Source organism: Phenylobacterium sp. J367, from assembly GCF_024699985.1.
Taxonomy (GTDB): Bacteria; Pseudomonadota; Alphaproteobacteria; order Caulobacterales; family Caulobacteraceae; genus Phenylobacterium.
Window position 1 is genome coordinate 1 of the sequence record NZ_JAJONA010000002.1, and the last position, 56488, is coordinate 56488.

53 protein-coding genes and 8 pseudogenes are annotated in these 56488 nt (G+C 68.2%); 52 read left to right on the forward strand and 9 right to left on the reverse strand.

Annotation, left to right across the window (positions count from 1 at the left end; translation table 11 throughout):
• Positions 1-283: 283 nt before the first annotated feature.
• The 5 genes and pseudogenes from LRS04_RS25615 to LRS04_RS25630 all read left to right on the forward strand — a co-directional run bounded on the left by LRS04_RS25615 (position 284) and on the right by LRS04_RS25630 (position 3142).
• Entirely contained in the window at positions 284-904 is a 621-nt protein-coding gene (locus LRS04_RS25615) for a hypothetical protein (protein WP_257819278.1), read from the forward strand.
• Between the two features lie 31 nt (positions 905-935).
• Entirely contained in the window at positions 936-1037 is a 102-nt protein-coding gene (locus tag LRS04_RS28595) for a hypothetical protein (protein WP_374577605.1), read from the forward strand.
• Positions 1038-1314: 277 nt separating this feature from the next.
• Positions 1315-1473, forward strand: coding sequence for a hypothetical protein (locus tag LRS04_RS25620; RefSeq protein WP_257819279.1), 159 nt, complete (start codon positions 1315-1317; stop codon positions 1471-1473).
• Between the two features lie 561 nt (positions 1474-2034).
• A pseudogene (locus LRS04_RS25625) lies at positions 2035-2274 on the forward strand (chromate transporter); the annotation flags it as partial.
• Positions 2275-2545: 271 nt separating this feature from the next.
• A complete protein-coding gene (locus LRS04_RS25630; protein WP_257819420.1) occupies positions 2546-3142 on the forward strand; it encodes a chromate transporter in 597 nt (198 codons plus the stop codon).
• Positions 3143-4393: 1251 nt separating this feature from the next.
• Here LRS04_RS25630 and LRS04_RS25635 read toward each other — a convergent pair.
• Positions 4394-4675: a hypothetical protein gene (locus LRS04_RS25635; RefSeq protein WP_257819280.1), complete on the reverse strand. Its 282-nt coding sequence runs from the start codon at positions 4673-4675 to the stop codon at positions 4394-4396.
• Positions 4630-5037: pseudogene (locus LRS04_RS28600) on the reverse strand (ATP-binding protein); the annotation flags it as partial. The gene LRS04_RS25635 and the pseudogene LRS04_RS28600, both read right to left, overlap by 46 nt.
• A gap of 976 nt (positions 5038-6013) precedes the next feature.
• Between LRS04_RS28600 and LRS04_RS25640 the strand changes: the two are divergent.
• Positions 6014-6205 carry a hypothetical protein gene (locus LRS04_RS25640; RefSeq protein ID WP_257819427.1) on the forward strand — a complete coding sequence of 64 codons (192 nt, stop codon included), beginning with the start codon at positions 6014-6016 and terminating at the stop codon, positions 6203-6205.
• Here the strand turns inward: LRS04_RS25640 and LRS04_RS25645 are convergent.
• A complete protein-coding gene (locus tag LRS04_RS25645; protein WP_308238486.1) occupies positions 6202-6453 on the reverse strand; it encodes a response regulator in 252 nt (83 codons plus the stop codon). The genes LRS04_RS25640 and LRS04_RS25645 overlap by 4 nt on opposite strands.
• 1436 nt (positions 6454-7889) lie before the next feature.
• On the opposite strand from LRS04_RS25645, the pseudogene LRS04_RS28605 reads away from it, so the two are divergent.
• From LRS04_RS28605 to LRS04_RS25735, 19 genes and pseudogenes are all read left to right on the forward strand, one after another.
• Positions 7890-8114, forward strand: a pseudogene (locus LRS04_RS28605) (hypothetical protein); the annotation flags it as partial.
• Between the two features lie 187 nt (positions 8115-8301).
• Complete coding sequence (locus LRS04_RS27355) at positions 8302-8421, forward strand: MerR family DNA-binding protein (protein WP_308238488.1); 120 nt, start codon at positions 8302-8304, stop codon at positions 8419-8421.
• A gap of 529 nt (positions 8422-8950) precedes the next feature.
• Positions 8951-9130: pseudogene (locus LRS04_RS25655) on the forward strand (hypothetical protein); the annotation flags it as partial.
• A 173-nt stretch (positions 9131-9303) separates the two neighbouring features.
• Positions 9304-9501 (forward strand): hypothetical protein, encoded by a 198-nt coding sequence (locus tag LRS04_RS25660; protein ID WP_257819428.1) that lies wholly within the window; start codon positions 9304-9306, stop codon positions 9499-9501.
• A 125-nt stretch (positions 9502-9626) separates the two neighbouring features.
• Positions 9627-12103 (forward strand): annotated as a pseudogene (gene trbE / locus LRS04_RS28610) (conjugal transfer protein TrbE).
• Between the two features lie 41 nt (positions 12104-12144).
• Entirely contained in the window at positions 12145-12441 is a 297-nt protein-coding gene (locus tag LRS04_RS25670; protein ID WP_257819281.1) for a hypothetical protein, read from the forward strand.
• A gap of 30 nt (positions 12442-12471) precedes the next feature.
• Positions 12472-13155, forward strand: a complete 684-nt coding sequence (locus LRS04_RS25675; RefSeq protein ID WP_257819282.1) for a conjugal transfer protein TrbJ — start codon at positions 12472-12474, stop codon at positions 13153-13155.
• Between the two features lie 268 nt (positions 13156-13423).
• On the forward strand, positions 13424-14740 hold the full coding sequence (locus LRS04_RS25680) for a type IV secretion system protein (RefSeq protein WP_257819283.1): 1317 nt from the start codon (positions 13424-13426) through the stop codon (positions 14738-14740).
• Positions 14715-15398 carry a conjugal transfer protein TrbF gene (gene trbF / locus LRS04_RS25685; protein WP_257819284.1) on the forward strand — a complete coding sequence of 228 codons (684 nt, stop codon included), beginning with the start codon at positions 14715-14717 and terminating at the stop codon, positions 15396-15398. The genes LRS04_RS25680 and trbF overlap by 26 nt, the downstream gene beginning before the upstream one ends.
• Positions 15399-15692: 294 nt before the next feature.
• Complete coding sequence (gene trbG / locus LRS04_RS25690; RefSeq protein ID WP_257819285.1) at positions 15693-16388, forward strand: P-type conjugative transfer protein TrbG; 696 nt, start codon at positions 15693-15695, stop codon at positions 16386-16388.
• An 82-nt stretch (positions 16389-16470) separates the two neighbouring features.
• Positions 16471-17604 (forward strand): TrbI/VirB10 family protein, encoded by a 1134-nt coding sequence (locus LRS04_RS25695; protein ID WP_257819286.1) that lies wholly within the window; start codon positions 16471-16473, stop codon positions 17602-17604.
• 352 nt (positions 17605-17956) lie between these two features.
• Positions 17957-18202: a DUF2274 domain-containing protein gene (locus LRS04_RS25700; protein WP_257819288.1), complete on the forward strand. Its 246-nt coding sequence runs from the start codon at positions 17957-17959 to the stop codon at positions 18200-18202.
• Between the two features lie 463 nt (positions 18203-18665).
• Positions 18666-19196, forward strand: coding sequence for a hypothetical protein (locus LRS04_RS25705; protein ID WP_257819289.1), 531 nt, complete (start codon positions 18666-18668; stop codon positions 19194-19196).
• A gap of 290 nt (positions 19197-19486) precedes the next feature.
• Entirely contained in the window at positions 19487-19813 is a 327-nt protein-coding gene (locus tag LRS04_RS25710) for a hypothetical protein (protein WP_257819429.1), read from the forward strand.
• Positions 19814-19829: 16 nt separating this feature from the next.
• On the forward strand, positions 19830-20057 hold the full coding sequence (locus LRS04_RS25715) for a DnaA N-terminal domain-containing protein (protein ID WP_257819421.1): 228 nt from the start codon (positions 19830-19832) through the stop codon (positions 20055-20057).
• Positions 20054-20449 carry a thermonuclease family protein gene (locus LRS04_RS25720; protein WP_257819290.1) on the forward strand — a complete coding sequence of 132 codons (396 nt, stop codon included), beginning with the start codon at positions 20054-20056 and terminating at the stop codon, positions 20447-20449. Before LRS04_RS25715 ends, LRS04_RS25720 begins: the two co-directional genes overlap by 4 nt.
• A 114-nt stretch (positions 20450-20563) precedes the next feature.
• Entirely contained in the window at positions 20564-20722 is a 159-nt protein-coding gene (locus LRS04_RS25725) for a hypothetical protein (RefSeq protein ID WP_257819291.1), read from the forward strand.
• Positions 20723-20922: 200 nt separating this feature from the next.
• Positions 20923-21879: a hypothetical protein gene (locus tag LRS04_RS25730; RefSeq protein ID WP_257819292.1), complete on the forward strand. Its 957-nt coding sequence runs from the start codon at positions 20923-20925 to the stop codon at positions 21877-21879.
• Between the two features lie 32 nt (positions 21880-21911).
• Entirely contained in the window at positions 21912-22592 is a 681-nt protein-coding gene (locus LRS04_RS25735) for a DUF6602 domain-containing protein (protein WP_308238501.1), read from the forward strand.
• Between the two features lie 15 nt (positions 22593-22607).
• Here LRS04_RS25735 and LRS04_RS25740 read toward each other — a convergent pair whose 3' ends face one another.
• Positions 22608-23096, reverse strand: coding sequence for a hypothetical protein (locus LRS04_RS25740; protein ID WP_257819294.1), 489 nt, complete (start codon positions 23094-23096; stop codon positions 22608-22610).
• A 247-nt stretch (positions 23097-23343) separates the two neighbouring features.
• On the opposite strand from LRS04_RS25740, the gene LRS04_RS25745 reads away from it, so the two are divergent.
• Together LRS04_RS25745 and LRS04_RS25750 are read left to right on the forward strand one after the other, a co-directional pair.
• Complete coding sequence (locus tag LRS04_RS25745; protein ID WP_257819295.1) at positions 23344-24249, forward strand: toprim domain-containing protein; 906 nt, start codon at positions 23344-23346, stop codon at positions 24247-24249.
• 83 nt (positions 24250-24332) lie between these two features.
• Positions 24333-26360: a ParB N-terminal domain-containing protein gene (locus LRS04_RS25750; RefSeq protein WP_257819296.1), complete on the forward strand. Its 2028-nt coding sequence runs from the start codon at positions 24333-24335 to the stop codon at positions 26358-26360.
• 65 nt (positions 26361-26425) lie between these two features.
• Here the strand turns inward: LRS04_RS25750 and LRS04_RS25755 are convergent, their stop codons facing one another.
• Both LRS04_RS25755 and LRS04_RS25760 read right to left on the reverse strand, forming a co-directional pair.
• Positions 26426-27145, reverse strand: a complete 720-nt coding sequence (locus LRS04_RS25755; protein WP_257819297.1) for an RES family NAD+ phosphorylase — start codon at positions 27143-27145, stop codon at positions 26426-26428.
• The gene (locus LRS04_RS25760) at positions 27061-27726 is read right to left on the reverse strand and encodes a hypothetical protein (protein WP_257819298.1); all 666 of its coding nucleotides are present in this window, start codon (positions 27724-27726) and stop codon (positions 27061-27063) included. Before LRS04_RS25760 ends, LRS04_RS25755 begins: the two co-directional genes overlap by 85 nt.
• Before the next feature lie 148 nt (positions 27727-27874).
• Between LRS04_RS25760 and LRS04_RS25765 the strand changes: the two are divergent.
• The 18 genes and pseudogenes from LRS04_RS25765 to LRS04_RS25850 all read left to right on the forward strand — a co-directional run bounded on the left by LRS04_RS25765 (position 27875) and on the right by LRS04_RS25850 (position 46137).
• Positions 27875-32126: pseudogene (locus LRS04_RS25765) on the forward strand (strawberry notch-like NTP hydrolase domain-containing protein).
• Positions 32127-32307: 181 nt separating this feature from the next.
• Complete coding sequence (locus LRS04_RS25770) at positions 32308-32679, forward strand: hypothetical protein (protein ID WP_257819299.1); 372 nt, start codon at positions 32308-32310, stop codon at positions 32677-32679.
• Positions 32672-33259, forward strand: a pseudogene (locus tag LRS04_RS25775) (RadC family protein); the annotation flags it as partial. The gene LRS04_RS25770 and the pseudogene LRS04_RS25775, both read left to right, overlap by 8 nt.
• 211 nt (positions 33260-33470) lie before the next feature.
• Positions 33471-33977, forward strand: a complete 507-nt coding sequence (locus LRS04_RS25780) for a GcrA family cell cycle regulator (protein ID WP_257819300.1) — start codon at positions 33471-33473, stop codon at positions 33975-33977.
• Positions 33978-34003: 26 nt separating this feature from the next.
• Complete coding sequence (locus LRS04_RS25785; RefSeq protein WP_257819301.1) at positions 34004-34546, forward strand: hypothetical protein; 543 nt, start codon at positions 34004-34006, stop codon at positions 34544-34546.
• A gap of 248 nt (positions 34547-34794) precedes the next feature.
• The gene (locus LRS04_RS25790) at positions 34795-35412 is read left to right on the forward strand and encodes a hypothetical protein (protein WP_257819302.1); all 618 of its coding nucleotides are present in this window, start codon (positions 34795-34797) and stop codon (positions 35410-35412) included.
• A 169-nt stretch (positions 35413-35581) separates the two neighbouring features.
• Positions 35582-36478 (forward strand): DUF2493 domain-containing protein, encoded by an 897-nt coding sequence (locus tag LRS04_RS25795; protein ID WP_257819304.1) that lies wholly within the window; start codon positions 35582-35584, stop codon positions 36476-36478.
• Between the two features lie 310 nt (positions 36479-36788).
• Positions 36789-37037 (forward strand): hypothetical protein, encoded by a 249-nt coding sequence (locus LRS04_RS25800; RefSeq protein WP_257819305.1) that lies wholly within the window; start codon positions 36789-36791, stop codon positions 37035-37037.
• A 758-nt stretch (positions 37038-37795) separates the two neighbouring features.
• The gene (locus LRS04_RS25805; RefSeq protein ID WP_257819306.1) at positions 37796-38221 is read left to right on the forward strand and encodes a single-stranded DNA-binding protein; all 426 of its coding nucleotides are present in this window, start codon (positions 37796-37798) and stop codon (positions 38219-38221) included.
• 413 nt (positions 38222-38634) lie between these two features.
• Positions 38635-39645: a replication initiation protein gene (locus LRS04_RS25810; protein ID WP_257819307.1), complete on the forward strand. Its 1011-nt coding sequence runs from the start codon at positions 38635-38637 to the stop codon at positions 39643-39645.
• A gap of 810 nt (positions 39646-40455) precedes the next feature.
• Entirely contained in the window at positions 40456-40605 is a 150-nt protein-coding gene (locus tag LRS04_RS25815; RefSeq protein WP_257819308.1) for a hypothetical protein, read from the forward strand.
• 209 nt (positions 40606-40814) lie between these two features.
• Complete coding sequence (locus tag LRS04_RS25820; protein ID WP_257819309.1) at positions 40815-41660, forward strand: AAA family ATPase; 846 nt, start codon at positions 40815-40817, stop codon at positions 41658-41660.
• Positions 41661-41712: 52 nt separating this feature from the next.
• Positions 41713-42750, forward strand: coding sequence for a ParB/RepB/Spo0J family partition protein (locus tag LRS04_RS25825; RefSeq protein WP_257819310.1), 1038 nt, complete (start codon positions 41713-41715; stop codon positions 42748-42750).
• Between the two features lie 69 nt (positions 42751-42819).
• The gene (locus tag LRS04_RS25830; RefSeq protein WP_257819311.1) at positions 42820-43614 is read left to right on the forward strand and encodes a type IV toxin-antitoxin system AbiEi family antitoxin; all 795 of its coding nucleotides are present in this window, start codon (positions 42820-42822) and stop codon (positions 43612-43614) included.
• Positions 43615-43661: 47 nt separating this feature from the next.
• Positions 43662-43853: pseudogene (locus LRS04_RS28615) on the forward strand (nucleotidyl transferase AbiEii/AbiGii toxin family protein); the annotation flags it as partial.
• An 85-nt stretch (positions 43854-43938) separates the two neighbouring features.
• Positions 43939-44586, forward strand: a complete 648-nt coding sequence (locus LRS04_RS25840) for a nucleotidyl transferase AbiEii/AbiGii toxin family protein (protein WP_257819313.1) — start codon at positions 43939-43941, stop codon at positions 44584-44586.
• A 250-nt stretch (positions 44587-44836) separates the two neighbouring features.
• On the forward strand, positions 44837-45304 hold the full coding sequence (locus LRS04_RS25845; protein ID WP_257819314.1) for a S26 family signal peptidase: 468 nt from the start codon (positions 44837-44839) through the stop codon (positions 45302-45304).
• Positions 45304-46137 (forward strand): cell wall hydrolase, encoded by an 834-nt coding sequence (locus LRS04_RS25850; RefSeq protein ID WP_257819315.1) that lies wholly within the window; start codon positions 45304-45306, stop codon positions 46135-46137. Before LRS04_RS25845 ends, LRS04_RS25850 begins: the two co-directional genes overlap by 1 nt.
• On the opposite strand, the gene LRS04_RS25855 is transcribed toward LRS04_RS25850, so the two are convergent.
• Positions 46138-46821, reverse strand: a complete 684-nt coding sequence (locus LRS04_RS25855; RefSeq protein ID WP_257819316.1) for a hypothetical protein — start codon at positions 46819-46821, stop codon at positions 46138-46140.
• Between the two features lie 255 nt (positions 46822-47076).
• On the opposite strand from LRS04_RS25855, the gene mobQ reads away from it, so the two are divergent.
• The 3 genes from mobQ (at position 47077) to trbB (ending at position 51552) form a co-directional block, all read left to right on the forward strand.
• Positions 47077-48573: a MobQ family relaxase gene (gene mobQ, locus LRS04_RS25860; protein ID WP_308238506.1), complete on the forward strand. Its 1497-nt coding sequence runs from the start codon at positions 47077-47079 to the stop codon at positions 48571-48573.
• Between the two features lie 110 nt (positions 48574-48683).
• Positions 48684-50573 (forward strand): type IV secretory system conjugative DNA transfer family protein, encoded by a 1890-nt coding sequence (locus tag LRS04_RS25865; protein ID WP_257819318.1) that lies wholly within the window; start codon positions 48684-48686, stop codon positions 50571-50573.
• 25 nt (positions 50574-50598) lie between these two features.
• Positions 50599-51552: a P-type conjugative transfer ATPase TrbB gene (gene trbB / locus LRS04_RS25870; RefSeq protein ID WP_257819319.1), complete on the forward strand. Its 954-nt coding sequence runs from the start codon at positions 50599-50601 to the stop codon at positions 51550-51552.
• Between the two features lie 16 nt (positions 51553-51568).
• Here the strand turns inward: trbB and LRS04_RS25875 are convergent, their stop codons facing one another.
• A complete protein-coding gene (locus LRS04_RS25875) occupies positions 51569-52516 on the reverse strand; it encodes a nucleotidyl transferase AbiEii/AbiGii toxin family protein (RefSeq protein WP_257819320.1) in 948 nt (315 codons plus the stop codon).
• Positions 52506-53102, reverse strand: a complete 597-nt coding sequence (locus LRS04_RS25880; RefSeq protein WP_257819321.1) for a hypothetical protein — start codon at positions 53100-53102, stop codon at positions 52506-52508. The genes LRS04_RS25875 and LRS04_RS25880 overlap by 11 nt, the downstream gene beginning before the upstream one ends.
• 372 nt (positions 53103-53474) lie before the next feature.
• On the opposite strand from LRS04_RS25880, the gene qatA reads away from it, so the two are divergent.
• The 4 genes from qatA (at position 53475) to LRS04_RS25900 (ending at position 56249) form a co-directional block, all read left to right on the forward strand.
• Positions 53475-55094, forward strand: a complete 1620-nt coding sequence (qatA, locus tag LRS04_RS25885; RefSeq protein ID WP_257819322.1) for a Qat anti-phage system ATPase QatA — start codon at positions 53475-53477, stop codon at positions 55092-55094.
• Entirely contained in the window at positions 55082-55423 is a 342-nt protein-coding gene (locus LRS04_RS25890) for a hypothetical protein (RefSeq protein ID WP_257819323.1), read from the forward strand. The genes qatA and LRS04_RS25890 overlap by 13 nt, the downstream gene beginning before the upstream one ends.
• Before the next feature lie 74 nt (positions 55424-55497).
• Entirely contained in the window at positions 55498-55962 is a 465-nt protein-coding gene (gene qatB, locus LRS04_RS25895) for a Qat anti-phage system associated protein QatB (protein WP_257819324.1), read from the forward strand.
• 32 nt (positions 55963-55994) lie between these two features.
• Positions 55995-56249, forward strand: a complete 255-nt coding sequence (locus LRS04_RS25900) for a hypothetical protein (protein WP_257819325.1) — start codon at positions 55995-55997, stop codon at positions 56247-56249.
• Positions 56250-56488 lie beyond the last annotated feature (239 nt).

The following is a 56488-nucleotide window of genomic DNA, read 5'->3' on the forward strand; positions in this document are numbered from 1 at the left end:
GGTCGTCGCGCTGGCGCTCGCAGCCGTGGAGCGACGGAGCATCGGGCGTCGGTCGTTAAGCCGTCCTCGGCCTACGCAGCTTCCGGAGCGCGCCGTTCGCGCTTTGGCCGATGGCGGTAGCCCGCCGCGGTGTTCTGCTGGAGCGTCACCGGCCTGTCGATCACGCTGCCCCTCGCGCTCGGGTGGCGCAAGGGGTTGCGCGGTTTCGGCTGACTCATGTCGGGATTGGCGGTGCCGGTCTGGAATGTTCTCAGTCCCGGCGGCCTGGGCCGCCTCGGCCATCGTGGCCCTGGGCGTCGTGCTCGGCCTGCTGCTGAGCCGCAGAGATCGTGCGGCGACCCGCCTCGACCTCGTCGCACTACTGGCCTTCGTGGCTACCCGCGCGCTGCTGGGCGTCGGCTTGGCGGCGATCTGGAACCAGCCGGAAACGGTCTGGGTGTATCAGACGTCCATCATCGCTAAGCTTGTCGGCTTCGCTACGCCCGTCGTCGGCGTGTGCGGACCCTCGCCGTCGCATGCACGCAGACGCCCGCGCAGATCGAGGACGCCGCCTGGCCTTCGGTGCAGGCTATCTGCGGACGTTGGCGGTTATCGTGGTCCTGCCCACTGGCGGGCCATTCCTGCCTTCCGGGTGTTCGCCATGGTGTTTTGCCTGCGCGACCTGGAGACGGCCGTCCTCTACTATCCGCTCCGGCCGAGCGCCGCTGGCGGTCCGCGTTTCACCCTCGAGGCCAACGGCCCCGAACTCCGTCGTCGCGGCGCTCGCCAGCGTGCAGGTCCTTCCTCACGCTGGCGCTGCTCGGCTTTGCCTCGGGAGCGGCGGCGATGCGGCCAAGGCTTCCATGACGACACCCGGTCTGACAACGTCAGCCTGAGTTTCGGGAGCACGCCGGCGCTTCTCTGACCTCTCGCTGGTCGTGGAGTCCGGAGAGGTCGTGGCCGTCCTGGGACCCTCCGGCCGCGGCAAGACCAGCCTCTTCGCGTGGCGCTCGGACTGGATGCGCCGACGCGAGGGACGGCCGGCGCGACGCGCCTGAGCGCGGACGGACAGGTCCTCGTGCCCCCTGAGCGCCGGCGCTCGGCGATGGTGTTCCAGGACCTCGCGCTATGGCTGCACCTGTCGGTCGAAGCCCACCTGCGCTTCGTGCTGAGCTCGGTAGGCGTGCCCAAGCGGGATCAGAGGGAGCGGATCATCCGGATGCTCGAGCAGGTGGAGCTCCAGGAGCCGCGCCGCGGCGCACCCGGGCGAGCTCTCCGGCGGGGAACGCCAGCGGGGTTGCGATCGCGCGCGCGCTCGTCACGGAACCGGCCGCGGTGCTGCTGGATGAACCGCCACCGAACCTCGACCTCCGCCTCAGGCGAGAGCTGCTGGGCCTGTTGAAGGGTCTGTTCGCCCAACGCCGGATGACGGCGGTCTACGTGACCTATGACATCCGCGAGGGCGGTGGTCCCATGTGGACCGCATCGCGGTGATGAACCGGAGGCGTAGTGGCGGTAGCGGCAATTGATGCATTGCGAGGTTCGCCTGAGCCGCTCGTTCGGGAGTTGCTGGAAGGGCTTACGTGGTCAGGTCTGTGAGATCTGCCGCCCCTGCCGCTGCGGGAGGCCACGCCTCTGGGTCGGGAATGGCCGAGCGGCCCCCTACTCGGTCAAGGCATGGAGCCCAGGCCGGAGGACATGCGTGGCAAGATTCAATCGGACCGCTCCGCGATGATACACCTCCGCGTTGGCCATGCGGGCGCCCGCCCATAGACGGATGTCCGTCCAAGACCCGCTCCCCCAGGCCTCGTGCCCGGGCGTTTGGAGCGTGCGCGGATGGTCGGACAGTCTTTTACCTATTCTTTCGAGCCGGGCGGACCGCCCGTCAGAATCCCAGCCGTTTTCGCAGGGGCGGGCGCATGACTGCGACAGGGGTGAGTCGACGCCCTGTCGGCGGCCGAGCCGGCAGCCGCCGGCGCTGACCTATTCTCAGCTTTTTCTGCGCTTCCTGCGTTTCGGCCTGATGGCCTGGGCGGCCCTGTCGCCCAGATCGCGATGTTGCGGAAGGAACTGGTCGAAGAGGAGCGCTGGATCTCCAGCGATCGGTTCAACCGGCTGCTCGCGGTGATCGGGGCCTTGCCGGGACCAGAGGCGCACGAGCTGTGCGTCCATCTCGGCATGCGCGCCAAGGGCCGGCTCGGCGGCATGCTGGCAGGGCTCGGCTTGACGCTGCCTGTTGGCTTCCTGCTCATGCTGGCGCTGTCGTGGCTTTACTCGGCCATCGACCTCGCCGGGTCCGGGCTCGCGGCTGCCTTCCTCGGCGTGCAGGTAGCCGTGATCGCCCTGATCGTCCGGCGCTGTCCATCGCATCGGCGAGCACATCCTCGCCGACCGTTGGTTATGGGCCCTGGCTATCGGCTGCAATTTCCTCGCTGCCCTTCTTGGCGCGAGCTTCTGGATCACTCCCGCCCGCAGCTGGCGTCATCTATGCCCTGGCCGCTCTGCCGCCGGCGGGCTGGGGGTCATCGTCGCTGGCGTCGCCATCGCGGCCGCAGCCGCCGTCGTGGTGTGGGCTCCCGCGGCCCAGCCCGGCGCGACAGTTGCGGGACTCGCAGACCAGGCGCGCGCCGGGCCGCTGCTTCTGTTCCTGTCGGGGCTGAAGGCCGGCTTGCTGACCTTCGGCGGCTGCCTCTATACGGCGATCCTGTCTCTGCGCAACGATGCGGTCGGGCGCGGCTGGATGAGCGACGGCCTGTTCCTCGGACGGCTGGGCTGGCGCTTCTCGGGCGTGCTTCCGGCGCCGCTGATCACTTTCTCCATCTCGCGGGCTACGTGGCCGGAGGCCCTCGGGGCCGTCGCGATGACCGTCGGCATCTTCCTTCCTGCCTTCGCCTTTCCCTCGTGCTGTACGATCGGCCTGAAGCCGTGCTCGAGGCGAAGGCGCTGCACGCTCTCTTGGAAGGGGTGGCTGCCGGCGTCGTGGGGCTTATCGCGGCCACGACGCTGCAACTGGCGCAAGCGACGGCCGGGCGCGTTCCTTCGCTCTGGCCGGCCGCGGCGATCTTCGCCGGCGCCTTTGGCCGTCCTCTATTTGTGGAAGAGCAAGCTCAACGTTGTGGTGATCGTTCTGGTGGCGGGTCTGGCGGGTTGGATCAGCTACTAGCGCCTTCTGCCGTAATGCTGGCGGCGCCTGCCCGAGCGTGTGGGGGGTGTCAGCGCATGACGAGCCCAACCTCGGTCCTTCTTGTGCGGGCGTGCGTCGCGCTCTTGGCGATTTGCCGTCGCCGGCGCGCCCGCGAACGCGTACGCGTTCCTGCCGTACCGCTTCGACGGACGCCGGAACGGCTGATCCGCACGAGGTTGAGCTGCGCCTGTCCCGGCGAGGTCGAACGCGACCCGGTCGCACTGAGGTGCTCAGTCCGCTGCTCAGAGGAAGACCCGCCTACTGAATGGGTTCGAGCTGACTCCGAGCTTGAGTACCCGCCACGCGGCGAGGGGCTGAAGGACGGAGCGCGTGGGGCGAAATGGGCGGCGCCGGTGTCTGCCAGGCTCAGCATCGGCGTGGAGATCCCGGCGCTGGCGCCGGTCAGCCGCTCGAATTCAGCGGCGTGGGCGTGGAGACCACGCTGCTCGCGACGTTGCGGATGGATGGCTACGAGCTGCACCTCAATGCGGGCAGTTTCCACGACTCCGCGCGCCGGCCCGGCGGAGTCGGGATGGCGGGCGAGCGCGCTGAGCGAGTTTCCTCACGGTGATCAGCGGCTCGGAGTCGAGCTGTTCGGGCAAGTGATTCCAATCGCGGTCGGCCCGACGTGAGGGCCGGCGCAGGCTTGATCTACGACCTGGGAGGTTTCGGACCTTCGGACCGGCGTCCACGTCGGCCTGACTCCCGGCCGCTCCAGACGTCGGCCTGAACCTGTGGCTGACCACCAGTTTCCCCTCCGGCAGTAAACAGGAGGCCCTACGCATGAGAACCCCAACACTCTCCATTAATCCATCGAGGAGGAATTCAGGGGATGTCGGATATCACCTGACCGCCGCGCCCTTACTGGGCGCTGGCGCCTTTCGGGCGGCGGGCATGAGCGCCGCCAGCGCCGCGGCTGCGCCGCCCGCCGCAGCCCAAACCCTCGTATTCGATCCGACCGCGTGCCCGGGCTTCCGGAGAAGTTGCCCGCAGCCATTACGACAACAACTACACAGGCGCCGCGACCCGTCTGTCCGCGATCGCCGCCGAGTTCGCGAGCCTGGATCCGGGCGACGGCGCCGGGTTTCCGGGTTAACGGGCTGAAGCGTGAGGAGCTGATCGCCTGGAACTCCATGATTCTGGCACGAGGTCTATTTCGCGGCTTCGGGCCGGCGGAGCGGCCGCTGAACGCAAAGCTCGCGCAGGCTATTGAAAGCGATCGCGTCGCCATCAAACACATGTTGAGCTCTGGCGTGGTCGTGAGGTATCGTCCGGCGCAGCTGGTTCTTGCTTCGAACAGCCACGTTTTGAGTCGCCGCTCGATTGGTGGTCGAAAGCCTGAAGATCGTCACTGAACATCATCAGCTTGGCGAGCGTCGCGCCGACGGCTTTCCCCGCTGTTGCACGCTTGACAAACGGCATGAAGCACGCCTTATCATAGCCATCAGTGGCGCCAAGGCCGCGGCCTACGTGGAGGCGTTCATGAAGGGTGTTCTCCTGGCGGAACGCCAACGAGGCCTTCCGTCGGGCATCGCTATGCAAGCGGGGCCTGGGCGTGACATTCCGCGCCCTCCCGCTGAGCGGCTGGGCGCGGCAGAGCGAATCCCGTGATGGCCAGGAGCCGACTGCTCCGGTCTCCCTCTTGGCGGCCGTGTGGCGTCGGGTTCGGCTAACCCTGAGCTTTGGCGTTCTCCGGCGGCGCGATGGGCTGGCAGGCAGAGCCGGAAAAGCGCGCCGCCTCCGCAAGCTCCGCTCACGGTGATCGAGCCGTCGTGCGCTCGCGCGATCTCCGCCACGATCGCCAGCCCCAGCCCCGCGCCGGAGCTGCCCGCGCGTTGCGAGGGTGCGCGCCAGAAGCGGTCAAACACCATCTCGCGGTGCTCTGGCTACCACGCCCCGGCCCGGCGTCCGCGACCGGTAAACGGCGCTGTCGGTTTCGACGCGGACGACGACCTCCGTATCGGGCGGAGTGTGACCGATGGCGATCTGGACGAGGTTGCGCAGGGCGTCGGCGAGGGCGTCGTGGTTCCCCTGACCCAGACAGGCTCGTCGGGCGCCTCGAAGGCCAGGCTGCGGCCGGCCGCAGAGGCCCAGGGCGCCAGGTGCTCGACCACATGCGCGGCGGTCCCCCGCAGGTCCAGGGGTCGGCGAACCATTGGCGGGCCGTCCATGAGCGATGCCGAGAAGCTGCGCCACGATCCGGTTCATGCGGGGGCTGGGCGTCAGAGCCGCAGCCGCGCGACCCTGTAAGCGTCCCGCATTCGTCCAGGGCGGCGGTGAGGATGGCAAGCGGCGTGCGAAGCTCATGGGGCGGCGTCGGGCCAGAACTGGGCGCTTGACCTGGGGGCCGTGTCTCAAGCCGCTCCAGGGCGCTGTTGATCGCCGCGACTAGCGGCGCGAGCTCGAGAGGAAGATCGTCCGTCGGAAGGCGCACGCCATTCACCCCCGGAGCGATCGACGCCGTTGTTCGGACGCGGCGTGGACCGGCTTCAACGCAGTCCGAATGGTCCAGGCCGCCACCGCAAGCACCAAGACCGCGAAGACTGGAAGAACTAGGCGCTGTCGCCAAGACCTCGGCGACGAATCCCGTGAGCTAGGGCCTCGTTCCTCGAGAGTTCCTCCGCCGCCTTATAGCTGGCGATAAATCACGGGCTAGAAGGCCGACGGCGAGGGTCGCAAGCAGCACGGCGGCCTGTGCGAAGGACCAGACGCCCTCGAGCGACTTACGCCAGGATGCGCGCATGTCAGGCGCCTTCCTGCAGGAAGTAGCCGATCCCACGGACTGTATGGATCGCAATAGGTCGCGCTGGCGTCCGCCAGCTTGCGGCGGATTGGTGCACGTGCACGGGGATGGCGTTCGAGCCGGAGCTCCTCGCCCATGCCGTACAGCTTCTCTTCGAGAACCACCTTCGGGACTACCCGGCCGAGGCGCCGCATCAGGTGCTCAAGAATGGCGAGCTCCTGCCGCGGCAAGGGAAGCACATGCTCGCCGACGCGAACATCGCGGCCGATGGTGTCGAGCGGGAGGTTGCCAGCCTCTAGCCGGACGCCGAGGGTCTCTGCCGGGGCGGCGCAGCAGCGCCTTGAGCCGCGCCACCAGCTCGGCCATGGCGAACGGTCTTGACCAGATAGTCGTCGGCGCCGGCGTCGAGGCCGTTCACCTGGTCTTCGACGCTGTCCCGCGCCGTCAGCACGAGGACCGGCGGCCGCTCGGGCCGCTGCCTTAACGTCTCCAGCAGGGCGAGGCCGTCCTCGTCCGGCAGTCCGGAGGTCGAGCACGGCGGCGTCATAGGGCGTCGCCCGCAGCAGGGGCCTCGGCGTCGCCGAGCGTTGGCACAGTGTCGACGACGAAGCCGGCGCGCTCAAGGCCGCCGGCGATCAGCCTCGCATGCGGGGCTCGTCCTCGATCACCAGCAGGCGCATGCCGCCTTGTTCCCGGCTCCCCGCGTCCGCCGCCATCCTGCGGCTGCATCTTTAGGGGCGAATTAAGAGCCCCGCCGCCCGGTTCTAAAACTGCCTTAAAGCTTGGCGTTCACCCACGCGCCGACGAGGGTGAAGGCACTTGGCCGCGGGCGTTCGAGCAATCCCCCGAAACGCATTATGGAAGTGGGCCTGACGCGCGGCGCGTGGTCCTCCGGCGTTGCACTGGCCGTCAGGGGTGATCGCCTGCGCGGCCGTGAGCGCGTTCCAGAACGAGTGTCGCGGTCGGTCTAACTGAGCAATACATCAGGTGATCGAACGGGACGCGCTGTGCGCCTGTTCCGGGCCGCCAGACCGGCGCTCCGGGGAGCCAACGCGGCAGTCGTCGGGATCCTGACAGGGGCGCTCTACGATCCCGTGTTCACCAGCGCCGTCACCGGCCCTGCGGATTTCGTGATCGCGGCGGCGGGTTTCGTCGCGCTCATCGCCTGGAAGGTGCCGCCGTGGCTCGTGGTCGTGGGAGTCACTGGCCGCCGCTGTGATCACTTCCCATGCTCAACTAGGCGCTCTGATCGCACGGAGGCGAAGAGAATCTGGGTGTTGGGCCAGCGCTCGAGAACGAGGCGTGCAAGGCCCAGCCCATCAGGTCGCGTGCTCGCGTCGGTGAACAGCACCGCGATCACGGGTCTTGGTCACTATGCAGTCGAGAGCTTGGGCGGTCGCTGTAGTGAGAATTCCCAGCGTCGGAGATATAGAGAGTGAGCAAAACCAACGCTCTGGAATCTCAGCAGTCCAGCGCACCGACAATAAGCGCGGTTGGTCTGCCAGAGCGGTGACGGCGCATGCCGCTAGATCCAACCTGGGCGCAAAGCCCTGAGCTGGACTTTGAGCGTCGGCTGCTGCCCACCAAGATGCCGCGAACGATCTTCACGAGGCTTTCTTCGCGTTCCATCGGATCGTCAGCGAGCTGAGAGGGAAGAATCTGTGGTGCGGCGCTGGTCGAGAGCCGAACATTATGGATCGTCTTCCCGGCTGCCCGGGCTTTGGGCCACTAGGAAATAGTGGCTATCGACGACATCGATCTCGAAGGTCTGGCCGTTCACCTCAGCGACGGCGCGGGCGAGTAGTCTCAGCTTAGGACGTTCTTGGCGCATGGGCCACGATACTACAGGAGCGCGAGCCACAAAGGTGCGGTGGAAGCAGGTCGTTCTCCATCCGACGCGGGCGGTCCCGCTGGCGTTCCTGGCGGCGATCCTCGCCGGGACGGCGCTGTTGATGCTGCCGTTGGCGACCGCCGCGCCTGGCGGCGATCACCCTGAGCCGGGCGGTCCTACGCAACATCCGCGAGAACCTCGTCTGGGCGTTTGACTCTACAACATCGTGCTGATCCCGGTCGCGGCGGGGCTGCTCTATTCGGTGTTCGGCCTTCTGCCGTCGCCGATGATTTGTCGCAGGCGCCATGGCGCTGTCCAGCGTCAGCGTGCTCACTAACGCTTTTCGCCCGTGGCGCTTCTGCGCCGCGGCGGTCTAGGAGGCTTCCATGAACATCGGTCAGGCGTCGAAGGCCTCAGGCGTCACCACCAAGATGATCCGTTACTACGACTTTGAGATCGGTCTGGTCTCAGCCGGCGAGCCGGACGGATGCCAACTACCGGGAGTACGGCGAGCGGCAGATCAACGAGCTGTGGTTCAAAGCGCGCCCGCAGCCTGGGCTTTCGATGGAAGAGATCACCCAGCCCCTGTCCTTGTGGCGCGACCGAGGCCGCCCGAGCCGCGAGGTCGAGGTCATCGCCGATCAGCACGTGGCCGATCTCGACGCGCGCATCGCCGAGATGTAGGCGATGGCCGACACCCTGCGGCACCTCTCCCATCGCTGCGCGGGCGACGATCGGCCCGACTGCCCGAGTCCTGACGGATCTGACCGGAGGCAAGGAGCCCAGGGCCTGCGCTTGCCAAGCGTGCGCTTCGCCGTCACTAGCGAAGGGGATTTTAAACGCACGCATGCTTGAGGGTCGCGTGCTTCACCTTGAAGTCCCGCAAGAGCGTCGCGCCCCTAGTGGCCAAGGCGGCTTCTGCGCCATAGGCGCGAATCAACAGCCCACAGAACCTCGGGCGTTTGCCCCAAAGTCGCCCTTCTCGGGCCGAAACCTTACCGGCTTTCGGGGGGAATGCGCGCGCATGCCCGCTTGAATCAGGGCCGCTCCTAAGTGCGACTAGAAGCTCGCCCAATAGGCGCGTAGCTTTATTTATAGGAAAAAGAACGAATCGCACTTTTTATCCAATAATGCCCTTGACCTCGCCCTTATCGGCGACTCAGGGTTGTGATGCCCGGTGAAGGCGGGCGGACGCAATCAAGGGTCAGCTGTGATGAAAAAATGCCGGTTCAAGCCATGTTCGGGGCGCGCATCGACCGCCCTGGCCCTCGTCGCCGGCGCAGCCTTCTTCCTCGCGGTTAGCCCGGCGTGGGCGGCCGGCGCCGGCATCGCCATGCCGTGGGAAGGTCCGCCCGACACGATCATGCAGTCCCCTGCCGGGGGCCCGGCCGCCATGGCGGTCGGCATCATCGCCATCGTCCTGACAGGGCTCGGCTTCGCCTTTGCGGGAAGGCGGCTCGGCTATGCGCAAGGGGATCGGCATCGTCTTCGGTCTGGCGATCGCTTTCACCGCCACGACCTTCATCTCGACCTTCTTCAACATGACCGCCGGGGCGGCGTTCTGAGATGGCCCGGTCCGACGTCGAAGGCTTCGAGATCGCCTTTCACAGCTCGCTGTCGGAGCCGGACACCATCGCGGGCGTGCCCCGGATGATCGCGGTGCTCAACGGGACGCTGACAGCCGTCCTGGCGCTGGGCCTGCAGGTCCCCTTGATCGGCATCCTGGTCGGCTTCGGGCCATCCATGGGGCCTGCTACTGGCTGAACAAGCGCGATCCCTACTTCTTCGACGCGCTCGGTCGACACATCTGCCAGAAGCCCTACCTGGACGCCTGACGTGCGCGCGCCGGCTTCACCCTTCCCCTTTTCCGGTCCTTACAGAGGTCCGCCGTGCTGTATTTGCGTGAGTACCGGCCGAGGGCTGATCGCCTGTTCGATCATCTCCCCTGGGTCGCCCTGATCGGGCCCGGCCTGGTGCTCAATAAGGACGGCAGCTTTCAAAAGACCCTGGCGTTTCGGGGCCCGGACCTGGCCAGCGCCACAGACGCCAGGCTTGGTCGCCACCCGCGCCCAGTTGAACAACGCGCTTCGGCGGCTCGGTTCACGCTGGTGCTTTCACATCGAGGCCGTCCGATCCCCGTCGCAGACCTACCCCACGAGCCAATTTCCCGACCCGGTCTCGGACCTTGTCGATGAGGAACGCCGCGAGGGCTTCGAGGCGCAGGAGCGTCACTTCGAGAGCCGCTACTTCCTCACTTTCACCTATCTGCCGCCCGAGGAGGCGATCTCGATTGGCTGAAAGCCTTCTGCTCGAAAACGCCCCGTCGGGTCAGCGCTGAGGCATGTACCGGGCCGCCCTGAGCGACTTTCTGAGCACCGTCCACCAGATCGCCGACATCCTGACCGCGATCATGCCCGAGGTCAGCGAACTGACCGACGACGAGACCCCTCACCTATCTGCATAGCTGCATCTCGACGAAGCGGCACCCGGTCGCCACGCCCGAGACGCCGGCTTATCTCGACGCCTTCCTGACCGACGACGATTTCCAGGGCGGCCTGCTGCCCCGGCTCGGTGGGCAATACCTGCGCACCATTTCGGTGAGGGCCTACCCGACCACCTCGTGTCCCGGCCTGCTCGACCGGCTCAATGAGCTGGGCATTAGCTATCGCTGGGTCTGCCGGTATCTGCCGCTGGACAAGGAAGATGCTCGCAAGGCGGTGACCACGGTCCGAAAGCGCTGGTTCGCCAAGCGCAAGGGCGTGATGGCGCTCCTGAAGGAGGCCATCACCCGCGAGCCCTCGCTCCTGGAGGATCCGGACGCGGCGGCCAAGGCAGTCGACGCCGATGCAGCCCTGGCGATCCTGGGCGGCGACTACGCCTCCATCGGCTACTTCACGCCGACCGTCACCCTGATGGACGCCGACCCCGACCGACTCGCCAACCGGGTCCGCGAGGTCGAGGGCGCCATCAATCGGGCGGGCTTCGTCTGCAAGGTCGAAGACGTCAATGCCGTTGAGGCGTGGATCGGCAGCCTCCCCGGCCAGGCCTACGCCGACCTGCGGCGGCCATTGGTGTCGTCGCTGAACCCTTGCGACATGATGCCGATGTCGGCCATCTGGCCCGGTCCGACCATCAACGCCCACCTGTCGGCGGAGTGTCAGAAGCGCGGTTACCCTGGGCTTCAGCCGGCGCTGCTGGTCACCCGCACGGCCGGCACCACGCCCTTTCGGTTTGACCTGCACCAGGGCGATGTCGGCCACACGATGATCGTCGGGCCGACCGGGGCCGGGAAATCGGTCCTGCTCAACACCCTGGCCATGCAGTGGCTGCGCCTACCCCTGAGGCTCAGGTCTTCTATTTCGACAAGGGCGCGAGCTCGCGGGCCTCGACGCTGTTGGTCGACGGGCAATTTATGTGCTCGGCGGCGACCAGAGCGAGCTGGCCTTCCAGCCGCTCGCGGCGATCGACGCCCCAGATGACCGGGCCTGGGCGCAGGAATGGGTGCAGGACATCGTCGCCGCCGAAGGCGTGCCGATCACCCCGCCGGTCAAGGACGATCTGGAGTGGCCTGCGCAATCTCGCCGAAGGGCCGCGGGACCAGCGCACCCTCACCCTCCTGGCCGCAACCATCCAGGATCAGGCCGTCAAGGCGGCGCTCGCCCCCTACACGCTGAGCGGCCCTTACGGCCATCTGCTCGACGCCAGTCAGAACGCCCTGAAGCCGGCCGCCTGGCAGACCTTCGAGATGGCCGGAACTGATGGCCAGCAAGTCGGCGCTGGCCCCGGTGCTCACCTACATCTTCCGCAGTCTCGAGCGGCGCTTCGATGGCCGGCTGACGTTGTTGGTGCTCGATGAGGCTTGGCTGTTTCTCGACCAGGGCCGCCTTCGCGGCCAAGATCCGCGAATGGCCCAAGACCCTGCGGAAGTTCAATGTCGCCGTGGTGTTCGCCACCCAGAGCCTGGCGGACGTCGCGCGCTCGTCGATCGCGCCAGCGCTGATCGAGAGCTGCCCGACCCGCATCTTCCTGCCCAATCCCGACGCCCAGACGCCGCAGATCGCCGCGCTCTATCAGGACTTCGGCTTGAACCCGCAGCAGGTGCGGATCATCGCCACCGCCACCCCCAAGCGCGAATACTACTACCAGTCCACGTCCGGGGAACCGGCTCTTCGAGCTGGGCTTGGGTGGTTTGTCCCTCGCGGCCGTGGGTTCGTCCTCGCCCGGCGATCAACAACTCATCAGCCAGCTTCTCGCCGACCATGATCGTGGGGAATTTGCCGAGCGGTTCTTCGCCGCCAAAGGCCAGGCCGACGTCGCCCGCTATCTCGGCGACCAGCGGCGCGCCGCCTTCCCGAGGGTGGCGTGATGGGGGCGCTCGATGTGTCCTTTGCAGCTTCTCGTCCGGCTATGAGCCCGCGCGACTTCGCGCGTCTGGCTTGGCTGAACCGTCACCTTCCGGGCGTTTGGACCTCCACCCGCCGTCGCCGTCGAATCCTGTTCCTGGCCTTGGCCGCGCCCGGCTTCCTCGCGGTCTTCGGCACCACCTACCACCACAACTTCTTCGTCATGCTGGCGGGCTTTGCGTTGTTCGGCGCCGCCGTCGCCTTTCGCGCGGTCTCTGAACCCCTGTTCGTCCAGGCGGCCAGCGACGACCTGCTCCCATCTCCCCACTCCGCCAGTCACAAGGACTCTCCAGATGCGTAAGCAGCTTTGGCCGGGGCGGCGATCGTCGCGATGTCCCTGGGGCTGGGGCCCATGCCGCCACAATCGGCAGCCGCTCAGCAGATCGTTTTCGATCCGCGCGCTGTGGCGCAGGCGATCCAGCAAGTGCGACAGGGCGTGGCCCAGATCCAGCAGTTGCAGGCGCAAGTCACCAACCAGATGGCGATGCTGCAAAGGCTGGGGACGGACGTCACCCAGCCGTTGGCCCAGATCAACGCACAGGCGACCCAGCTCATGCAGCAGGCCCAGGCGATCGGCTACAACAGCCAGAATATCGCCGGGCAGTTTCAGCAGTTCTATCCGGCCAGCATGTCCGGTCAGAGTTTCGCTCAGATCCAGCAGCGGCTGGCGAGCTGGGAGGCCAACAGCCGGTTGACCCTTCAGGACTCGATGGCCGTGCAGAACCAGCTGGTGAGATCCCAGGGGACGACAGCCGGCGCGGTGAACAGCGCAGTGTCCGCATCTCAAGGGGCTGCTGGGCAGACAGCGGCGATCCAGGCGACCAATCAGCTGCTCGCTGCGCTGAGCAGTCAGCTCCAAGGCCTGCAGACAATTCTGATCGCGCAAGCGCGAACGCAGGAAACGATCCTGGCGCAGCAGCAGGCGGGGGCCATCGCAGCTAGGGCCGAGACGGAGCGGGCGACCGCCTACACAAAGACCGGCAGCCGGCTGCCTAATATCTCGGACTTCCAATGATGCGGTCGTTATTCGCCATCAGCTGCCTCGTCGCAATTGGCCTCGCCGGCTGCGGAAAACCCGCCTCAGAGCAGAGCCAGACAGACCCTCCGGCCAAGGTGAAACCGTGTCCGGACGTAAACAACCGTGACCGCAACGATCCCTGCTCACCGCTGTACTTCAAAAAGAAGGGCAGCAGCCTTCCCGACAAAGACAGCCTCTAGGCTGGCAGTGCGCCGAGGATTCCCGTGGCGACCGCAGATCCCGCTGCTCTTGGATCAATTCATCAGTGCGTTCACTGGCCAAGTTGGCAGTGGGTTCGGTGCTATCGCCGGCCCCGTGCAGGGGCGTACTCGCGACGCTGGTCGTCATCAGCATCACGATATCGGCCATTCTCTGGGCGATCGATGAGACCCAGAACATCATGGCTGCCCTCGTCAGGAAGATCCTCCTGATCGGGTTTTTCGCTTGGCTCGTCACAAACTGGCACTCCCTCACACTTACCGTCATCAACGGCTTTGCGAAGCTGGGCCTTCAGGCGAGCGGCGGCGGATCGATTGGTGATTTCACGCGGGCCCCGACCAAGGCGGTCGAAGCAGGGCTCTCAGTCGTAATCGACCTCATCAAGTACATTGGCGACCTCGCCCAGCAGAACGCCGGCTTCGGTGCGCTCATGCACATCGACATGATCATCGTCGCGGCGGTTGCCGCGATCGGCATCCTCTTAGCCTTCATCATCCTGGCGATCGAGATCGCTGTCACGATCATCGAGTTCTACATAGTCACCCTGATCGCCTTCGTCGTGGTCCCGTTTGGAGTGCTTTCGCAGACCTCCTTCTTGGCTGAGAAGGCCATCGGGTACGTCGTTTCTGTGGGGTTCAAGTTCATGGCCCTCGCGGTGATCGCGGGGGTCGGGATCAACATCTTTGAGACCTATACCCTGTCGCCCCAGCCGACGGTGGCGGAGGGAAGCCGGCCTCCTTTTGTCGGCGATTTTTCTCATGATGCTTTCGCTGAAGGTGCCGGCAATTGCAGGCGCGATGATCTCCGGCGGACCGCAACTGAACACGGGTGGCGCCCTTATGGGTGCGGCAGGCGTCGCGCTGGCGCGGCCGGTGTGGGTCTCGCTGCCCGCGCTGCCGGTGGCGCTGTGGCGGGTGGCTGGGCCGCTGGAGGCGAGAAGATCGCCGCCGCCCGCGCAGCCTCGGGAAGCCTCAATTCCGGCGGGTCTCGTCCGACCGGCGGCTCAGGCAGCGCCATGGCGGCCGACTTCGCCAGAGCTCCAGTCTCGACCATGGCGGCCGAGGGACGCGCCGCCGGGAGCCGTCTGTTCTCATCTCGCAACGCGTCTGACGGCGAGGCACCTCCCCCACCCCCTCCGCCGCCGCAGGCGTCTCCATCCTCCGGATCGTCCGTCGTGTCGCGGGCTGAGGCGCGCCGGGGGGCGGGCTTTCGGGTGTGGCTCGGGACAGCGCCGCCGCGGCGACCGCCGGCGGTGACGGTAGTGGCCCTGGCCTCAGCGCCACCCCGACCCGCCGCGATGACGATCCCGAAGAGTGAGCCCAGTCGAGAGTGCGCCGATGAACCCCTTCAAACGACCCAATGATCGCTATGGCAGCTCCGCGCCGGTCGAGAGCCCGTACTTGCGCGCCTCGCGGGAGTGGGACACGCGGATCGGCTCGGCCGTGGTGCAGGCCAAGAATTGGCGGATGGCGGCCTTTGGTGGGCTTGGCCTCGCGGCGCTGGCGCTCGGCGGTTTCATCTATGAGGCCAACAACACCAACATCGCCACCTATGTCGTGCCAATCGACCGCTACGCTCGGCCCGGTCGCATCGAGATGGCCGGCCGGACCTATGAGCCCACGACGGCCGAGACCGGCTACTTCCTCGCGGACTGGGTCCGGCGGACCCGCTCGAAGAGCATCGACCCCATCGTCATCCGGGACAACTGGACGGCGGCCTATCACTTCGTCTCCGGCCCTGCGATCGGACAGCTGAACGCCTTCGCCAAGGCCAACGACCCCTTCGCCAACGCCGGAACCCAGGCGGTGAACGTCGAGATCGTGTCGGTCCTGCCGCGCAGCGCGCACACCTACCAGGTCCAATGGCGCGAGACGCAGTTCAACGCCGGGACCTCCGGCGTGACGGAGGCCTGGACCGGCCTGTTCACGACCAAGGTCGTGGCGCCGAAGAACGAGGCCGAGCTGAGGGCCAACCCGCTGGGGATCTACATCACCGAGTTTCAATGGAGTCGTGAGCTATGAGCGCCTTGTCCCCTAGACGGCTTTCCATGGGCGCTGCGGCCGGCTTGTTGGTGTTGCTGGCGGCGTCCGCGAGCCCGTCGGCGGCGCAGACCATCGCCCCCGCTCGGGGACGACAGCGCCTGCCCGGCCCGTGGCTCAAGCGCCGGTCACCCTCGCCGAGTGGGCGCCTCATCGACCGCCCGGCCGGCCCCGCAACGTCGGTCGCCGCCCCGCACCTATGCGCGGCCAACAGCCCTGACGACGGTCCAGTCGGCCAACAGCAGCGCGCGCGATTACCCGAGGGCAGGCTCCTATGTGAACGCCGCGCTCTACTACGACTTCGAACCGGGCCGGCTCTACACGGTCAACACCAGCCCGCGATTCCTGACCGCGATCTCGCTGCGCCCGGGGGAAAAGCTCGTTTCCAAAGCGGCGGGCGACACCGTCCGTTGGGTGCTCGGGGAGACCGTTCAGGGATCCGGCGCGACCCAACAGGTCATCGTGATGGTCAAGCCGATCCGCGGGTCCTTGCGCACCAACATCATCCTGACGACCGATCAGCGGACCTATCTGCTCGAGGCCGTCAGTCACGAGGGCGATACCTACACCAGCGTCGTCGCCTGGAACTATCCGCAAGACGAAGCCCGCGAGGCGCAGGCCGCCCAGGCGGCAGAGAGCCGAGGGATCGCCGCGTCGGGCTTGGCCGTGGATTCCCTGCACTTCGGCTACCGCATCAAGGCCAGTGGTCTTCGGGCCCCGCGCTGGCAGCCGGTTCGCGTCTTCGACGATGGCCTGAAGACCTACATCCAGTTTCCGCGCGACATGGCCACGACCGAGGCGCCGCCGCTCTTCCTGATCGGCCCCGACAAGCAGGCCCAGCTCGTCAACTACCGCTACCTCGGCGGCTACTATGTCGTGGACCGGCTGATCGACGTCGCCGAGCTGAGGCTTGGCGAGCGCAAGCAGACCGTCGTGCGCATCACCCGCACCGGCGAACGGGGTGGATCGTGACCCAGCTTCCGCCTGATCCGGCCTTGGCGCCGCAGCCGCGCAAGGCGGCGCCGGAGAGTGTCCTCGCCGCCCCCGCAACCCGGTGACGCGCTGGAACCGCAAGTACCTGATCGCCAGCGCCACGGGGCTCGCCGGGATCGTCGCCCTGGGGTTCTATCTTGGCTTTGGCGGCGCCCATGCGCCCCAGGCGCGACCGGAAGCGCTGTCCGACGCCGCCGATACCGGCCAGGTTCAGACGCCCGCTATCTCCACCAAATATGCGGCGGGCTACGCCGATCCGGCGCTGCAGGCTCAGGCCCTGCCCGGGACCGCCGCCCTGCCGCCGCCGGAAGGCGCGCCGGGCTCTTTGCCGGCGGGGACGACGCCGCCACCTACGCCGCCTGGCCAGGTCGATCCTGCTGTCCAGGCCGCGCGAGAACAGGCGCTTGCCGCGCGGTCCTCCAGCCCCTTCTTCGGTGCACCGCCGCCGGCGCCGGCTGGCGATCTTGCCGCGCTCGCTGGCCCGATCGCGACGTCCGCTGCGGCCGCGGGAGAGCCGGCGGTCGCCGAGGTGCAGCCCGCCAACGGCCAGGCGGCGAAACGCCAATTCGCCGCCAACGCCCGGACGGACGACTACCTGACCAATCCACTGCAGCCGGCGCTCAGCCCCTGGGAAGTGAAGGCCGGCAGCATCATCTCGGCCGCCCTCGTGACGGCGATCAACTCCGATCTACCTGGCCAGGTGATCGCCCAGGTCACCGAGCCGGTCTACGACCACAAGACCGGGCGGACCGTGCTGATCCCGCAGGGGTCGAGGCTCATCGGGCAATACGACAGCCAGATCGCCTACGGTCAGAACCGGGCCCTGATCGCCTGGAACCGGATCATCATGCCCGACGGCCGCTCGATCAACATCGGGTCGATGGCGGGCGCGGACCTGTCCGGTGCGGCGGGGGTTCAGGACAAGACCGACGGCCACTTTGGCCAGCTGGCCCGTGGGGTGATCCTCTCGACCCTGTTCAGCGTCGGGGCGGCCGCCGCCCAGGACGCCAGCAGCCGCAGCTCCGGGGCCATCGTCGTCAACTCGGCCGGCAGCGGCGTTTCCAACGCCGCCCAGCAGGTTGGCCAGCAGATCACCGGCCGCGATCTCAATCGTCAGCCCACCTTGCGCGTGCGCGCCGGCTGGCCGGTCCGCGTGCTCGTCAGCAAGGACATGATCCTCGCCCCGTACCCGTAAGCATGAGTGTTTCGCGTGACCCCATCTGCAGAAAAACTCGGCCTCTTCCTGCCGGAAGGCCTCCACAAGGCGATGCTCAAAACGGCCGAGCGCCTGAACACCCGCAAGAACCCACGGGGCAGTGTTCGGCTGATCTACGAACGCGCCTTCCGCGAGCTGGTCGAGGCGCTCGACGGCGGCGAGGTGGTGACCTTCCCGGCCGTGCGCGGCGCTAAGGACCGCGTCTCGGTGCGGTTGTCCAAGCCCCTGTGCGTGCGGATCCGGCGACAGACCGATGCCCTCAACCTCAAGCTCACGGACTTCGCTTTCACAGCGATCGACCGCTTCCTCCAGGCCACTCAAGGAAACGCCCATGACGCGCCCCGCCAAGACCGCCCTCGCCCTGGGCAAGATCGATCTCGAGGAGAAGACGACCGATCTGCGCTTGAAGCTGAAGGGCAAGCTCGCCGTGGACCTGGCCGACTATCAGCGGGCCTTCGCCCAAGCCAATGACCAGACCCTCGAGCTCGAGCAGCTGGTGCCCCACATCCTCGCGGCCTTCATCGATGCGGACAAAGGCTTCCAGGCTTGGCGCAAGGCGCAGCCTGCCACGTCGTAACCGCGCCTCGTCCGGACCTTCGCTAGGGGTGGCGTGGTTGGGTGCGCGCAACCACAATCCCTAGCAAGCTGAGTCGCAGCTTGGCGGACCTCGTTTCCCGAACGACGTCAACCGCCCGAATCGGCCCTTTTTGCCCAAAAGGGTGCAATTCCAAGCCTTCAGGATCTCGTCAGACTCACTGAACGCTACCGTCGACTGAGTCGCGTCGCGGACCCTCCGCGCGCGCTCGGTCGCCCCAGAGGACTTCATCTTGACCTAGACGAGACCCCTAAACGGCGAGAGCCCCCGTTGGCGCGGGAGGCTCTCGGAAATCGCAGGCGCCGTGTGGTAGCGGCTTGATTTGATCGAGTAAGCCTAAGCGGCGCATTTTGCGTCGTCAAGGCCTCGAACAGAAGACCTATGGTCTTTTGCCTGCCGGTTTCGCGCCCGTGAATCGGCCTCGTCCCAGCCAGGAAGGGACGGTATGCGAACGGCCTTATCCGGCGACGACTGGCGACCAGGTTTCGCCAAGCGCGCCCCTAACTTTGACGCGGTCTGCGCGCAGGCCCGCGCCTGGCGCTGGCAGCCCGGCGTCTCCGTGGCGCGGATCGCCGCGGCGGTGCTGAAGGGCACGCCCACGCTCACCGTGCAGCAGCGGATGACGCTGTTGCTCTATGTCGAGCACCTCAACCAGGACCGGCTTGAACAGGACGTAGCAACCGTGTGGCCTGGGACCAGCCTAATCGCCGACTATCTGGGATGCACCGAGAGCAACGCCCGGGCCCACAGGCGCGCCCTGGAGGCCGCCGGCTTCATGGTGCGCGACTACACCCGCGCCAATCGGCCGGCCGGCGTCGAGGCCTATGACCTCGCCCCCTCGTGGCGCGGCTGGACGAGCTGGAGGCGGCGGATCTCGCCGTCCGCGAGGCCGCTCAGGCCCGCAGGGCCGCCTATTCCGAACCCGTCGTCTTCAATCAAAGAAATACCGCCCGGGCGCCAAGATTCACTCACCTAGAACAGTCCCATCAGAACGCCAGTTCTTCTGTACGAGGAAAGGACGCGCCTTCGGCACGACATCAATCTGGTGAGCGGCGGTCTACGTCCGCCGAGCACGGCCAGGACACGAAATCCTCGGGCAAACCTCGCAACAGCGGGCAGGCCAGCGCCATTTGCTCTCCGGAGGGAGCAAGCGGTTTCTCCAGCGCCTTTTCGGAGGGGTCCGCGCCCGCGGAAATGGTCCGCCAGGAGCTTAGGGCCGCCTTCCAGGTCTCTCCGCGCATCGCCGCGCTAGTGGGGCCTGCCTCCGTGGCCGATCCGGCCAGCGTCACGCCTGCCGACCTCGCCCGCGTGGCGGCGGCCGTCGACGAGCTGTTGCCCGAACGCGAGCGCAACAACGACCAGACCTTCGCCTGGGCCCTCAAGCGACATGGGGTCCGCGCCATCGCCATGCTGGCGATCGCCATCGAGGATCCCGACGTCCGTAGCCCCTGCAAATACTTCGGCCGGATGGCCTCATACGAGCCGAACGGGGCGCCGGACCTGCGGCTCAACTTCGCCCGCGTTCTCAAGGCCAAGGGCGACATCCCGCCGGCCGAACCGCCGCCGACCCTCATGGCGGCCCGGGGTCGATGATCCCATCTGGCGGAAGATTGATGAGCCGCTGCGCCGGCTGGTTCGCGAGGGCGCCTATGGGAGCTGGTTCAGCCGCGTCGGCTTCCATGGGATCGACGACGGGGTGATGACCTTATCGACGCTGAGCCAGATCGCCGCCGACCGGATCAAGCGCGACTACGTCGATGCGATCCTGCATGCGGCCGAGGTCGCCGAGGTCTTCGTCGACCGGGTGATCGTGACCCTGCGCAAGGATCGGCGATGATCCGGCGCTTGGGCGTCATAGTCCTGGCGGCGGGTCTGGCGGCGGCCTCCCCGGCCGAGTTCACCGGGCCGGCCCGGGTCGTCGATGGTGACACCTTCAGCATCGGCGCCGAGCGGGTCCGGCTGTGGGGCGTTGATGCACCCGAGGGCCGGCAGGTCTGCCAAAACGCCAAGGGTCAGGGTTATGCCTGCGGTGACGTCGCCCGCGACCAACTCGTCGGCTTGATCGGCGGCCGGATCGTGCGCTGCGAAATCCGGGACCGTGACCCGTATGGCCGCGCCGTCTCACGCTGCAGCCGGCGCGACCGATCTCGGCGGGGCCATGGTTCGGGCCGGGTGGGCGGTCGACTACGCCCAGTTCAGCCGCGGCGCCTATGCGTCGACCGAGGCTGAGGCGCGCCGGCGCGGCGCGGCCTTTGGGCCGGCCGCTTCGAGACGCCCTCGACCTGGCGGGCCGATGAGCGGCAAGCGCGACCGGCGCTGGCCGCGCCGCCTCAGGCCGGCTGCGTGATCAAGGGCAATATCAACGCCAAGGGTCGGCGGATCTTCCACGTCCCAGGTCAGGAGGACTATGCGGCCACCCGCATCGACACGGCCCGGGGCGAGCGCTGGTTCTGTTCCGCGGCGGAGGCGCAAGCCGCAGGTTGGAGCGCAGCGAAGCGCTGATACTTGAGAGTATCCTCTAGTTCCCGCTCTTGCGCCAGTTGCCGACGTTGAGATCGTGGCGAGAAGCCGACCTTCGGTCCGGCTCCCGGGGATGCCTGGCCCCTATATGTAGCGGGTCGAAGATACTCGACCCCCGCATCTTGAACTCCGACTGCCGCATCCCATGTCGAGCTAGACGCCGTGTTGTGGCGGGGGTGAACATGACGACCAACTACAACCTTCCTTGGTCGGCCCGGGGTGCCAACCTTGGCGGTCTGGCAAACGCGCTGCTGGACAACCCGCGGCCACGCAGCACTTTCCTCGGTGATCTCGCGCGCAACGCAATGCTGGAACCGCCTAAGCCGGTGACGCTGGCTGACGCACTGCTCGTCGCACGTATGCTCAACCCGCCAGCGAACCAGGCGGACCTCTACTTGCGGGGCATCCTTCGGCGCGAAGCGGTCGACACGTCGCCGACGTCGACGCTGCGACTGGTTCAGACCACGCTGTGGCCCGTCATCTCGCCCTGGGCCAACGGCCATCTCCTCAGCGTCGTCCCGAGCGGCTCCTTCTCGAAGGGCACGGCGAACGCCAGCGGGACGGACATCGACCTCTTCATTTCAGTCTCGTCGACTGCGGTCGAAGGCCTGCGCGAAATCTACAACACCCTCGACCGCGCCCTTCAGACCGCCGGTTACAAGACGCGCCGGCAGAATGTGTCGATCAACATCAACGTCGCCGGCCAGTCCGTCGACCTCGTGCCCGCGAAGCGCCAGAACTGGCTTGTCGAGGATCACAGCCTCTACCGGCGCAAGGTTGACAGTTGGACGAAGACGAACGTTGCCGCCCATGCGCTTCACGTCGCACACTCCGGCCGGACCGAAGAAATCCGGATCATGAAGCTCTGGCGCGATCAGCTGGGCCTGGACTGGCCGTCCTTCTATCTGGAGCTGACGGTCATCCGCGCGTTGGGCGTCTTCTCGACGTATGGCGACCTGGCGGCGAATGTCTCGAAGGTATTCGAATTCCTCCGCGATGAATTCCTACGGGCGCGCATCGTGGATCCCGCCAACGGAAACAACATCATCTCCGACGATCTGACCGTCGCGGAGAAGGAGCGGATAAGCGTCGGGGCGCGCGCGCGCGCAACGCACTATTGGAAGCACATCGTCGTATGACGCACTGGTCGCTCCCGACGCTCTTTGAGGGCGTGCATGAGAAGGTGCATGCCGAACTGGAGTTGGCGCGGCGGGCGTATGCCCATCCGACGACAAAGGGCGACGCCAGCGAGGACGTCTGGTTGCACCTCTTCAACACCTACCTGCCGCGGCGCTATCGCGCCGCCAAGGCGTTCATTGCGGATAGCAACAACGAGTTCAGCCTGCAGCTCGACGTCGTGATCTTCGACGAGCTCTACACGCCTCCGGTGTTCGCGATGGGCGCAGTGACGATCATCCCAGCCGAGAGCGTCTACGCTGTCTTCGAAGCCAAGCAGACGGCCAACGCCGACAACCTCAGGCAGGCGCACGAGAAGGCGGCTAGCGTGCGCAGGCTGCACCGGACCAGCGCCCCCTTCATCAATGGGAGCGCGCAAACACCGGGCAAGGTACCCCAGCCGATTCTGGCGGGACTGCTAACGCTCGAGAGCGACTGGAAGCCGGAGTTTGGAGAGCCGTTGAAGAATCTTCTTCTCGCAGCTGGCGCTGACAGCAGCCTGGACATGGGCTGCTTTGCTTCGAACGGCTTTTTCGTGCGCGACGGCGACGCCATCCTGATTAATGACAAGAGCACGGCAGCGACGGCGTTCCTATTCGAGCTCATCGCTCGGCTTCAGGCCCTCGGGACAGTGCCGGCACTTGATGCGCGGGCTTACGCGCGATGGCTCACGTAGGGCCAGGGGCGGCCTTTATGCCGAGGCTGGCCCGCGGGGTTCCGCAGCGCCATCAGGCTGTCGGTCCGTCGAGAGCGTGATGGGTCCGAAGTAGCCGAAGTCGTCACGGCACATGGCGATGGCGCGTGCGACGTCGCGATAGACGCGGGGCTCGTCCGACTTGAACATGGCCAGGCGGTGCTCGCCCGAGCGGCCGGCCAGGCGCAGCCAGACGCTCCACTCGCCGGTCTCTGATTCTGTGAGCCGGACTTCCTTGATCGAGCCGCCGCGCTCCAGGAACCAATTGACGTTGCGGGCGCGGATCGGGAAGTCGGGGTTGGTCGCGATGACCCAGGCCTCTTCGCTGCGCGCGTCGATCTCTGTCTCGCGGTCAGCCATCGTCTGCTGCGGCAAAGCCTGCTCCCCTTGAATCGTGCTTAACTTGTCACAAAAGCACTGTTGTGTCGCGGGCCGCTTGGTCGCCAGCCGCAAAGCCCGCCCGGTTTTGCCGGGCAGACGTCGCAATTTTGAACGTCTTCGTTGAGACCTGTGCAGTGGGCCAACATCGGCGTGTGGGTTTGGCGTGCGCGAGGATGGGGGAGCGCCCTCCCCCTGAGTCGCAAAGGTGAGCCTTGAGCGCCTACCCCCTCCAGCGGGGGCGGTCCCCCGCAACGCCCCCTGTCAGCGTTGTGGGCCGACCCGCGGTGCGGCCGAAGGGTTGGAGAAAGGGCGCATCGAGGCGACCCCTTGAGGGCCAAAGGAGGTTCGACCCATGTCCTTGAAACCCATCGTCCAGGCCCTGGGCGGCGATCTCTATGATCGCGGCCTGCGGGCGAATATCCCGGCCCCTGGCCATAGCGCCGCCGACCGTTCGGTCTCGCTGCTGCTGCGGGAGGGCCGGGTGATCGTCCACACCTTCGGTGATGGCGACTGGAAGGACGTGCTCGACTACCTGCGCGGCGAGGGCCTGGTCGATGCGCAGAATGCGCCGACCAGTCTTGCCCAATCCCGCCGGGTGCAGGCCGCCGCCGCGGCGACCGGACTCGAGCGGCGCCAGGCCGCCTTGCGGATCTGGGAGGCCGGCCGGCCGCTGGCGGGCACTTTGTCGGCGCGCCACTGCGCTCAGCGCGGCGTCAGTCGGCCCCTACCCGGCCCGGATGTGCTGCGCCACGGCGGCCAGACGCCCGTCTCGGCCTATGCGGAGAGCCGGCATCACCGTCCCGCCCTGCTGGCGGCGATCAGCGACAAGGACGGCGCCTTCACCGCCGTCGAGGTCACCTATCTGGCCCCGAACGCCCGCCGCGCGATCGACCTGCGCCTGAGCCGCAAGACCGTGGGGCCGTCGCCGGCCAGCTGCGCGGTCCGGATCGATGCGGCCGCGCCGCAGATGCTCGTCGGCGAGGGCCTGTTCACGACGCTCTCGGCCAGCGCGCGCTTTGGCCTGCCGGCCTGGGCGCTGATGTCGACCCGCAACCTGCGCCGCTGGCGTCCGCCAGCGGGCGTGCGCGAGGTGCTGATCGCCGCCGATCGCGGGACGGACGGCGAGGCCTCGGCCGAGCAGCTGCGGGCGGGCCTGGCGGCGGCCGGCCTGAAGGCCCGGGTGGCGCTGCCGCCCGACGGGTTTGGGGATTGGAACGAGGCGGAGGCCGCCGGCTTGCTCGATCCGGTCAGGGCCTGAGGGGTCAAAGAAGGGAGGAAGGGATGGGGCGGGTGCGCCCAAGGGCAGGATGTCCCTCGCCCAGGTGCTGGAGCCTGACCCCAATGACCGACACCCAGACCGTCCCGGCCGCGCCGCCGACCCCGATGACCTCCATCAAGGTCCGCCTCGGCGACCTCGGCCTCGCGCCCGAGAACGTCCGTTTCAAGGAGCCCGCGGACGACGGCGTGCCCCAGCTGGCCGAAACCATCCTGGCCGCCGGCGTGGTGATCCCGCCGATCGTGCGCCCGGGTCGCAAGGGCGAGCAGCGCTTCATGGCGCTCGACGGCCGCCGCCGGCGCCTGGGCCTCCTGCTGCTGCGCGAGCGCGGCGACCTGACCGACGACTATGAGATCGACTGCCTGGTGGCCGAGACCAAGGCCCAGCAGGTGGCCGGCGTCATGCTGCCGGCGACCGAACACGCCCCGGTCCATATCGCCGACGTGATCACCGCGATTGGCAAGCTGCGCAAGACCAAGCTGGACACCGGGGCCATCGCTGCCGCCCTGGGCTACGCCGAGCTGGAGATCAAGCGGCTGGAGGCCCTGGCGGCCGTCCATCCCAACGTCCTGAAGGCCCTGCGGGCGGGCAAGCTGACCTTGAAGCAGGTCCGCCTGTTCGCGCGCATCGGCGACAAGAAGCAGCAGGCGGAGATCGCCCAGACCGCGCTCGACGGCTACTTCCAGGACTATCAGCTGAAGGGGCTGGTGACCCGCGGCCGGGTCACGGTCGACGACCCGCGCTTCACCCTCGTGGGCATGGACCGCTACGTCGCCGCCGGCGGCCGGGTGAGCTCGGACCTGTTTGCCGAGCTGCCCGACGCCCTCCTTGATCCGGAGATCCTGTCGGCGGCCTGGCGCGACCGCGTGCAGCCCATCGTGGCGCACCTGCAGGCCGAGGGCCTGGCCGTCTATCTCGGCGACGACGGCGACTTCGGGGCGCCGGAAGGCTTCTCCCGCCTGCCCTATGTCTATCGCCCGGACCTGACCGAGGCGCAGACCACGGCGCTGAACGAGGCCAATTACCGGGTCACCCAGCTGTCCTCCGCGCTGCAGGACATCGATCCTGAGGCGGACGAGGCGCCCCAGGCGTTCGGCCCCCTGGTCAGCGCCATGGCCGCCGTCGCCGGCGCCCCACTCAGCCGCTGCAAGATCGGCGCGGTGATCCTGTCGCCGGCGGGGTCCGACTACGGCATCGCGGCGAGCTTCTACTCGGTCCCGCTGCCGGCCAGTGAGCTGCCGGAGGAGATCGAGGATGAGGCGGACGAGGAGGACGAGGTCGAGGTCGGCGGCCGCTACGGCCGCGCTGTGGCCGACATCGAGGTGCCTCAGGCCGATGTCGAGGTCGAAGGCTCCAGCCACGTCCTTCACGAGACCCGCACCGATGTCGCCACGCGCGGCTTGATCCGCGACCTGGCGGATGACCCGTCCGCGGCGCTGACGGTGCTGGTGGCGCAACTGTTCAAGCAGCTGGCCCTGCACTCCTCCGGCGGCCTCGACGCCTCGGCCCTGCAGATCTCGGGCGTGCGCTATAGCCGGGGCTCCACGCCGCCGATCGCGTCCTTGGACGGCGAGGTGAAGGCCCGTCTCGACGCCAGGCGGGCGGCCTACAAGGCCTCGGGCCTGCGGCCGATCACCTGGGTCGAGACCCTGGCGCACGGGGAGAAGATGGCCCTGCTGGCCGAACTGACCGCCATGTCCCTGAACCTGCGCGAGGCCCGCACCTCGATGATCCGCCACGCGGCCCGCGCCGAGGCCGCTGAGATCGCCGCGCTCTGCGGCGCCGACATCTCCGCCCACTGGACCCCGGACGCGGGCTATCTCGCCGTCCACTCCAAGAAGCAGCTGCTGGCGCTGCTGGACGAGATGGAGGCCGAGGATGACCGGGCCAGGACGCTGAAGAAGGACGACCTGGTCGCCTTTGTTGGCGAGGCGGCGGCCGAGCGTCAGTGGGCCCCGGCCGCGCTGGCCTGGGATCGGCCGCTGGAGGTAGAGGCGGCGGAAGACACTGAGACCGAGGCCGATCCCGAGGAGGACGAGGCCCAGCCGGACGCCGGCGCCGTCTGTGCGCCCGAGGTGTCGATCGCCGCCTAGCGCCAGCCTGAAACGGCCCTCGTCAGGCTCTGGCGGGGGCCGCATTCATGCATGCCAGGCCGCAATCAATAATCCTGATCGACGTCGTGGGGGTCGTAGTCGCCGGCGTCGAGATAGGGCTGTGTCGGAAAGCTCGCGCCCGACACCTTGTGTTTTACGAGGCTGTCGGCAACCGGGACGATCCTTACCTTGGGCTTGGTTGGGCTCGAAAAGGTCAGGCTCGGCCAGTCGTCGACTCGTCTACGGGCTCCGGGCCCGCGCCGGGTGCGGAGCCCACGAGCGCAGCCTCGCCCAGCAGGACGATGTTCTTGCCTTCCGGGTGCTGGGCCGACCGGTAGATGATCGCGTCGATCGTGCGCTCCCTGGCCGGCGAAGCTGAACCGGTGATGCTTGTTGAGGTATTCGGCGACCGCCTGGGTCGGCAGGTAGTCGAGATGCTCGTCGCCGGGTGAGATCGGTTGGGCGATCTCCAGCATGAACGACTGCATGAAGTTCCATTGCGCAGCGCGGGCCTGGGCGTTCTTGGCGTAAAGGTCGGCCTCTTTCGCCTTGGCCTCAAACAAGGTGGTGTCCAAAACGCAGATCGGCTCGGTGATCGCGAACTCCGCCGCCACGACGATGGCCCCTACCGCCGGGCGCAATTCGGCGACGCAGGTCTCCAGGTCGAAGGCGCCGTAGAAGCCGATGACGCCTGCCGGGTTCAGCCGTCCGGCCCGGCGCTTGCGCTCGGGCGGCGGGCCCAGGTCAGCGGCGATGTTGGCCGCGATCTTCTGGCGTTGCTCCACGTCATTCGCGACGCGCGCTCGAAAAACCCACTTTGCGCCTCACCGGGCGCGATGAGGTACACGGGCCCCTGTTTGTGGTGATCGCGCTGCTGGTGGACGTCCTGGAAAATCTCCACCAGCTGGTCGCGCGCCCCGATGTTGAAGAAGCGCTGGCCGTGCAGGAGGCTTCGTCGGAAATCGCGCCACAGGCGCGCCGGGGCCTCTAGGGCAGCGGTCCAGATATCCGCGTGGTAGCGATATTCGTCATCGTAAAACGCCTCCTCGCCGTCAGGCGGCCAGTAGTTGTCGCCGTCAATCAGAGCGTCCCTGAGCGCTTCGACGATCATCCAGTCGTCTGGCTGGGCGAGATCCTGGACGACATCGACCAGCTCATTGCCCGCAGGCCCAATTGAATAGGGGTCGTGAGGTCCGCCGCCATAGTTGTCTCGAAATACCAGGTCGACGATCTCGGCTACTGCCTCGATCGAGACGCCCTTCTTCGTCGGGTGGAAGTCGCAGCGACCGACATCTTGCTGCTTGCGAATCTCGATGATCCGCCGCTTCAGGCCTTTGACGGCGAAACAATCAGGGCAAACGTTCATGGCTGCGGCCCAGCTTGGGTGACACGTGCGGCCCTGTCTGCGCCTGCAGGCAGGCGTTCGAGAGCGGAAAAAGGAAGGGGGCGGACGGGCGAGCCCGTCGGGTCTGGAGGGAGGAGCCCTCCGCGTCGGGTGATCCGGATCCCCGCCCATGAACGCCCTGCTTCCCCTGTTCGCCGCCGATGTCGGCGACCACAAGGCCGCCAACCTCCTGGCCGCCGCCCGCGCCCTGACGCCCCAGCTCAATCGGTCCCGTCCGCTGGACCGCAAGCTGGTGGCCAACGTCATGACCATGGCGTTCGGCGCCTCGGATGCGGAGGGCGCCTGGCTCTGGCGCGACGCCTATGACGCCATCGAAGCGGCCCTGGTGCTGCAGATCCGCCGCCTCGCCCCGCAGGTCGGCCGCCTGGAGGACGCGCCGGCCGAGATCGTCGCCCTCTTGGCCAACCTCTCCGAGCTCAGCCTCACCCACACCCGCCGCAGCGAGGAGCAGGTGGCGCTGGACCAGTTCTCCACCCCGCCCCAACTCGGCGCGCTGGCCGTGCTCGCGGCCCAGGTCCGTCCGGGCGACCAGGTGCTGGAGCCTTCGGCCGGCAGCGGCCTCCTGGCCATCCTAGCCGAGGCCTGCGGCGGCGCCTTGACCCTCAACGAACTGGCCGCCGGCCGCGCGGGTCTCCTCGAAGGCCTCTTCCCCCTCGCGGTCCGCAGCCAGCAGGACGCCCGCCACCTGCGCGACACCCTGCCGGGGTCGGGCGGGTTCCACGCCGTCCTCGCCAACCCGCCCTTCCAGCACCTGGAGGCGCATCTGCACGCGGCCGTGGACTGCCTGGCCGATGGCGGCCGGCTGGCGGCGATCGTGCCGGCGTCTTTGTTCGAGGACGCGCCGGCGCTGCGCGCCCTGGCCGCCCGGGGGCCGATCCGCCTGCGGCTGGCCTTCCCGGCCCGCGCCTACGCCAAGCACGGGACTTCGGTCGAGACGGGCTTGCTGGTCATCGACCGCGCCGCGCCCGTCGCCGCCATCCCCGGGATCATGGTGGCGGACACCCTGGCCGACGCCGCCCAGGCGGCTGCGGCCATAGAGGCCCGAGCGACCGCGCAGCCGCGCCAGTTCCGCACGGTCTCCCAGGTCTCGGTTCTGGCGCCCCGCGCCCGGGCCCTGGCCGCGCCGTCGAACCGGCTGGCCTTCCTCGCAACCTCCGCGCCCTTGGCCTACGAGGCCTGCGCCTGGTCGGGCGAAGGCCACGACGTCGGCCTCTACCAGGCCTATGCTCTCGGCCGCATCCGCTTCGCCGCCTCGCGGCCGCACCCTCCCCGCTCGTGGAATCCGGTCCCATGGCCTCGGTGGCGCCGCCGGCGCCCGACCTACCGCCCGGTCCTGCCGGTGCGCATCACCGACGACGCCCTGGTGTCGGACGCCCAGATGGAGACGGTGATCTACGCCGGCGAGGCCCACGCCCAGGTCCTGCCGGGGTCGTGGATTCTCGGCGACGCCCCGCACCAGGTGATCCTGGTCAAGGACGACCTTCCCTGCGCGGTCCAATTCCGCAAGGGCTTCTTCCTCGGCGACGGCACCGGCTGCGGCAAGGGCCGGGAAATCGCCGGCGTCATCGCCGACAACCTGGCCCAGGGCCGATCGCGCGCGGTGTGGCTGTCGAAGAACGATGCTCTGCTGGAAGACGCCCGGCGCGACTGGAGCGCCATCGGCGGGGCCAATGGCGACATCACCCCGCAATCGGCGTGGAAGCAGGCCGACGCCATCCGCATGGACCGGGGCATCCTCTATTCGACTTACGCCACCTTGCGCCAACCGGCGCGGGGCGACCGGCGCTCTCGGCTCGACCAGATCGTCGACTGGCTGGGGGCCGACTTCGATGGGGTAATCGTATTCGACGAGGCCCACGCCATGGCCAACGCCGCCGGAGGCGGCAAGGGCGCGCGCGGCGCCCAAGAAGGCGTCGCAGCAAGGCATGGCCGGGCTGGCGCTGCAGAACCGCCTTCCCAATGCGCGGATCCTCTACGTCTCGGCGACCGGGGCGACCACGCCGGAGAACCTGGCCTACGCCGCCCGGCTGGGCCTCTGGGGCGGGCCGGAAGCGCCCTTCCCTACCCGCGACGCCTTCATGGACGCGGTCGAGACCGGCGGGGTGGCGGTGATGGAGTTGATCGCGCGCGAGCTGAAGGCCATGGGCCTCTACATCGCCCGCTCGCTGTCGTTCGACGGCGTCGAATATGAGGCGCTGCGTCATCCGCTCACGGAGGATGACATCGCCATCTGGGACGCTTGGGCCGACGCCTACCAGCTGATCCACCAGAATCTGCGCGCGGCGCTGGAGGCGGTCGGCGTCACGGAGGACGGCAAGGCCAAGTCCGGCCTGGCCGCTTCGGCCGTCATGTCGGCCTTCGAAGGCTGCAAGCAGCGCTTCTTCGGTCACCTGCTGTCCGGCCTGAAGTCCCCCTCCCTCGTGGCCTCGATCCGGCAGGACCTCGCGGCGGGCCGTTGCTCGGTCGTGCAGATTGTCTCGACCAACGAGGCGGTGATGGAACGCCGCCTGGCGGAGATCCCGGCCGAGGAGTGGAACAACCTCGCCGTCGACCTGACGCCGAAGGACCAGGTGCTCGACTATCTGATGGGCGCTTTCCGGTGATGGCGATGGACGCCATCGAGGATGAAGAGGGCGCGGTCACCATGGTCCCGGTGATGGTCGACGGCGTGCCCGTGGTCAGCCAGGAAGCCCTGCGCCTGCGCGACGAGCTGGTCACGCACCTGGCCTGCCTGCCGGCGGTCCCGGGCGTGCTGGATGCGGTGCTCGACGCGATCGGCACCGAGATCGTGGCCGAGATCACCGGCCGCAGCCGCCGGGTGGTCCGGCGCGACGGCCGCCGCGTGGTGGAACGGCGCAGCGCCTCGGCCGCCAAGGCCGAGACCGACGCCTTCATGGCCGGCAAGAAGCGGGTGCTGGTGTTCTCCGACGCCGGCGGCACGGGCCGCAGCTACCACGCCGACCTCGGCGCGGCGAACCAACAGCGCCGGGTCCACTACCTGGTTGAGCCCGGCTGGCGGGCGGACGCGGCGATCCAGGGCCTGGGCCGCTCGCACCGGACCAACCAGGCCGTGGCGCCGCTGTTCCGGCCGGTGACCACGGACATCCACGGCGAGAAGCGGTTCACGTCGACCATCGCGCGGCGGTTGGACAGCCTGGGCGCCCTGACCCGGGGCGAGCGGCGGACGGCCGGCAACGGCCTGTTCCGCGCCGAGGACAACCTGGAAAGCCCCTGGGCGCACCGGGCGCTGCAGGCCTTCTACATCGGCCTGCACTTCGGCAACGTCGAGGCGATGGACCGCGAGACCTTCGAGGCCAAGACCGGGCTGCGGCTGCTCGACCATGAGGGCAACCTGAAGAAGTCCGATGACATGCCGCCGATGAACACCTTCCTGAACCGGCTGCTCGCCTTGCGGATCGCCGACCAGAACAGCCTGTTCGCCGCCTTCGACGCGATCCTCGGCTCGATCCTGGAGCGGGCCCAGGCGTCCGGTGCGCTGGACCGGGGCATGGAGGACATCGTCGCCGACGACGTGGTGATCTCGGACGAGGAGGTGATCCGCACCGACGCCGTCACCGGCGCGGAGACCCGGCTCACCCGCTTCCAGGTCCGCACGGTGCGCCAGCTGACCTCGGCTGAGGACGCCCTGACGGGCCTCGACCGGGACGGTGTGATCTTCGCCGTCAACAGCAAGTCCGGCCGCGCCGCCATCGTGGTCCAGGGGCTGACCACGACCAACGACGACGACCGGCTGATCCCCCGCCGTGCGCCTGATCCGCCCGGAGAAGCGCTCGATCGCCTCGCTGAAGGGGTTCGAAGAGTCGGCGTGGGAGGACGCCGGCGAAGCGGCCTGGCGCGCGGCGTGGGACGCCGAGATCGCCCAAGCCGACCCATGGGTCTCGCGCGACCTGGTGCTTGTGTCGGGGCTGCTGCTACCGATCTGGTCGAGCCTGCCGGACAAGGCGACCTCGGTCCGCCGGCTGAAGGCGCCGGACGGCCGGCGCTGGCTGGGCCGTGTGCTCGACCCGGGTCAGGTCCCGCAGCTGAAGGTGGCCTTGGGACTGACCGACACCGCCAGCGCCTTCGCCGACGGCGCCGCGACCGCCCCGCTCGTTCTCGAGGAGGGCGCCGCTCTCTCCCTGGCGGGCGGCCTGTGGCTGCGGCGCGCCAAGGTAATGGATCGCTACCGGATCGAGGTGGTCGGGGCCGCCACTCAGCGCTCGGCGTTCACGGCGCTCGGCTGCTTCGTCGAGATCATCGCCTACACACCGAGGGTGTTCGTGCCGGTCGACCAACCCGAGGTCCTGACCGCGGTCCTGGCGAAGTGGCCGGTGCAGACAATGTTGCCGGCTGCGGCGTAGGTCCGGCCTCGAACGGTTCCGAAGCCGAAAAGCCCCGCCCGGTCCGCTGGGCGGGGCTGTCGCGTGAGACGGGCTCCACGAGGGCCCGCCCTAGCTGCCAGGCGCATGGGAAAGGGGGAGGAAGGGGGGAGCCGGGCGAGCCGGCCTGGGAATGGGTCCCGGGCCGGCGCTGGACCTGGCCATGCTGCACCCCTTTCCTCCGACCGTCGGCTCCTCCTCGCCCTGGGGACCGATCCAACACCTGACCCCCCTGGGGCCGGACGCCGTCGCCGTCTCGACCGCGTCGCACGGGGGCATCCGCGTCTCCCTGACCGCGCTGTCCCGGATCCCCGAACCGCTACAGGCGACCGCCTACAGCGGCGCCGGCTGGTTCGAGGAGGATTGCGACTGGGCGATCCCTTACCTCGCCCTGGGCCTCGACGCCTTCGAGCCCGACGCCGCGCGGGCCGCCGAGGTGTGGGCCGCGGCCGTCCACACGGTGAAGCGCTATCACCCGCAGCACGCGGCGACGCTGGGCGCGGACAGTGAACCGGGGGGCCGCCCCCATGGCTGAACAGCGCGATCTGTTCGCGCCCGGCGTGGCGGAGGCCGCGCCGATCGGCGCCTTCACGGGCGCCGAAGGGCGCGAGGACCTGCAGGCGCGGTTCGCGGCCTTCGGCCTCGCCAGCCTGGACGAAGGCGACACTCTTGCGCTTGTGCTCGAGCGTTGCTTAGCGCCGGGCGCCGACACCGTGGCCGCCGCCGACGCGCTGATGGCGCGGTTCGGCGGGATCGGCCGCGTGGTCGGCGCTGCCGAGGCCGACCTGGCCCGGGTGATCGGCGCGCCAGCGGCCCGCCAGCTGGGCCTGCTCCACGCCCTCCTGCTCCGCGCGCTGCAACACCCCCTGCGCCAGCGCCCGGTCCTCACCTCGAGCGAGGCAGTGCGGATCTACCTGCGCGCGCGGCTCGCCGCCCTGCCGCGCGAGGTCTTCCACGTCCTGTTCCTCGACAAGAAGAACCAGCTGATCGCCGACGAACGGATGGCGGAGGGGACCGTCGACCACGCGCCGGTCTACCCGCGCGAGGTCGTGCGCCGTGCGCTCGAGCTGTCGGCCAGCGCAATCGTGCTCGCCCATAATCATCCGTCGGGCGACCCGGCGCCGTCCCGCGCCGACATCGACATGACCCAGCAGGTGGTGGCGGCCGCGCGCGCTGCAGATCGCCGTCCACGACCATGTGGTCGTGGCGGGCGACCAGGTGGCGAGCCTGCGGGGCCTGGGGCTGATGTAGGCGGCCGGGGTCGTGGGAGGGGGAGGAAGGGCGGGTCCGGGTGCGCTCGATGGGAGCGCATCTGGAGGAATTCCGATGTCCGAATCCGGCTGGTCCGAGACCCGCGTCACCACACTGTCCCAGCTCTGGCTCGACGGCCTATCGGCGTCGCAGATCGCCAAGCAGCTGGGCGGGGTCACCCGCAACGCCGTCATCGGCAAGGTCCATCGCCTGGGGCTGAGCGGCCGGGCGGCGGCCTCCGCGCCGTCCCGCGCGCCGCGAACCGCGACCCCTCGGCCCAAGCGGCCGCGCCGGGTCGCCGCGGCGGGCCCTGTCGTCCGCAAGCCGCCCGTCCGACTGGCCGCCCAGGATTGGACGCCGGCGCCAGAGGGCCCGGGGCTGATCGGGGACATGGCCCTGCTGGGCGCCCACGTCTGCAAGTGGCCGATCGGCGATCCCAAGAGCCCCGATTTCAGCTTCTGCGGACGCCAGGCCGACGGCCGCTATTGCGCCGCGCATGAACAGACGGGCGTGCGACCCGGGACGGCTTGGCGCGCCGATCGTGATCCGATCGTCAGGCGCGCCCTGGCCGGCCTGCTCTGACCCTCCGGACACGGAGCAAGGCCATGATGCCCTCCCCTCTTCTGTGCTACGCGCGGATGGACACCGAGGTCCCGACGCCTGCCCAGCGCTTCAACGGCGGCGGGATGAAGGTCCCGCCGTTCGGCGACATCGCCGCCTGGCTGGCCGAAATCGACCGCCAAGCGGGCCTCATGCGGCCCAGCCGACGTCTCTACGAGCGGTTTGACCGCACCGCTCGGGCGCTCACGCCCGACCGCATCCGCAGGTGCGACGACGGCGTTTCGGTCGCCGACCTTGTCGTTCGGCTGCGGGCGGCGCGCCACCCGGGCGGCCAAGACCTCCACGGCCTGGACCGTGTCTGGTCGCGAGCTGAGCTCGGGGTGCTGATCACCGAGGCGGTCAACCGGCAGCGGCAGCTGGCGATGGGCCGGCTTGAGGCCAGGCCCAAAGGGCCGCGCCTGGATCCTCGCCGGCTCCCCGACGCGCGGTTGGAGCACCTGATCCAGCATCACCGTGACCTGGGGCTGGTGGAGGCGCTGCGCGCTGAACGGCGCCGGCGTGACCTGGCGGGAGGCGGCCATGCGGCCTGACGACGCTTCCCGGTGCCTCACGGCCGATGCGGATTTCCGCTTCTACGTCGGCGTCCACCACCCGCGACTGGCCTGGCCGCTGACCCTGCGGGGATTCCGCGTCTGCGTTTCGGCCAATGTGCTGCGGGACCGACTGGGGGATGTGCCGTTTCTGGGGTGTGACGCACCCTGGTTCCTGGACTCAGGGGCGTTCACGCAGGTTGCCCTGAGGGGGCGGGTTCGAACAGTCCACGGACGACTACGCCGCGATGATCCGGCGCTTCGCGGGGACAGGCCTGATCGCGGCCTCGACCCAGGACTACATGTGCGAAGCCGTCGCCCTGCGCGCGACGGGCCTGACGGTGCGAGGCCATCAGGCGCTCACCATCGCCCGGTTCGACGCCATCCAGGCGGCCGGCACGGCCGGCGTGCATCTCCTCCCCGTGCTGCAGGGACGCACGCCCGATGACTATCGGCACCACATCGAGGGGTATGGCGCGCGGATCGGTTACGGCGCCTGGGCGGGCGTGGGCTCACTCTGCAAGCGTCAGGGCGATCCGGATGTGATCGCCGCGATCCTTGACGCCATCTTGTCCGACCGGCCAGACCTGCGGCTACACGGGTTTGGTTGCAAGCGGACCTCGCTTCTGGAGCCGGCGGTGCGGCGCCGGCTGGCCACAGCCGACAGCATGGCCTGGTCCTATGCGGCCCGGTTCGAAGGCCGCGATCAAAATGCCTGGGACGAAGCCGGGCGCTTCGCGCTGGGGGTCGGTGGCTGCCCCGAAGCGGTCGCGTTTCTGGCTGCACGCGCCGGGTGGCGGCGGGCGGTCGAGCGCGAGGGGGTGAGGCCCCAGCGGGGTCTCGGGACGGCCCTTTGGCTCCAGTGACCTCGCCACCATCCGTCGTCCCCCACAAGGGACGCTGCGCTCAAAGCCCTTGTGGGGGGCCGCCGCCTGTCGGCGCGGGGCGGTCACGAGCCGACGGGCTCGACCCTCCAACCCCCACTCAAGGGATACCCCATGCCATTCTCGCCTCTTCCCCCCCACCTCAGAGCGGTTGACGCACTACGAAGCCCAGACTCTCCTTCTCGAAGATGCTCGCACCCATCCGCCCGAAGACGCCCTGCTTCAGCTCGGCCACGGCCTGATGAACGAAGTGCTCGACCTCGTCAGCGACTCCGCCCTGGAGGACTTCCAGACCCTGATCGGGGAGGCCCTGATCGGCGCCTTCCACTCCGCCGCCCAACGCATCGAGCGCGACGCCGACAAGGCCCGCGACACCCTGAACGGGCTGATCCGGGACTTCGATGGCTCGGAGATCCTCGACGTCGAAATCCAAGAAGCGACCCTGAAGGCCCGCACCGCGGACGTGGCCACCCTCGCCCTGGAGATCATCCGCGACGCGGCCGCCGCCAGCTACACGACCTCGACGGGTGACGTCTGGAGCCCCTGGAAGGGCTCGGTGAAGGCGTCCCGCACCACGGCGGCGCAGATCGAAGCGCGCGACGCGATCCGGGCGAGCAAGGCCCGCAAGCATAGCGCGGCGTTCCCGGGCGCGACGATCGTGGCGTTCCGGGCGGCCCCACAGGCCGACACGGCGGATGATGCAGGGCGGATCTTCGACGCGCTGAACTGGGCCCAGACCCAATGGCCGGACATGGCGCTGGCGACCTCCGGCGCCAAGGGCGGCGAGAAGCTGGCCATCAAGTGGGCCAAGCAGAAGGGCGTGACGCTGGTCCTGGCCAAGGCCGATTTCGACCGTAACGGTCGGGCGGCGCCGTTCAGGGCCAATGACGAGATGCTGGAGCTTGATCCGGTCTGCGTCCTGACCCTGGCCAACTCGATCAATCCGAGCCGAGGCGGCAGCTTGCAGCCCTTCGGACCGGCCTTGAACCTGGCCCAGAAGGCGGCGGAGAAGGGTATCCGACACCTTCCCGTGAAGGCCCGGGCCTGAGGGCCCGATGCGGCGGCCGCGAGGCCGCCGCTACTCCCGTTTTTGCAGATCTTGGAGGGGCCGCGAGGGGAAGCCGGCTGGGACCGACAAGGTGGAACCCCCTCCCCTTCCCTTTCAAACCGCGCGGGCTGACCGCGATCTCGAGGCGAACCTGGTCCGGGTCCGGCCGGGTCCAAGGCGACCTCGCACGCGAGGCGGGGTCGGCGGAGCCTCCGGTCTTCCTCCGCTTCGCTCTGTGCAGACCGGTGTCCACCGCCCCCGGCCCTGGGCCCGTCCGTCTCCCCGTCCCCGCCGGTCGCACGATCGCGGGATGAGCCCGCCGGTCGAAGCGAGGACGAAGACGATGGCGAACATGGCGATGGCGCAGGCGGTTCTGGAACACGCGCACCAATTCTACGATGTCGGCAGCTGGTACGTGGTGGCGGAGTGCTGGGACGTCTTCTCGGTGCTCGAAGAGCTGGACCAGCAGGAAGAGCGGACCAACACTCGGTTCGAGCTCGACGACGGGGCGATCTCGCATTTCGCGCAGATCATCGCGATCGATCCCACCCTTCACTGAGGCTGAAGGGCGCGGGGCCCCTACCCCGCGCCCCGCTTTTCAGCGTGAACAGGGGTCGAACGGAATCGCAGGCCTAGCGGTCGGCGACCGGGGCGCCGCTATGACTTGCGGTTGGTGATTCGTTCCGCCGCCCTCGCTCCTCCAGGCCGCCAGGCCTACAAACCACGACCGGGGGCGGCGTTGACCGCGGCCTCGTAGTGCCAAGCCCCGATCGGCGAACCTGGACGCGAGGCCGGCTTCAATCGTCCCGAGGCGGGTTGGCCGGAGAGGCGGCCAGAGGGTCCCGGCGGCCTTCCTGCTCTCCGGCGAAGCGGGCCGCCGACGTCGGAGCGGTCGGGCGTGGCCGGGTCGCTGCTGGAGCGACGGCCAGGCGCTGGGCGGCGGCGGGGCAGGCCTGACGCGGCAACGTCCAAGCGCCCGTATTCGGGGTCGTTGCTGTTCTCGCGCCCGGGCGTCGGACGGCGGCGAACGCGGTGGCGAATTCTGGCCGAGTCTGGGGGGCGATTCGGCTGGCTCCGGTGAGGGTCGGTCCGGAGCAGCATCATCTTCCATCATCCAGCAGGGGGGCGGCACGGCGGCAGTCGGTCCCGCGCGATCAATCACGCAAACCTAGGCCGGGACGCTCGGGGTTGAAGCCGACCTCGCCAGCGAGGCGGCGGGCCCGGACCCTCCGGCCTTCCTTCGCTGCGCTGCGTGCAGGCCGGTTTCCAGGCCCGCCGGGCTTCATCCCCTCCCTTGTCCCCGTCCTTCCAGGTCGCGTGATCGCGGCAGGGACCGCGAGCCGCCCGGGCTCCTCCGGGCGGAAGACGGAGAAAGACGATGCTCAACCAAGTCCAACTGATCGGTTTCACGGGCGCCGAAGCCGAAATCCGCACCACCCAGGGCGGCAAAAGGTCGCCATCCTGCGGATCGCCACCAGCCGCTACACCAAGAAGGGAAACGAAAAGAAGGACTACACGACCTGGCACACGGTCGAGATCTGGAACCAGGCCACGGTGAACTGGCTCGCCTCCAAGCCGCTCCCCAAGGGCGCCAAGGTGTTCGTCCAGGGCGAAATCCGCCACGACCAGTACACCGACAAGGACGGCGTCGACCGCTACTTCTCGAAGGTGGTGATCGCCGCGCCGGGCCACGAGCTGAAGTCCCTCGACCGGCCGGAGACCAACCCAGCCGATGAGGGCTAACCGCCCTGCCCCGCCCGGTCCGCCGGGCGGGGCTTTGGCTTTGCCGAAGACGACGCCAGTGGCTGCGACGGCCGCTGGCGTTTTTCTGCCTTCCTCATGTTGCTTTTGAAAAACGACCGCTGCGCTCAGCAGCGGGATTCTAGATTCCAAGGATTCTAATTCAGGGCGGCATAAGCGCTGAAACAACAACAGGTTAGGCCGATGTTCCTGACCTCCCGGGGGCGTCTCCCTGACCCGATGGGGGATCGATCCTGACCGGACGGGGGCTTTGACCTGACCTGGCGGGGTCATCCTGACCGCTTGGGGGAGGCGCCCTCTGGACCTGTTGTATCCTGACTTGAGAATTGATTCGAGGTCAGGAATGCTGGCCTAGATTTGGAGCACGGAGTCGCGGGCTGGTCGATGCGGCGCACATGGCGGATCTTGAGGACGGTGTCGAGGAGACGCCGGGCCGCGCCATGCGCGTGGCCCACGCCCTCCAGGCGCGCGATGGCGACGAGTTCGCCAAGCCCGGCAATCTGGTCGAGGTCCGCTTCGTCAAGGGTCAGTCGCTCAGCCTGACGGCGGCGCGCCTGCTGGCGCTGATGATCCTGACCGCGGGCGGCGACGCCTGGGAGCCGGTGGCGCACCGGATGCGCAAGGCCGACATCCGCCGCGGCCACAAGGGCAACGAGCGGATCTCCGACATGCTGGAGGAACTGCACCGCACCCTCTTCGCCGCCGACGACCTGTCGTGGCGCGGTCGCAAGGCCACCAAACGCTTTTCCCTGATCCAGTCGTCGCGGGAGGAAGTTGACGAGGAGGGCTCGGAGGCCGGCTGGATCGAATGGGAGTTCACCCCTGACGCCCGGCGACTGATCCGCGAGTCCGAGACCTACGCGGTGCTGAACCGCCAGGCCGTGCTCGGGTTTCGCTCCAGCTACGCGCTGCGCCTCTACGAGATGGGTGCGCTTCGCCTCTATCGGCGCCAGTCCGTCTGGCGTGGCGACATGACCGCCATCCGCGCGGCGTTCGGAATCGCACCCGAACTTTACAAAGACTTTGCCCAGCTCCGCCGCAAGGTGCTCGAGAAGGCCAAGGCCGAGATCGACCATCTCGCCCACTTCACCGTCGACTGGCGCGAGATCCGCCGCGGCCGCACGATCGTCGAGATCGAATTCACCTTCCACCCCAAGAGCGCGCCGGCGCAGCTCGTGGCGGCCGACGACGATGCGGGGCAGGGCGTCGGATCCGTCGCGCGCCGTGAGCGCGTGCTCAAGCCCGTGGCGGCCCCCCTGCCCTCCCCGCTCCGGCCCCGGCATCGTCCGCCCGGCCCAAGGCGAACGACACCGCCCTGCGGTTTCCATCCGGGACCTTGCAGTACGGCGCCGAGCCCTTCGGTGAGATCGCGCGCGTTCATGGCGGCGGCTGGGCCCGCGACCTGATCGCCGACGCCTATCGCGAGCAGATGGACGCGCGCCTGGCGAACCTCACGGGGGCCAAGCTGTTGAAGTCCTGGACCGGGTTTTGCCAGGCCTTTGCGGCGCGGCGTGGCAGGCCCTAAGCGACAGAATTGCACCGGTGCAATTTCGCCGTCTCGGCCAAGTCCCTTAAGACGCGCCGGACCGCTTGGCGAGCGACCGGAGCCAGGCGGAGGGGTCGATAGCCCTGTTCTGAGGGCGCCACACAACCGCGCCGCAGCTCCCCTCGGCGAGTGACCCCTAAGGGCCGTCAGACCGGCGATGGACGGCCGGCGGCAAGCCAAATTGCACCGGTGCAATTTCGCTCGCGGTCATCTCGGGCAGCGCGGAACGGCGTGGTCAGGCAGCGATCGGGGAGGGAGAGGGACACTTAGCGCCATGCGACGACACGCTCCGGCCCGCCCCCCATCTGGTCAGGATGACCATGGGTCACAGCGCCGTCGCTCATGTCGCTGTCGACCCACCAAGCGCCGGCGGGCCACTTCGGAGCGTCGATCTTGCGATCGTCCCGTACCAGGTAGCTCGACCGCCGGGGCCTATGGCTATGCGGCAATTGCACCGGTGCAATTTCCAGATCGACGGCGTCGGAATGAGGCGAGCAGCCCCCAATCGGTCAGGTCAGGTCTGGCCGAAAATCTGGAATCGGGATTTAGGTTGGTCACTTAGCGTTAATGCGCCCTTAACAAAGCGCTTATAGCGTCCAGGCGGCTCCACTTTCGCTTTTTGGGCGGTCGGGGTCGGTTTTTCGAAACCTGCCAGGAGGCTGTGAGGTCCATGTCGAACGTCGCCGAAGCCCCCGCACTCTCGCTCGCCGGGCCCGTCTCGCAGCTGGCGCGGCGCGCCTCGGCCGTCGTCGAGAACCTGCGTGACAGCGCGCGGGCCGCGCGCTCGGGCGAGCGCCGCGAGCCGATCTTTTTCGATTAGCGAAGCCGCCGAACTGGTGGGGCGCACGCCGGCGGCGATCCGTGACGCGGAGAAGGACGGCCGGCTTCCCGAGCCGCCCCGCACCGAAACCAACCGGCGGGTGGGCTACACCCTGGCCCAGGTGAACGACATGCGCGGCGTGTTCGGCACGCGGCCCTGGCGCAAGCCGGAAGATCCCTGCGCGGTCATCGCCGTCCAGAACTTCAAGGGTGGGGGTCGGCAAGTCCACCTTGTCGGTCCACCTCGCCCAGTACATGGCGATCCGGGGCTACCGGGTCGCGCTGATCGACTGCGACAGCCAGGCCTCGAGTACGACCCTGTTTGGCTACGTGCCCGACCTGGATCTCACCGAGGACCAGACGCTCTACCCGTACCTGCGCGAAGACGACATGCGCTCGCTCGACTACGCCCTGCTCGACACCCACTTCGACGGGCTGAAGCTGATTCCGGCCAACCTCCGCCTGTTCCAGTCGGAGTATGAGCTGGCGGCGCGGATGGCCCGCGGCGGCGGCCGGCTGCTCGACCGGCTCGCCCAGGGCATCGCGTCGATCGCCGACCAGTTCGACATGATCATTCTCGATCCGCCGCCCGCGCTGGGGGCGATCTCGCTCTCGGTGCTGCGGGCCGCCAATGCGCTGGTGATCCCGGTGCCGCCGACAGTCATGGACTTCTCCTCGACCGCGGCGTTCCTGGCGATGCTCGACGAGACACTTACCCAGCTGGCGTCGCGCGACCTCGCGCCCGATCTCAACTTCGTTCGCATCGTCGCCTCCAAGGTCGACGAGAACAAGTCGATGCAGAAGGAGCTTCTGGCGCTCATGCGGCAGGTGTTCGGGCTGGCGATGATCCGCACGCCCATGAAGGATTCCGCCGAGATCGACAACGTCACTGCGCGCCTGATGACCGTCTACGAGGTCAACAGCCCGATGACCAGCAAGGCGGTGCGCGACCGGTGCCTGACCTACCTCAACGGGGTCAACGAGGAGATCCTCCTGGACGTTCGCCAGACCTGGCCGAGCCACGTCGAGCGGCTCCGCAAGGAGGGCCACGCATGACCCGCCACGACAGAAATTGCACCGGTGCAATTCGGCTAGAAAGGGTGCGCCCATGAGCTCCAAGAACCGCTCCTTTGCCGCCGGATTGATGGGCGCGCTCGACGAGTCCGCGCCCCAACCGGAGGCTCCGACCCGGATGGCCATCGGCGTCCTCGCGGGCCGCGAAAACCGCATGGCCGAGCTCGCCAGCGGAGCAGTCGTGGCGCGCGCGATCGAACAGGTCGACCCGGCCCGCTGCCGGCTTTGGAGCGAGCATAACCGCGACTACGCCAAGCTGGATGAGACCCGCTGCGCGGACCTGATCGAGAGCTTCAAGGCGCAAGGGCGCCAGGAAGTCCCGGCGATCGTCCGCCGTGTGCGGGGCGACCCCGACGTCGACTTCGAAGTCATCTGCGGCGCGCGCCGGCATTGGACCGTAAGCTGGCTGCGCGGTCATAACTACACCGACTTCCGCTTCCTCGTGGAGGTCCGCGACCTCACCGACGAGGAGGCCTTTCGGATCTCCGATCTGGAGAACCGGGCCCGCGAAGATCTCAGCGACATCGAGCGCGCGCGGGACTACCTGAAGGCCCTGGGTCGCCACTACGGCGGACGCCAGAAGGACATGGCCGAGCGGCTCAAGGTGTCGGAAGCCTGGCTTAGCCGTTACCTCGACCTGGCGCGGTTGCCCGCCGATCTCGTGGCCGCGTTCGACGATCCGCACGAACTGAAGATCAAGCACGTCACCCAACTGAAGCCGCTGCTCAAGCCCGACGACCGCGAGCGGCGGGTGCTGGCGGAAGCCTCCGCCATCGCCAAGGGAAGAGGGGGAGGGGACCCCCTCAAGCCGCAGGACGTCATCCGTCGCCTGGCGGCGGCGGCAGATCCCCCCAAGAAGTCAGGATCCCCCAAGAAGTCAGGCCAGGCGTCGGCCGAGGTGGTCTCGTCGCCGACCGGCCAGCCGCTGTTTCGCGTCGAGCCCAAGGGCAAGAAGGAGGTCAACGTCACCCTCCTCCTGCAGGCGGGTGGGAGCCGGGCGGACGCCGAACGCGCCTTCACTGAGCTTCTCGCGCGGTTCTGGCTCAACACCGCCGGCGCGGAGCCCGCCTAGTTCACAGTAGCGGAAGAAGGTTACAGGTTATATATAGCTTTCTTCACGTTTGGCGAACTAGAAGCTCTCATGCCACGGCAGCGCTCAGCCCCGTTCTTCAGCGACGCTCCGGTCTTTGACCGCGCCGACTATGCGCGCGCGATCGGCCGGGCGCCGAGCGACAAGGTGGTGAGCAGTATGCTGGCCCAACACCTGAAGGCCGGCAACATCCGCCGCATCGCCCGCGGCGTGTTCGCCTCCGTTCCCAAGCACGCCAACGCCGAGACCTGGTCGGTCGATCGCTTCCTCGCGGCCTCCCGGCTGCGCCCGGGCGGCGTCATCGCCTATCACTCCGCGCTCGAACTCCAGGGCTACGCCTATTCGGAAAGCTTCGACCTGCAGGTCGTGGCGCCGGGTCAGCCCGCGGTGCTGTCCGCCGAAGGGTTCACCTGCCGATTCATCAAGGCGCCGGCGCCCTACGGCGAGGCCGACCTGACCACGGTGGATCGCCTCGGCCAGTCGGTCCCGGTGACCACCCTCGAATGCACTGTCGCGGACCTGTTCGACCGGCCTGATCTCGCCGGCGGAACAGACGAACTGATCAGCTCGCTCGACCTGATTGGCCGGCTCGACCCCGATCGACTTATCAACCGCCTCGTGGGCTTGCGTAACGCCACGGCGGCCGGCGCTGCGGGCTGGTGGTTGGAGAGCCGCCGCGACCAGCTCGGTGTGTCCGCTGACGCCTTGGACCGACTGCAGGCCCTGGCGCCCAAACAGAACCGCTACGCCCTGGGCGCCGTCTCTGGCGCCGGCCGCCTGGCGCCCAGGTGGCGGGTGATCCTTCCTGAAGCCGTGCTCAACCCCGCGTTTGAAGGTTTGGCGTGACGGCGCCGTCCGCCCAGACCCTGCAGCGCCTGGCCAACGAGACCGGCATGCAGGCCGGCACGTTGGAAAAGGTCCTCCGTCTCCTGGATGTCCTACAGGAGATCGCCCGCGATCCCGTCCTGGCGGACCGGTTGGTCCTGAAGGGCGGCACGGCGCTGAACGTCTTTCACCTGGCCTTGGACCGGCTGTCGGTCGACATCGATCTCAACTATGTCGGCGCCTTGGACCGCGCCGCCATGGAGGTCGATCGCCCTCAGATCGATGCAGCTTTGAACCGTTTGCTGACCGCCCAGGGCTACGCCATTCGCCGCCAGCCTGGCGACCATGCCGGCGGAAAGTGGGTCGGCAGGTTTGCCTCCGCGCTCGGCGGCGGCGCCGCTCGAGGTCGACGTCAACTACATGGCCCGCCAGCCATTGTTCGGCGCGGCGAAGATGGACTCCGTAGATCTGGGCGGGGTTCGCGCGTCCGGCGTCGCGGTGCTGGACCTTCACGAGGTCGCCGCCGGCAAGCTGGTCGCGCTTATGGACCGGGAGGCCGCCCGCGACCTGTTCGACGCCCGACGAATTCTCGACATCGACGGCCTGGACTGGGCGAACATCAAGGCCGCGATGCTGGCCTACGGCGCCGCGGGCCGGCGCGATTGGCGGCGCGCGTCGGTCGCCGACATCGGCGGCGATCCACGCGAGCTGCGCCAGAAGCTCGCCATCTGCCTGCCGCAGAACCGGTTCGCCGCCGCCGGCGGACCGGAGGCCTGGATCGCGCAAACCGTCGCCGAATGCCGGGCGCGCCTAGCGCCGCTCTTCGAGCTCAGCGCGGGGGAGGGGGCGTTTCTCGACGGCATCCTGGATCGCGGCGAAATCGACCCCAGCGGGCTCGCAGTGGCGCCAGAGATCCAGGCCCGGATCGCGGCTATGCCCATGCTGGCCTGGAAGTCTCAGAATGTGCGGGCCCATCGCGGCAAGCCCGGCTAGCTCCACCCGCAGGTCCTGCACTCCTGCCAGTGTGCCGGGGCTCTAGCAGTGACCGACTGACGACACTCGAGCGCTATCCTGCCCACAATCGCCGGGCATGAGCCACACCGTGGCCGCAAGCCCTGCCGAGCCTTCGGCTCGTTTTGGCTGCGCCGGTTCCGCTTCATGCTCGTTTCTCCTTCAGCCCCGGGTTGGACGCCGTTGGCCTGCGCGCTGGCGGCGGGCGCCGCACTCATCGGGGGGTCTGTCGTTGGCGACGGCCGGCGGGGCGCGGCCGCTGCTTTTGTGGAACCGCACGGCCAGTGAGCCTGAGGGGCTTTATCTACGGCACGCCGAACCGGTTTCCGTCGGCGCGCTGGTCGCTTTTCCCGCGCCGTCCGCCGCCTTTCCCTACGCCAACGGGCATATGGCGTACCTGCGCCGCGTGCCGATCTTGAAGTCGGTAGCGGCCGTCGCCGGTGACCATGTCTGCGCGGCGAATGACAGGCTGGAGATCAATGGTCGGGTGAGGGCGCCGATCCTTCGCCAGGACCGTCGAGGTGCGGCCTTGCCGCGTTGGGACGGCTGCCGCCGGCTTCGCGACGGCGAGGTGTTCGTCTTCTCCGACCGCATCCCCAACAGCTTCGATAGCCGCTACTTCGGGCCCGTGAACCGGGCCGAGATCGTCGGCGTCTTCCGGCCATTGGCCGTTCCCCTTGTCACCCCTGGAGACCGCTGATGGACCCGGCCGCCCTGGCGGGACTGTGCCTGCTGCTCGCGCGCGGCCAGACCGCTCAACCCTTACCCTCGGGCGTCAACTGCCCACCGCCGTCGCCGTCTCAGCCGGCGGCTTCCGTCCCGGCGGTGCGCGGCGGTCTCGCGCCGCTTGTGGCCGGCCAAGACGCGCGCGAGGCCATCACCCGGGTCGCCTTCGCCGAGGCCGGCAACCAGGGTGACAGCGGGCTGGCGGCGGTCGTCTATACGATCCTGAACCGGGTCCAGGACGGCCGCTGGGGCGGCAGCGTCGAGGCGGTCGTGAACGCGCGCGGCCAGTTCGAGCCCGTGATGCGCGTCGGCGGCGACTGGCGTCGCCTGCCGGCCTCCACGGTAGCTCAACGGGCGCGGATCGAGACCATCCTAAACCTCGCCCTTGAAGGCCGGTTGCCCGATCTCACGAACGGCGCGCGCTTCTTCCAGAACCCGCAGATCGTGGCCGAACGGGCAACGCGCGGGGAGGTCTCAGAGCGCCTGGTGAACTTCGGCGGAACGGACCCGTCGGCCGTGATCGGCGCGCACAGTTTCTACGTCGATGTGCGATCCGCCGGGGGCCGGGGATCGCGCTCAGTGGGTTCGCCTTCGCCCCCTCGCGGACCTTCGCCAGCCGCCGCCTGGGAGGCCGCCGGCGGGGCCATTTTCGTCGGCGATAACCGCGCCGCGTCGGCAGCTGACACAGCCGCGGCGCCGGTGACGGACGGGGCAGGAGAGGGGGCTATTCGGGCGACAAAAGTGACGGATCCCGGCCGCTCGATCTTCGTGGTCGGGCCGGGTCTGGCGGCCGGTTCAGACCAATGATCAGGCCGCGCGCCACGCTTGATCGAGGTCGGCGTAGTCGGGGTCGAGTTCGCTCGGAACGAGCGCGTCGCCGGCTTCCTGAGCGAGGGCTGTTTCGGCCATCAGGTCGAAATCCGGCAGGGACTCGCCGGCGGCTTGCAGCGCCGTTTCGGTGTCTTCATCGAGGTCGCCACCCGGCCGCAGGGCAAGCGGCACATTGCCCAGAAGTTCGCGCACCGTCAGGCGGTCCTGGACCCGTTCGACACGCCGATCGAGGATGTCGACCAGGCGGGCGAGAAGCTCATCGTCGCCGGCGAAATGGGCGTCGCCCGCTTCGGCCAGCAGGGCTCCGCCGATGATGATTTTGCCGCGCGTCTCGCGCCTGCGCTTGTTGATGGACCACAGGGCCTCGAGGCGTTCGACGCGCGCCTTCAAGACATGGAATCGCTTGGCGTCATCCTCGATGTCATCGAGCGGGGTGACGTGCCGCTGCTTGTGGATTCCGTCCTGGCCGGCCTCCCGCAGCGCCGTTTCCAGCTCCTCGAGCCGGGCGAGCAAGGCGGCCTCTTCATCCTCGCGCTTGGCCCTGTCGCGATCAGTGGAGCGGGCCGCCCAGAGCTCGCGTTTGCGGGCCAGTTGGGCGGGCGTCCGGGGCTTGTACTTGGACGGGCGGGTGTTCCTACGGCGCTTGTCGACCTTCGTCATCGCGCGGCCTTTCGCTGATACAAAAGCACGAAAAGGCGTAATACTGCCACTAAAGTGCAAATTGGTCTATGCTGTGGTTTGTCGTATTTCGTCACAAGGGCGCAGTTACGGGTTGGATGTGCTGCGCCCACCAACCCTGCGGTCAGGCCTCGCCCGACACCCTCAAGGCCCCTTGTCGACTCCCGCCGATAGAAACCTTGAGCCAAGGGCGCTGCCCTTAGCGATCCCGGCAGGGGCCAAGGCAGGGGAGGGCGCATGGCCCAGTACCGACTAGAGGTGCAAACCATCCAGCGGTCGGCCGGCCGGTCCGCCGTGGCGGCCGCCGCCTATCGCTCTGGCGACCGCCTGATCGACGAGCGCCTGGCCATGGAGTTCGACTTCGGTTCGAAGGGCGACATCGAGTTCGCCGCCGTCATGGCGCCGGCCGATGCACCGGCGGCTTTCAGCGACCGGCAAACGCTGTGGAATGCGGCCGAAGCGGCTGAGAAGCGCAGGGACGCCGTGCCCGCGCGTGAGCTGTTGGTGTCGCTGCCGCATGAACTCGATTTCGCCCAGCGGCGGGCGCTGGTTCAGGCCTTTGTCGCCGAGCAGCTGGTGGCGCGCGGGATGATCGCCGATGTGGCGATGCACCGGCCGGGGCGAGAGGGCGACGAGCGCAATTTCCACGCTCACATCCTGGTCACCACGCGGTCGGTGACGCCGGAGGGTTTTGGCAAGAAACCTGCCGAATGGTGGAGTCCCAAGGCGCTTCGGGAGTGGCGTTCGGCCTGGGCCGAAATCCAAAACGAGCATCTCCGCCGGCACCTTGGACCGGATGCCCCGCAGGTGTCGCATCTGTCGCTGGCCGAGCAGGGGTCTGACCGCGAACCCGGCGTGCATCTGGGGCCGACGGCGAGCGCGCTGGAGCGCAAGGATGTCGCCTCGGAACGGGGTCAGCAGAACCGCGACACCGAGGCCCACAACGCCAAGCGCAAAGAGCTTCGGACCGACTTCCAGGCGACCGCCGACCGGCTCGTTCGGGAAGCGCCTGTGATCGCCGTTCCCGTAGCGAAATTGACGACCGAGGCCGAGCAGATGCGTTCGCGAATGATCGCGGAACGGGACCGCTGGGCGGCTGAGCGGGCGGCGCTCACCCTGCCGAAGATCGACAGCGTGCGGGCGCTGGAGCGCGAGCTCTTGCAGCCTGCCCGCACCGGCGTGGCGGCGGCGAAACTTCGGCTGCGGCAGACCGAACAGCGGGTCACCCAGGTGCGCCAGCGACGGCTCGCCCTGGTCCAGTGGATCCGCAATCCAGCGCGGATGATCTGGGCCAAGCACGCCGAGCTCAACGCCATCGCCAGGGCGCGGGCGGCGATGAAGCGGGCGGAGGTCGCTGTGCAGGTACGGGCGACCTGGATCGCCTCACCCGCCGGCCAGGCCTACGTCGCCAGCCGGCGCGGCCCGCAGTTGGAGCGGGCGGGCGACGTGGCCCGCCAGCGGCGGACCCTGGAGCGCAAGATCAAGCGGATCGACAAGCGGATCGAGGGCGCCACGCGGGCCTACAACGACCTACGCGTGGCCCAGGCGCTGGGTCAAAAGGAGTTGCAGGTTCCGTCCCATCTGCCGGACGAGACCCGGTTCATGCGGGAGGTCGGTGGCCCAGCGCGCGCGGCATTGATGCGCTACCCGGCGCCGGCGCGCGCCCAGGCCGTCGAACGCCTCAACCGCTCAATGGGCCAGACCATCGGGCGCACCTTCATACCCGGACGGTGAGGCGGACATGAGCACATCTCAACGCCTGGTATTGGTGCTTCCCGTAGCCGTCCTGGCGATCCTCTTGGGCCTCGCCTGGGCGACCCAGCAGGCCGCGCACGGACTGCACTATGCGGCCCGCGCTGGGCGCGGGCTGGGCCGATGTAGGGCCCGTTCGCCTCTACCGGCCGTGGGCGTTCGGCGAGTGGTATCTGACCCTTCAGCCGCGCTATCCGCGCCTGTTCGATGGCGCGGGCCTGGCAGGTCTCGCCGTGGCCCTCGCGCCGATCCTCTTGGTGGCGCTGGCGACCCGCGGCTCGGCGCGGTCGCCCAAGGCCTTTGGCCGGGACGCCTGGGCCGATCTGGCCGATGTCGCGCGGGCGAGACTGTTCGGGGCGGGCGGCCAGATCAGGGGCCGGGTGCTGGGGCGGTTCAAGGGTCGCTACCTGACCTATGGCGGTCCTGAGCATGCGATCATCGTCGGCGCCTCGCGCAGCGGGAAGGGGGCGGGCCATGTGGTGCCGACCCTGGTCGCCTGGCCGGAGAGCGCCTTCGTCTACGACCGCAAGGGCGAGCTTTGGCACATCACGGCGGATCACCGGAAGACGTTCAGCCACGTCTTCTACTTCGCGCCGACCGACCCCAACACGGTGCGCTGGAACCCGCTGTTCGAGGTTCGCAAGGGGCCGATGGAGATCGCCGACATCCAGAACGTCGTCGGCATCCTGGTCGACCCCTTGGGCCGCAAAGCCGGGGACCTCAATTTCTGGGACCAGAGCGCCACCGACTTCTTCACGGCGGTCATCTTGCATGTGCTCTACAGCGAGCCCGACGAGCGCAAGAACCTCGCCCAGGTTCGCCGGCTGCTGATCGACATCGAGCCGACGCTGCACGTCATGCTGCACACCCAGCATCGCCATCGGCCCGACTATCACGCGGCCGATGGGCTGGCGCGCGACGACGACAACGCGCCGATCCCCGAGATCCATCCCGAAGTGCGTTTGGGGGCCACGGCGCTCGCCGGCATGGACGAGCGGGTGAAGTCGAATGTGCTGGCCACCTGCCGGGCGTCGCTGTCGCTGTGGGCCGATCCCCTCGTGGAATACGCCACCAGCTGGTCCGACTTCTCGATCGGCGACCTGGTCTGCGCCGAGGCGCCAGTGACCTTCTACCTGATCACCCCGCAGGCCCATGCCGACCGCCTGGCGTTCCTGGTGCGGGTGTTCATCCGGCAGAGCGTGAACAGCCTGATGGAGCATGAGCATTATGACAGCCGTAGGCGGCGCAAGCGCCATCGGTTGCTGCTGCTGCTCGACGAGTTCCCCAAGCTCGGCAGCCTGCCGTTCCTGGAGAACGCCATGGGCGAAATGGCCGGCTACGGCCTGACCGCCCACCTGATCTGCCAGAGCTTCAACGACGTGTTCTCCAAGTACGGCGAGAAAACGCCGTTATTCGACAACATGCACATCACGGCGACCTTCGCGACCTCCGAGCCGACCAGCATCGAGAAAGTCACCCGGCGGGCCGGCAAGGCGCTGGAGATGCGGGAGAGCTACAGCGACCCGCGCAGCCTGTTTGGCCGGGCGCATCGGTCCACCTCGCAGTCGGAACAGCAACGCTACATTCTGTCTGAGGAGGACGTGCGCGGCCTCGATGACCGCAAGCAGTTCCTGTTCGTCAACAACACCAAACCGATCCTGGCGGACAAGATCCGCTACTACGAAGAGCCGTTCTTCAAGGCGCGCACGGGCGACTATTTCCACGGTGCGCCGGCGGCCTACGAGCAGCGGCCGGGGGCGGCGGACCTGCCTGGCCCCGCCAGCATCGATTGGCGTGGCGTCAGGGCCGTCTGTGCGCCGCCAGAGGCCTTCGCCGGCGTCCGTGTGCCCAAGCCCCGCTACAGCGGCGCTGGGGGGCCTGTGGAGGCCCCGGGCGCACCGGAGGCGGTGTTGGCCGCCGACTACCTCACCATGGCCCCTGTCGCGGCTCTACGGCCCGATGACGACGATGGCAGCCTTTGAACCCCTTCATTTCCGTGAGCGCCCCATGACCGAACGCCATCCTGTTATTCTCGACCGCAAGGTCGCTGCGCTCCGGCAAGCCATGGGACCGGTCATCGCTCAGGCTCTGGCCGACCGCATGGTGGTCGAGGTGATGGTCAATCCAGACGGCAAGATCTGGATCGACCGGATCGGGGAGGGGCGCTCGTGGACGGGCGAGCATCTGGCGGCCGCCGACTCTGACCGGATCCTGCGGCTCCTGGCCGACCACGCAGGCGAAGTGGTCACCCGAGACCGGCCCCGGGTCAGTGCGACCCTGCCTGAGACCGGGGAACGGTTCCAAGGCGCCTTCATGCCGGTTGTGGCGCGGCCCGCCTTTGCGATCCGCAAGCGGCCCGAGGTGGTGTTCACCCTTGGCGACTATGTGGACGGCGGCATGATGAGCGCCGGCCAGGCCGAAATCATCCGGGCCTCGGCCGTTGCGCGGGAGAATTTGCTGATCGTGGGCGGCACGGGGTCGGGCAAGACTACGCTGGCCAACGCCATCCTGGCCGAGCCGGCTTTCGCCGGCGACCGGGTCGTGCTGATCGAGGATACGGCCGAACTGCAGTGCTCGGCGGCCGACCAGGTCCAGATGCTGACCAAGCGTACCGAGCCCGCGGTGACCATGACCGACCTGGTGCGCGACACCCTGCGTCTGCGGCCTGACCGGATTGTCATCGGCGAGGTCCGGGACGGCTCGGCGCTGGATCTGCTGAAGGCCTGGAACACCGGCCATCCGGGGGGCTTGGCCACGCTTCACGCCAATAGCGCGGCGGAAGGCCTTAGCCGGCTGGAAGACCTGATCGGCGAAGTGACCCAGCGCATCCCGCACCGCGCCATCGGTCAGGCGATCGACCTAGTCATCCATATCACCCGCACCCCTGGCGGCCGCCGGGTCACGGAGATCATGCGTGTGACCGGGTGGGGGGAGGGCGGCTACGAACTGCAGGCCGCGTAGGCCGGCGTGTGGACGGTCAGAGCCGCGGCGCCCACTCTGCGATCTTGGCCAGGATCTCGTCGAAGTCCGGCTGACCCCGGAAATAGAGAGCGCTTGAGGCCGCATAGGCCTTCTTGAGTTTCTGGCGGACGTCGGGGTCGCTCAGGACGAAGGCCTCGTTCTCGGCGATGACGGGGTTATCGGCCCTGGGAAACCGCTTGGCCTTGTGGTCGAGGTAGGCCTGCGTGCCGATGAACGCCTGGACGGCGGGGTCCTGGAGCAGCGAATAGACGTCGTAGTAGTGGCGCATGAAGTTGGGCGGGAACGCGCCGGTGTCCTGCTGCTGGCGGAATTTGGTCGAGATGGCCTGCAGCTTTTCGACGAGGGTGTGGCCGGGGTGGTAGCAGGCGACGCCCAGGGCGCGGTTGTCGGTGATCTCGACCCGGCTAGCGGCGTAGTCATAGGCCCAGGAACTGATGTCTCGCGCCTCGTTGGGCGCGACGTCGTCGAAGCCGACCTCCAGCAAGACCCCGTCCTTCAGGCCCTCGACCGATCCGTTGATGCTGGCATAGGCGAGGCGGATTCCGGCGCTGCGATAGTGCCGGGTGTCATCGAACGCCGTATCGCGCTCGACCGCGGTGATTCCGTCGATGACGATGGTTTGCGCGAGGTGATCGTAGAAGTCCTTGCGGCTCTGGACGTGTGCCGGCTTGTCGTGGTTGCGGCCGGTCATCACCGGCGGGTTGGCCGGCGGTTCGATGCGGATGTCGATGTCTTCCGAGAACCGGCTGATCAGGCCGTAGCCCTTGGACAGCGAGGTGCCGCCCTTCAGCTCGAAGGTCAGGCCCAGCTGCTGCAGGCCGTAGAGGCTCTGCATGATCCAATAGTCCTTCTCGACCAGGGCCGGGGCGATGCCCTGGTCGTCGGCGACGATCCGGATCAGGTCGGCGAATTGCGGATGGTGGTGCAGGAGGTCAGGCGGCATCCTGCATCCCGACCTCGGCCAGAGCGCGGGCGAAGAACTTCTTGGCCCGTTCAGAACCGTAGGTCTGGGCGGCCTTCTTCACGCGGCCCCGGTCGCCGGCGGCCAAACGCGCCTTGACGCGCTCGAGCACCTCGTACGCGCTTTCCCCAAGCTGGTCGAGGTTGTTGACCAGGTCCACCAGCAGAAATTCCGGGCTGAGCTTCTTGGGGAAGGCCGGCTTCATGCGGAAGTCATAGGTGCGGCCGCCCAGGGTGAACTTGCCGTGGCGCTTATGGTTGTAGACCACAGTCCTATTCTGCAGCTGGGTCGTGCCGACGCCGAGCATGTTGTAGGCGTTCGGCGACGCCAGCAGGAATGGGCCGCCCTTCAGGAAGGTCGACACCAGGGTGTCGTCCTCGGGCGGCGCCTTGCCGAAGGGGGTCTGCTTGGGCGCATAGTAGAGGCCGCCGGCGAGCTTGGTCAGCACGCCGGCCTGCACGGCTTCCTTGAGGTGGCGGTCGACCGCCGTCGACCACTGGGCCAAGTCCGCCCGGCGGTAGGTCTGCCCGGGACGGAGCTTGGCCTTGAACTGGTCGAACTTGCTCATGGCTGCAATCTAGGCCTCCGGGGTGATTTTGCAAGGAATGTCATTAAAAATCCATGCAATCTGTGACGAGGTGAAGGTCTGGAAAGGGGCGGTTCCCGATGGGGGGACGGGAAAGTTTTCCCCTGCGGCTGAGCCCAAGTCTCGTCCGACCCCTTCTGCAGGGACACCCCGCAACGCCCCGGATACGGAGAGTGGCCGGCGCGCGTCCTGGTCCCGCCGCTGACGCGGCTCCTACGGGGCGGCCCCCTTCGAGCGCCTAGCCGGTCAATCCCGTCTTCTGGACAGTTTCCGCTGCGAATGTTTAGGTTTCGTCTTTCGACACAACGCGGGGAAGCGCATCGCCGACCCTTAAGGGACCGGTGAGCTTTCACGATGACTGCACCGCCGGAAACGCTTTTTCTCAGCGACCAGGAGACCGCGGTCGATCTCCTCTATTACGAGGCGGTCGCGCGGACCGTTGTGCGACTTATCCGTCAGAGCGCCAGCGTGCCCGTAACCATCGGCGTCCACGGCGACTGGGGGGCGGGCAAGTCGAGCGTCCTGAAGATGACGGCCCAGGCCTTCGAGGGCGAGAAGCGGATCGTGACCCTGTGGTTCAACGGCTGGGTGTTCGAGGGCTTCGAGGACGCCAAGACCGTCGTCATAGAGACGCTGGTCGCCGAATTGCGGCGGGCGCGTCCGACCTCCACCAAGGTCGCTGAAGCGGCGAAGAAGGTGTTGAAGCGGGTAGACTGGCTCAAGGTCGCCCAAAAGGCCGGCGGGCTGGCGTTTACGGCGACGACGGGTATCCCGTCGCCCGACCTCCTGAAGAGCCTCTATGACGGCCTTTCCGGATTGGTCGCCAACCCCGGGCAGATGCTCAACGCGGAGAACCTGAAAGCGGTGACCGAGCAGGCCGGCGGCCTGCTGAGGGCGGCGGAGTCGTCATCAGAGACGGTCCCGGATCAGATGCATGCCTTCCGCGAGGAATTCGATGCGCTGTTGGACGCCGCCGATATCGATCAGCTGGTGGTGCTGATCGACGATCTCGACCGCTGCCTACCCGAAACTGCGATCTCGACGCTCGAAGCGATCCGGCTCTTCCTGTTCGTCCCGCGCACCGCCTTCGTCATCGCCGCCGACGAGGCGATGATCGAATATTCCGTGCGCCGCCATTTCCCCGATCTACCGGCCAGTTCCGGGCCAATGACCTATGCGCGCAACTATCTCGAAAAGCTGATCCAGGTCCCGTTCCGCATTCCCGCGCTCGGCCTGGCCGAGACACGGGCTTACGTCACCTTGCTCCTGACGCAGCGCGCCCTGGGCGAGGGGGCGGCGCCGTTCCAGGCGCTGTTGGCCGCGGCGCGCGAGGACCTGCGGCGGCCGTGGGCCAGCCGTGGCCTCGACCGCAAGGCGGTCCAGACGGCGCTCTCCGGCGTCATTCCCCAGCCGGTCGAGGAGGCTTTGCGCATTAGCGCGCAAGTGACGCGGCTGCTGACCGACGGGACGCGTGGCAATCCGCGTCAGATCAAGCGCTTCCTCAATTCGATGGCGCTGCGCCGGGCGATCGCTGACGAGCGGGGCTTCGGCGAGGAGATCGAACTGCCGGTGCTCGCCAAGGTCATGCTCGCCGAGCGGTTCGCCCCCGACCTCTACGAGCAGCTCTCTCGCCTGGCGGCGACGGCTGCGAACGGCAAGGTCGCGGCGCTCGCCGTGCTTGAGGCCTCTTCCCCGGAAAGTGAAGCCGCCACCCCCTCGCGGAACGCGAAGACCAGCACGACGGCGGCGGAGCCTGAGGTTGAAGACTGGCTGAAGAGTGATTGGGCCAAGGGCTGGGCGGCGATCGAGCCGGCGCTCGCCGACATCGACCTGCGGCCCTATGTGTTCGTGACCCGCGACAAGCGAAGCTTCTTCGCCGGCGTGATCGCCGCCGATCACCTGGAAGCCCTGGTGGAGCGTCTGAGCGGCTCTGCCATGGCCGCCCGGTCGGCCGAGGGGAGGTGGCGCGCCTGAACGATGCGGAGGCCGAACAGGTGTTCGACGCTCTGCAGTCGCGGATCCTATCGGCCGAGAAACTAACCAGCGCGCCAGCGGGCGTGCCGGGACTGGCGCTTCTCGCGCGTCTGCGCCCGCCCCTGCAGCGGCGGCTTCTCGGCTTCCTGCAGGGCCTTCCCGTCGACAGCGTCGGCGGTTGGGCGGTCACCAGCTGGGGCGGCGCGTTCGTCGAGCCCGGGATCGTCAGCGAATTCGCCAGCCTGCAGCAGACCTGGGCGACGAGCGCGACCAGCGCCGGCCTCAAAGCGGCGGCGGTGGCCTCTTCGAAACTCAAACGGGCCACCTGATGGGGACCTCCAGCAGTTATGGCGGGCCTCAAATCGGGTTGATCCCCAGTTGGGTAGACGACCCCGCCACGGGCGTGGCCGCACCCGAGACGGCTCCCGTCGACCCCGCGGCGGCGTCCGGTCCGCCGCGCATCACGCCGGACCTCAGCGGCGCGGGATCGTTCCGCAGCGCCCGGATCGCCTTCAACCAGTTTGCGCGCACGGGCAACCGAGACGCACTCGCCCGGGGCGTCTCCCGTTACGTGCGCGATGGCGTCGGCGGCAGCGGGCGGGCCGCGCGCCGGATGGGCGAAGCACGCGCGGCCGCCGGCCGGCTCCTCGGGGTCGTTCGCGACGTCGCGCGGGATGGGGCCGCCGAGGCGTTGCGGCGGGTCGATCTGGCCGGTCTGGCCGGCCGCCCCGCCGAGGACGTGCTGCTCTCCCTCCTGGAAGTGATCTGCCCGCCGGGAGGCTCGCTCGACGAAGCGATCGCCAGACAGGGGATGCTGGAGGCGATCGACAGCTTGGCTGAGGAAGGGCTGGGCGCTTCGATACGCTGACCGCGGGCCAGCTCGAAGAGTTCTTCCTCGATGTGGTCGCCCGCACCATCGAAGCCCGGATTCTCAACGACATCGGAATTAAGGGCGTGAGTATTCCCGACGATGTCGGGGCGATCGACAGGCTGCAGGCGCAGCTGCACGATTTCGTCGCCGGCACAGTGCGTGGCGAACTGGCGGGCCGGCTCAGCGGTGTCGAAAGCCTAAGTGATCGCGCGGTCGTCGGCGCGGCGAACGGCATCTACGAGGCGGCGTTCGAGATGTTGGCCATCCTGGGAGACGACGCATGAGACCCCACAGCGTCGTGTGCCGACTCGGCGACCGGGACCGCGCGCGGATTCCCGCCGCCGCGGGGGTTCAGCAGACGGAGATCTCTTTCATCGCGGCGGATCGCCGGCTGGATTTCGGCCTGGGCCATGCGCTCGATCAATTGGCGGCGGTGGGTCTGCGGCCCAGCGAGATCGCCGTTGACCTTGGTGTGCTGGCGGCGACCCTCACCGCCGCCGACACGCGGATCAATCGGCGCTCG

Bases quoted from the DNA above. Each gene is read 5' to 3' on its own strand.
- LRS04_RS25640 (WP_257819427.1), top strand. From the start codon at position 6,014: ATGGCGTTCGAGCCGGAGCTCCTCGCCCATGCCGTACAGCTTCTCTTC.
- LRS04_RS25645 (WP_308238486.1), bottom strand. From the start codon at position 6,453: ATGACGCCGCCGTGCTCGACCTCCGGACTGCCGGACGAGGACGGCCTC.
- LRS04_RS27355 (WP_308238488.1), top strand. From the start codon at position 8,302: ATGGAAGAGATCACCCAGCCCCTGTCCTTGTGGCGCGACCGAGGCCGC.
- LRS04_RS25660 (WP_257819428.1), top strand. From the start codon at position 9,304: ATGGCCCGGTCCGACGTCGAAGGCTTCGAGATCGCCTTTCACAGCTCG.
- LRS04_RS25670 (WP_257819281.1), top strand. From the start codon at position 12,145: ATGAGCCCGCGCGACTTCGCGCGTCTGGCTTGGCTGAACCGTCACCTT.
- LRS04_RS25675 (WP_257819282.1), top strand. From the start codon at position 12,472: ATGTCCCTGGGGCTGGGGCCCATGCCGCCACAATCGGCAGCCGCTCAG.
- trbF (WP_257819284.1), top strand. From the start codon at position 14,715: ATGAACCCCTTCAAACGACCCAATGATCGCTATGGCAGCTCCGCGCCG.
- LRS04_RS25700 (WP_257819288.1), top strand. From the start codon at position 17,957: ATGACGCGCCCCGCCAAGACCGCCCTCGCCCTGGGCAAGATCGATCTC.
- LRS04_RS25705 (WP_257819289.1), top strand. From the start codon at position 18,666: ATGCGAACGGCCTTATCCGGCGACGACTGGCGACCAGGTTTCGCCAAG.
- LRS04_RS25720 (WP_257819290.1), top strand. From the start codon at position 20,054: ATGATCCGGCGCTTGGGCGTCATAGTCCTGGCGGCGGGTCTGGCGGCG.
- LRS04_RS25730 (WP_257819292.1), top strand. From the start codon at position 20,923: ATGACGACCAACTACAACCTTCCTTGGTCGGCCCGGGGTGCCAACCTT.
- LRS04_RS25745 (WP_257819295.1), top strand. From the start codon at position 23,344: ATGTCCTTGAAACCCATCGTCCAGGCCCTGGGCGGCGATCTCTATGAT.
- LRS04_RS25750 (WP_257819296.1), top strand. From the start codon at position 24,333: ATGACCGACACCCAGACCGTCCCGGCCGCGCCGCCGACCCCGATGACC.
- LRS04_RS25760 (WP_257819298.1), bottom strand. From the start codon at position 27,726: ATGAACGTTTGCCCTGATTGTTTCGCCGTCAAAGGCCTGAAGCGGCGG.
- LRS04_RS25770 (WP_257819299.1), top strand. From the start codon at position 32,308: ATGCTGCACCCCTTTCCTCCGACCGTCGGCTCCTCCTCGCCCTGGGGA.
- LRS04_RS25780 (WP_257819300.1), top strand. From the start codon at position 33,471: ATGTCCGAATCCGGCTGGTCCGAGACCCGCGTCACCACACTGTCCCAG.
- LRS04_RS25785 (WP_257819301.1), top strand. From the start codon at position 34,004: ATGCCCTCCCCTCTTCTGTGCTACGCGCGGATGGACACCGAGGTCCCG.
- LRS04_RS25790 (WP_257819302.1), top strand. From the start codon at position 34,795: ATGATCCGGCGCTTCGCGGGGACAGGCCTGATCGCGGCCTCGACCCAG.
- LRS04_RS25800 (WP_257819305.1), top strand. From the start codon at position 36,789: ATGAGCCCGCCGGTCGAAGCGAGGACGAAGACGATGGCGAACATGGCG.
- LRS04_RS25810 (WP_257819307.1), top strand. From the start codon at position 38,635: ATGGCGGATCTTGAGGACGGTGTCGAGGAGACGCCGGGCCGCGCCATG.
- LRS04_RS25815 (WP_257819308.1), top strand. From the start codon at position 40,456: ATGTCGAACGTCGCCGAAGCCCCCGCACTCTCGCTCGCCGGGCCCGTC.
- LRS04_RS25825 (WP_257819310.1), top strand. From the start codon at position 41,713: ATGAGCTCCAAGAACCGCTCCTTTGCCGCCGGATTGATGGGCGCGCTC.
- LRS04_RS25830 (WP_257819311.1), top strand. From the start codon at position 42,820: ATGCCACGGCAGCGCTCAGCCCCGTTCTTCAGCGACGCTCCGGTCTTT.
- LRS04_RS25840 (WP_257819313.1), top strand. From the start codon at position 43,939: ATGCCGGCGGAAAGTGGGTCGGCAGGTTTGCCTCCGCGCTCGGCGGCG.
- LRS04_RS25850 (WP_257819315.1), top strand. From the start codon at position 45,304: ATGGACCCGGCCGCCCTGGCGGGACTGTGCCTGCTGCTCGCGCGCGGC.
- LRS04_RS25855 (WP_257819316.1), bottom strand. From the start codon at position 46,821: ATGACGAAGGTCGACAAGCGCCGTAGGAACACCCGCCCGTCCAAGTAC.
- mobQ (WP_308238506.1), top strand. From the start codon at position 47,077: ATGGCCCAGTACCGACTAGAGGTGCAAACCATCCAGCGGTCGGCCGGC.
- LRS04_RS25865 (WP_257819318.1), top strand. From the start codon at position 48,684: ATGCGGCCCGCGCTGGGCGCGGGCTGGGCCGATGTAGGGCCCGTTCGC.
- trbB (WP_257819319.1), top strand. From the start codon at position 50,599: ATGACCGAACGCCATCCTGTTATTCTCGACCGCAAGGTCGCTGCGCTC.
- LRS04_RS25875 (WP_257819320.1), bottom strand. From the start codon at position 52,516: ATGCCGCCTGACCTCCTGCACCACCATCCGCAATTCGCCGACCTGATC.
- LRS04_RS25880 (WP_257819321.1), bottom strand. From the start codon at position 53,102: ATGAGCAAGTTCGACCAGTTCAAGGCCAAGCTCCGTCCCGGGCAGACC.
- qatA (WP_257819322.1), top strand. From the start codon at position 53,475: ATGACTGCACCGCCGGAAACGCTTTTTCTCAGCGACCAGGAGACCGCG.